Source organism: Spongiibacter thalassae (assembly GCF_012272835.1).
In the GTDB taxonomy this organism is placed as follows: domain Bacteria; phylum Pseudomonadota; class Gammaproteobacteria; order Pseudomonadales; family Spongiibacteraceae; genus Spongiibacter; species Spongiibacter thalassae.
Genome location: NZ_JAAWWK010000002.1, coordinates 1 through 57,671, shown reverse-complemented (window position 1 = coordinate 57,671; position 57,671 = coordinate 1). Strand labels below are relative to the sequence as shown.

The following is a 57,671-nucleotide window of genomic DNA, read 5'->3' as shown; positions in this document are numbered from 1 at the left end:
TTCGATGTCGGTACCCGGGTGCGCGATGCGGTGTTGCAGGGCCGCCCTGCTGACCAAGAATTTGAACAGCTGTGCCAACGCCTGGGCATCGACCATATTCTCGACCAGGGTATTCGCTTTATCTCCACCGGCGAGAGCCGCAAGACCTTGCTCGCCCGCGCCCTCCTCGCTCGTCCTGCCGCACTGATTATCGACAATCCCCTTGAGGGGCTGGATATCGATGCCCAGCGCGAAATGCGCGCCCTGCTCGACGAACTGATGGCCTCGCCCACACCGGTGCTGCTTTTAACCAAAAGCGCCAGCGATATTCCCGAGGGCGTAGACGAAGTGCAAATAATGGACGCCGGTCGCATTACCACACGCTGCACCGCCGCCGAGGCCCGCCAACGATTCGCCCCCCAGGCCCACTTCAGCAACACCCTGCCCATTGCCGACGCCCCCGAATGGCCAGCGGATCAGGCGCTGATCGAGTTGCGCGAGGTGAGCGTGAACTTCCGCGGAAAACAGGTGCTGAGCAATATCAACTGGACCCTGATGCCCAACCAGCACTGCTGCATCAGCGGCCCCAACGGTTCCGGCAAATCGACCCTGCTCGGCCTGCTCTGCGGTGAAAACGACAAGGCCTACGGCCAGCATGTAGTGCTGTTTGGCCAGCGGCGAGGAAGTGGCGAGAGTATCTGGGAAGTCAAATCGCGCTTTGGTTTGCTCAATACCGCCATGCAGCTGAGCAACCTCAAGCGCACCAAGGTCATCGACGTTATTGCTTCCGGCCTGTTCGACTCGGTGGGCTTGTATCAGGACTACAGCGAAGGCCAAAGGCAAAATCTGTTGGACTGGCTCAACGCGCTGGAGCTGCTGCCCCTGCGCGAACAGCGTTTCGACCGGCTGTCATTCGGCCAGCAACGTATGGTGTTGTTGGCCCGTGCCATGGTGAAATCGCCCCGAGTACTGATTCTCGACGAACCCTGCATTGGCCTGGACGAGCAACAAAAGGCACGCCTGCTCGGCGCCGTGGATCAAATCGCTCGCCAGGGACAGACCCGCATTCTGTTCGTCAGCCATCGTCGCGAGGAAGTGCCAGCCTGCATTAATCAATTTCTGCAACTGGTGCCCAGTGAAGCGGGAGGCTATACCGCCAACATTAGCTGACGCTGACAGCGCGTTATTGGCGAGACTGCCAATTCGCGAAAAACGTGCGGATAAACCGGGCCTTGCCGACCTGCTCAAATTCCTGCACGTCCCAGTCGTCGGGCAATAATCGGGAATAACACTCGGGTCGGAAGACGTAGCATTCAGCCTCGGTGACGACGCCGTCCTCACCGACGACCGCAAGCCGCTCACGGAGGTATTCCGCCCCCTCAAACTCGTCGAGACGGGTCATTGCAGTGTCACTGACCCCCTCGTAGAGCACGCCGGCCACCTCTCCCTGCGCGTCGGGTCGAATCCCCGGGTACGCCTGCCCTTTCACCCGGCAGCGACGAAAACCGGCCAATCGCGCTGTTCTCGCCGGGCAGTGTTCGCCGCTCACTGCGGTAAATATATCCGCATACATCAGACTGCCATAGGTAAATAGCTTAGGGCCGGGCCTGCTCTGGCCAGGTTTTGATCGCATCAATACTACCGCCCTCTTCATCGCTACAATTGACGTCAGCCAACAGTATACGACCTCCCGGCAGCATTCGAGCAAGGGTGCGACACAGGGCGCCGCCGCGCATATCGCGATAGGGCGAGGACATCACTCGCTGTGGCTGGTCAAGACTGGCACTGGCCAGTACTTCGTGAAAATACGGGCGCATGGACCAGTTCATGCCGCAGTTGCTGACATCCTCCTGCCACTGCCCAGCCTCGTCACCGTGGCGAAACTCATAGTTGGGGGACAGCTGTATGCCACTGTTATCACACAGGTACAAGCGCTGCAACGACCGAGGCGGCAACGCGAGAGACTCTACCGGAACCGTTGTCGCGCCAACCCTGGCGCAGGCGTCATTGAAGTAGCGCTCGACCTGGTAGTAGTCCAGTAACTGGGCTTCTTTGACCGCCACCCGCCGCTCGGCGTAGCGCGCCAACAGGGGTTCCAGGCGCTTGCGCGGGGCGTCCGTCGCCAGAAAGCCTGACTGGGCGGGCCAGAAAAAATATCCCTGGATATAACGCGCGCCACAATCCAGAGCAAAAAAGAATTCCTGCTCAGTCTCCACGCCTTCGCACAACAACTCGCTGCCGGTGCGCTGGGCCAGAAAGCCGACACTCTGCACCACCTGCTCGCTCACGCCACCCTGCATCGCCTGCTTGAACAGCGCCATATCCAACTTAATAATATCGGGCTCCAACGAGATCACCCGATCCATGTTGGAGGCCCCGGCACCAAAATCATCCACCGCAATGCGCATACCTTTTTCCCGGTAACGGCTCAGCAAATAGCGCATATTTTCCAGATCACCCGCCGACTCGACAAACTCGATCAATACGCGATTCCCCGGCACACCGTAATCCCTGGCCATAGCGATGGTCGGCACATCTGCGTTTACCGTCACCTGCCGCATCCATTCGGGAAGTACGTTCAACGACAGAAATACATCCTGCTGAGACGCCGCCAGTTGGGCGAGCGCCCGCGAACGCACGCAGCGGTCTATTTGCAGAAGTTCCTCGCGATCAAAATTCGGGTCGGCAAAAGCCGCGCCCAGCGACATCACTTTGCCGCTGCCGTCGTAGGTACGGGCGAGGGCTTCATAGCCGGCAATAGACATTGAGTAGACATCGACAATCGGCTGAAAGTGGGGGAAGTAATCAAAGCGCATACCGGGCAATCCGCCATTGGGATAAATGGGGCAACGCCAGGCATCCGTGAATGCGCCGCAGGAATAACTGACCAAAAGTCCGTTGAATTGAACTTATGGTATTACCCCAACAACCCCTGTGCTATGCGTAAAAACCGAGGGTCACCGTTACAAGGAAGCCAGCCCCTCGGTTTAATCAAACACGCCCTTGAACCACTCCCACATTTTCTCGCCGTCGGGTGCACAGCCACCGGAACCTTCGGGAGCACTGCCTTTGATAAACGGAATATAGCGGGCGTTCTCACACCAGGACTGGGTACGCAAACCGGTCACCCCATCCACCCAGTGGTATTCGATGCGGTCCTCCTGGGCAAAGGGCATTTGTTCGGTACTGGCCTCGGCCATAAATTGCCGCCACACCCTGAGCGCGCCACTGGCACCGGTCAAGCCCGTGGACGAATTGTTATCGCGCCCCATCCACACCACCGCGAGATAATCCCCGGCAAACCCGGCAAACCAACTGTCACGGGTGTCGTTGCTGGTGCCGGTTTTACCCGCCACCCGATAGTCCTTGGGCAGCACATTGTAGACACTCTTACCGGTGCCCTCCCGGACGGTTTCGAGCATCGCATACTGCAGCAGGTGTACCGGCGCCTTATCAATCACCTGTCTGGGCTGTTGCGGATAGCGGGCCAACAACTGCCCCTTACTGTCGGAAATAGCGTAGATCGTGCGCAGCGGAGTATAGCGACCATCAGCCGCGATGGTCTGATACATCACCGCCACCTCTATTGGTGCCAACTCGGCAGCACCCAGCAACATGGACGGCACCTCAAGCAAGGGCCGATGAATTCCCAGCCGCTTGAACATCTCCATTACCTTGTGCAGGCCAACATCCAGCCCCAAATTAGCCGAAGCCAGATTGTAGGAGCGCGACAGCGCCGTGTGCAAAGGCACCAATCCGTGCTCCTTCTTGTCGTAGTTTTCCGGCCGCCACAGGCTGCCGTCAGCGTTGGGCACACTGAATTTGGCGTCGCGCAGCGGGGTAATCAAGGTGTAGTTCTGCGGCTCATTCAATGCGGTTAAATACACCGCTGGCTTGGCCAGTGAACCGATTGGCCGCAGCGCGTCCAGTGCCCGGTTAAAGCCGGCATAGCGCGGTTGCCGACCACCAATAACGGCCACCACATCGCCACTGCCCACCGCGGTGACCACCATTGCCACTTCGAGGTCCTTGGCTCGCTCATCCAGTTGTTTGAGGGCCTTGGCGGTGGCCATTTCTGCCCGTCGCTGCAGCAGCGGGTCAAAGGGCGTGAAAATACGCAGGCCCTTTTTTTGTAAATCCTGCCGAGCGTAGTCGCGACTGAGCTGACGACGCACCAGATCGACGTAGGCGGGATAAACCCCCGCCAGGGCCGAGCTTTTCGCCAGCGACAGTGGCTCCTTGCGCCAGGCGTCATATTGGGATTGGGTCAGCAGCCCTTCTTCCAGCAATTCATTCAGCACGGTATTACGCCGGGCGGTAGCGCGCTCGGGACGTCGCCATGGGTCGTAGTAAGACGGCCCTTTAACCATGCCCACCAACATGGAAATTTGCGCCAGATCGAGTTCTTCAAGGGGTCGGTTGAAATAGTGGCGCGCCGCCAGCCCGAAGCCGTGAATGGCGCGGTTGCCCTCCTGCCCCAGATAGACTTCGTTGATATAGGCTTCGAGAATGCGCTCCTTGTCGTAGTGCAGCTCAGTCAGCAACGCCATTGCGGCTTCTTTGAATTTTCGCGAGAAGCTGCGCTCGTTAGTTAGCAGGGTATTTTTCACCAACTGCTGGGTAAGGGTGCTGCCACCCTGCACCGTGCGACCGGCTTTGATATTCACGATCAGCGCCCGCGCAATACTGCGCAGGGATATACCATTGTGCTCGTAAAAATAACGGTCTTCGACCTGCACCAGTGTGTCGATAAGCATACGTGGAGTCTCTGCCAACGACAGCATCAATCGATCTTCGTGACGATCCGGGTAGACGCCGCCGATAACCGTTGGGTCCAGCTGCTCTTCCACAATACGGCGACCCAGCTCATCGCGCACCACAGCAACAGTGGTGGGTGCCATTTCAACGGTTATTTTGCGCGCCTCACGAAAACCGTCTGCAAAGAAAAACGGGCGCAGATGGATGGTAAAAACATCCCCCTCGCGGCGGTAGCTGCCCGGCTCACCGGCCATCCCCATTTTGCGATAGCCGAGACGGCGCAGCTCATCCTCCAACTCGTAGGCGGTCAATATCGCGCCGCTGGCAAGCACCAGAGGGCGCGCATAGACCTTGGCGGGCTGGTCGTAGCGCTGGGGATCGAAGGCCCCCCTGACCTGGGCATCGCAGTAGGCAAAAAACACCATCAGCGGCACCATGCCCGCCAATGCCAGCTTGAAAAAAAGCATGGGCCAACTCGCTGGACGCCGAAAAGGGAAGAAGACGGCTTTTTTCTTGGGCATGAAACTCTCTCGTCGAATTGCAAATCGGAGCCGGGCGGGGATAATAGCCCGCATCTTACTGCAAGTTATTGGCGATTCTAATGAAAAAATATCACGTTTACGGCATCGGCGCGGCCCTGGTCGATACTGAAATCCAGGTTCAGGATGCTGAACTGGAGGCAATGGGTGTCGAAAAAGGACTTATGACGCTGGTCGATGAGGACCGCCAGCAGCAACTCTTGGATCAACTCAAAGGTCATTTGGTTCACTCCAAACAGGCCAGTGGCGGCTCGGGCTGCAACTCGGTAGTCGCCGCCGCCTATTTCGGCGCGCGCAGCTATTATTCCTGCAAAGTTGCCAACGATGAGCACGGCCGGTTTTTTCTGAACGATATACGCGCCGCCGGCGTCGACTCCGATTTCGACAGCCCAAAAGCCGCTGGTGTCACCGGCAAATGTCTGGTGCTGGTGAGCCCCGACGCCGAGCGCAGTATGAACACCAACCTGGCGATCAGCGCTGAATTGTCGATGGTGGAGCTGAATGAGGCCGCATTGGCCGACTCCATGTATTACTACATGGAAGGTTATTTGGTGACTTCACCGACTGGTCGCGAGGCGGCCATTCGCGGCCGACAAGTTGCCGAAGCCAACGGCGTAAAAACCGCACTGAGCTTTGCCGATCCGGGCATGGTGGAATTTTTCCGCGACGGTCTTCAGGAAATGCTCGGCGGCGGTGTCGATCTGGTGTTTTGCAATGAAGCCGAAGCCAAGGGCTGGGCGCAAAGCGATTCACTGGACGACGCCGTGACCGCTATCAAAACCGTGGCCAAGACCTTCGCCATCACCCTCGGCGCAATGGGCGCGCTGGTTTACGACGGCGAACAGCTGCACGAGATCGCCCCTCACAAAGTCACCGCCGTAGATACCAATGGTGCAGGGGACATGTTCGCCGGGGCGTTTTTGTATGCCCTGAGTGCGGGCTATGGCTATGCCGAAGCGGGCAAGCTGGCCAGCAGGGCCTCCGCCGAGGTGGTTTCGCAGTACGGCCCGCGCCTTGCCGGCCCCGCCCACAGTGCTATTCGACAAGCCGTGCTAGGCAAGTAACAGGCCTGAAATTCTCCGGGGCGGGCAACGCCGCGCCTCGGAGAGTATTACTTACTCTGCAGAAAGGCCCGCAGTTTGGCATCTGCCAGCATATTTTCCAGCACTTCCACCACCAGTTCATTCACCAGTTTTTCGTTGTGTGGCTCGCTGGGCGCGTTAAAGAACTTCTCCTTGCGCTTGACCCGATAATTGCCCTCGTAGCGTTTACCGGTTTTACTGGCTTCGACCTTCACCGCCGCACGCATATCCATATCGTGGCCAACACCGTCCTCAGCGGGATGGTTGTATACCAACGATTCAAATATCACGTGCAGGTCGATAGTGTCGGGGTTGAGGCTATCGACCTCAAAGCCCATTTGTTTCATTTTCGTCTTCAGCGCCGTCGTAACGGCGTCGGAAAGATCGTTGCCCAGGCTTATCACCGAGCTGTCGCGGTAGGTGCCGCCACGGCTACCCAGCACCTTGGATGCACGGCGATCACTGACCCGCACATGCAGCGGCTGACCACTGGCAATGGTTTCGGTTGCCGGAGGCAGCTGCGGCTTCAGGGTGACCTTTTGCGGGCTCTGCGCACAGGCGGTGAGCCCAACAACGGTGAGCGCAGCAACAATTTTCAACACATGTTTTGCGGTGTGCATGATTTATCCTTTCGAGAGCAGATCACGTAAATCAATAATGGCGGCATTGGCCCGGGAGATATAGGACGCCATCACCAATGAATGGTTGGCCAGCGGGCCAAAGCCACTGCCATTCAGCACCATTGGGCTGAAAAGGGCTTGCTGGGTTCCCTCCAGCTCACGGATTATTTGCCGCAAGCTGACCGTGGCATTCTTGTCTTCGAGAACATCGGCAAAATCCACCTCGGCGGCCTTGAGGAAGTGGATCAGTGCCCAGGCGGTGCCCCGCGCCTCAAAAAACACATTGTCGATTTTCGTCCACGGGGTTTTCACCCGCTGCTCTGAGGCCGACGGCGTCGACTGACGAGCGTTGGGATCGTTGGCCAGGTCGGTGTTGACCCGCGGCCGCCCCACACTCGAACTCAGCCGCTGCGACAGACTGCCCAGACGATTTTCCACCACCGCCAGCCAGTAACGCAGATTATCGGCACGGGCATAGAACTGGGCCTGGGGATCGTTCACATCGCTCAGGCGTTTGCGGTAGGCTTTGACAAAGCGAATGCCCTGGCGGTATTCCGACTCCGACGCAGGCACGGCCCAGCTGTTGGAGGAAAAATTAAACCGCGGCTCGGCTCGGGACAGGTCAATATCTTCCTGGGATTGCGACTGTGAACGGCTGTAGCTTTCGCGCATGGCCCTGCTGAGGTCCCGCACCTGCATCAACACCCCGTACTCCCAGGATGGCATATTGTCCATAAACACGCCGGGGGGGAAAATATCGTTGCTGAGAAAGCCACCGGGCTTATCGAGCAGAGTTTCGGTCACATCGATCAGCGCAGAGGTCGTGGCCGACCCCACAACACGGGATTTTGCATTGTCGCGGTCAAACTGTGCCGCCGGGTGATCCGGCGTCATATTCCAATAAAACCCCAGCAGCAACATCAGTACCAGATAGGCGGCGACTCCTGCGACAAGTAACCTGGCAAGGCGTCGATTACCCGACCAGTCCTGCACCGCTTCTCTGGCATCGGCCATTTTGTCCGCCAGTCTCTGTTTTAGCATTATTTGTCCCCTCCATGCCCATGGTGTCCATGGTGCGATTGCGTCTTTGGTGCGTCAGCCTGTTTAAGCACACTGATGACCGGCGCGGTGAAAGTCTGCTCACCCATGCCGACCACATCCAGGCTCAGCTCAACCTTGTCGCCGTGCCGCAGCGGCCGGTGCAAATTCAATAACATCAAATGGGTTCCGCCAGGTGCGAATTCAGCACGCGCGCCCGGCGGAACACACAACTCCTCCTGCCGCTGCATCGACATCATGCCATTGTTGTGGCGATGCCGATGAATTTCCAGCCGCTCGGCCGCTGCGCTGCTCCCCGCGCGCAGGCAAATTTCTGCCGCGCCATTATTGATGACGGTAAAAAACGCCGCAGTGTTCTTCTGAGTGGGCGGCAGGCCCCGCACATAGGCACCGTCAATTTCCAGTGCCGACGCCCACGGCGTCACCAGCAGGGCAATCAGAGTAATTATTGGTCGATATGGTGTCACGTAATCCCCTTCTATGGCGCCTATGGCAACCGTTCTGCGCCAGTGCGCGCTACTATCCGCTGTGCCGGACATTTATACTGTAACCTTCCACGCACGTCGTGGCCCTATGATAACGCCACTTGGTAGCGATAGTTATTTATGAGTCGGATTTTATTAGCCTTTTTTCTTTGCCTCTCATTTGTCAATGCACAGGCCCAGGATCCCTTTCAGCGGTCGGCGAACACCACCTTTGAACAGGCGCCGCGCTTTCTCCCTGTCGAGCAGGCCTATCGACCCACTGTCGAGCAGGTCGATGCTGACAGCCTGCGCATTATCTGGGACATTGCCGACGCCTATTACCTCTACCGCGACCGTTTCGACTTCAGCGCCCACGTCGACGGCGAGGCCCAGGCTGCCGAGGTCAGTTACAGCGAAGGCAAAATCAAGGACGACCCCTACTTCGGCCTCACCGAGGTGTACTACCAGCAGGCCGTGCAAACCATCGACAATATCGATATTCGCCCCGGCCTGACCCTGTCGCTGCGCTCACAGGGCTGCGCCGACGCCGGCCTGTGCTATCCCCCCTATGATCAGTATTTCAAGCTGGGCAGCAATGGCGAATTCACGGAAATTTCGGCGGATCAGGCCCAGTCCGGGCTCGCCAACGCTGGCACTGTCCTGCCCGCCGCTAGTGGCGCCAGCGACAGCCTGCTGTTGATGCTGGCCTTTGCCTTTCTGGGAGGAGCCATTCTCAACCTGATGCCCTGCGTCTTCCCCGTACTCGGTTTGAAAGTATTGAGTTTCAGCAACTCCACCCACGGCCAGCCGATCAACCACGGCATCGCCTACAGCATTGGCGTCGTACTCAGCTTTATCGCCGTCGCGGCGGCGCTGATTCTACTCCAGAACGCGGGGCAGGCCATCGGCTGGGGCTTTCAATTACAGTCGCCCTATTTTGTTGCGGCACTGGCCTGCCTGTTTTTTGTACTGTCGCTGAATCTGTTGGGGATGTTTGAAATCGGCGGCAGCTGGATGAATGTCGGCAGCGACCTCGCCCAGGGCTCGGGCTATCGCAGCAGTTTTTTTACCGGCGTGCTGGCCACCGTTGTCGCCAGCCCCTGTACCGCGCCGCTGATGGGCACGGCGGTGGGTTTTGCCGCCGCCCAGCCCGCAGCGGTCGCGCTACTGGTGTTTGCCAGCCTCGGCGCCGGCATGGCCGCGCCCATGCTGCTGCTGACCCTGTTCCCACGCTTACTGGCCGCCCTGCCCAAACCCGGCCAGTGGATGGTCACACTGCGCCAGCTGATGGCCTTTCCCCTGCTGGCTACCGCGGTGTGGCTGGCCTGGGTGGTGGGTCGCCAGACCGGCGCCAACGGGATGGCCGCGACCCTCTGTGCCTGGCTACTACTGGGTTTTGCCCTGTGGCTGTGGTCAATCGGCCCCCGCAGCAAAGTGCTGGCTGCTATCAGTCTTGCCATGCTTCCCCTGTTGCTGCACGGCGGACTTCGCCAAACACCCACCCAGATCACTGCCTCCGGCTTCGACGCCCGCGAAATAGACCAACGCCGCGCCGCTGGACAGGCCGTTTTCCTGGATGTGACCGCCGATTGGTGTATCACCTGCGCCGCCAATGAGTCACTGGTGTTGAATACCGATGACATTCGCCAGGCCTTTGACGACGCCAACGTACATTATATGATCGCCGACTGGACCCGCTATGACCCGGCGATTACCGAATTCCTCGCCACCTTTCAGCGCAATGGCATCCCCCTTTATGTCTATTATCCCGCCGCGATATCCGCGCCACCCGTAGTGCTGCCGCAGGTGCTGAGCAAGGGCCTGATCCGGCAGCTGCTCAAGGCGGAATAAGCGCCCCGAAGTGTTTTCACCGAAAACACTCTTTACCGACAAAAACCGGCCAACGTCTGCAATCTTGCGGGAAACTTGCCGCTATCGTAAAAATTTTCCCGGATTCGTTGGACTCGTTTTTTCAATTGAGGCACAATCGCCACAACAACCTTTCGACCCTTGGTGACTAATGGCTTCGATCCTCGTTTTACACGGCCCCAATCTCAACTTACTTGGCACCCGTGAGCCCGAGGTCTACGGCAGCACCACGCTGACAGAAATCAATCAGCAGCTGCAATCCGCCGCCTCCGAGGCCGGCCACCACCTGCAGTGCCTGCAAAGCAATGCGGAATACGAACTGATCGACCGCATACATCTGGCCCGCCCCGAAGGGATCAACTTCATTATTTTCAACCCCGCTGCCTTTACCCACAGCAGCGTGGCCCTGCGTGACGCCCTGCTCGGGGTAGACATTCCCTTTATCGAAGTGCATCTGTCCAATGTCTACACCCGCGAGCCCTTCCGTCACCACTCCTATTTTTCAGACATTGCTCAAGGCGTGATCTGCGGACTCGGACCACAGGGTTACCTGTTGGCCCTCCAGGCTGCACTCAGCCGGGTGCAGGATTAATCAACTTTCACCTTACTCAGACTTAACAACAAGAGAGTGACTATGGACATTAGAAAAGTTAAAAAACTGATCGAACTGCTCGAAGAGTCGAACATCGACGAGCTGGAAATCAAAGAGGGCGAAGAGTCTGTGCGTATCAGCCGCAACAGCGGTGCCGCGCATATGCCAGCGCCCCAGTACTACAGCCAGCCTGCACCGGCGCCAGCACCCGCCGCACCTGCGCCCGCCGCAGCTGCCGCCGCCGAAGCGCCTGCAGAGCCAGCGATTAACGGCCACGTCATCAAGTCGCCTATGGTCGGCACCTTCTATCGCTCACCTTCACCGAGCTCGCCCGCCTTTGTAGAAGTCGGCCAGCACGTTAAAGCAGGTGATGTCGTTTGCATCGTGGAAGCGATGAAGATGATGAACCAGATCGAAGCGGACAAATCCGGTGTCGTGGAAGCCATTCTGCTCGACGACGCGCAGCCTGTGGAATTCGACCAACCTCTGATCACCATCGTCTGAGAAACCCCCATACCAGGTTTACTACGATAAACGCATCCAGAGGATACCCCAGGAAATGCTGAAAAAAGTCGTTATTGCCAACCGCGGGGAAATTGCACTGCGCATCCTTCGCGCCTGCAAAGAGATGGGCATTAAAACCGTTGCCATCCACTCCGCCGCCGACCGCGATCTGATGCATGTTCGCCTCGCTGACGAGTCGGTGTGCATCGGCCCCGCGCCATCACCGGCAAGCTATCTGAACATTCCCGCCATTATCAGCGCCGCTGAGGTGACTGACGCCGTTGCCATTCATCCTGGCTATGGCTTTTTGGCGGAAAATGCGGCCTTTGCAGAACAGGTCGAAAAAAGCGGTTTTACCTTCATCGGCCCCACCGCCGACATTATTCGTATGATGGGCGACAAGGTGTCGGCCATTAAAGCCATGAAAGAAGCCGGCGTACCCACGGTGCCCGGTTCTGATGGCCCGATCACCGACGATAACGAGCACACCCTGGCCGTGGCCAAGCGCATCGGCTATCCGGTGATTATCAAGGCCGCTGCCGGCGGTGGCGGACGCGGCATGCGCGTGGTACACAGCGAAGCCGCCCTGCTCAACGCGGTCTACGTCACCCAGTCCGAGGCCAAGGCGGCCTTTGGCGACGATACCGTTTATATCGAGAAATTCCTCGAAAACCCCCGTCACGTGGAAATTCAGGTACTGGCCGACGGTCAGGGCAATGCCATCCACCTCGGCGACCGCGACTGCTCCCTGCAACGCCGTCACCAGAAGGTACTGGAAGAGGCTCCGGCCCCGGGTATTCCAAGCGATATTCGCGACGAAGTTGCGGCCTCCTGTGTCGCCGCCTGCAAGAAAATCAACTATCGCGGTGCGGGCACCTTTGAGTTTCTCTACGAAAACGGCCAGTTCTTCTTTATCGAGATGAACACCCGTATTCAGGTGGAGCACCCGGTCAGCGAGATGGTGACCGGCGTTGACCTGATCAAGGAGCAGCTGAAAATCGCCGGTGGTGAGCCGCTGAGCCTCAAGCAGGAAGATATTGTCATCAAGGGCCATGCCTTTGAGTGCCGAATCAACGCTGAAGACCCCAAGACCTTTATGCCCTGCCCCGGCAAAATCACCCATTTCCACGCGCCGGGTGGCCTGGGTGTGCGGGTCGACTCCCATCTGTACAGCGGCTACACCGTTCCCCCCCACTATGACTCCATGGTGGCCAAGGTGATTACCTGGGGCGACAACCGCGAGTCGGCGCTGGCGCGTATGCGCACCGCACTTGACGAGCTGGTGGTGGACGGCATTCGCACCAACACCCCATTGCACCGGGACCTGGTGCGGGACAGCGCCTTTAAAGAGGGCGGTGTCAGCATCCACTACCTCGAAAAGAAACTGAAACTCTGATTTAATATCAGCATATATCGAAGGGGCCTACGGCCCCTTTTTTACGCCTGCGCCATCACTCACAGCCCACAGGACGTTCCATGACCTGGTTACAGATTCGCCTCGACGCCTCCCCCGACACCGCCGCACCACTGGAAGACGCCCTGCTTGACTGCGGCGCCGCCTCGGTCACTATGGAAGACAACGCCGACCAGCCCCTGTTTGAGCCACCCATTGGCGAAACACCGGTGTGGGCCCACACCCGGGTGACAGGACTGTTTACCGCCGACACCGATATGGTTGCGGTGCTGGCAGGCATGCAGGCAATTGTGGGCGATCTGCCGAACCACCGTATTGAAATACTCGAAGACCGCGACTGGATTCGCGAGTGGATGGACAGCTACCACCCACTGCAGTGCGGTGAACGCCTGTGGATTTGTCCCAGCTGGCGCGAACCGGTCGACAGCAGCGCGGTGAATATTTTGCTCGATCCGGGTCTGGCCTTTGGCACCGGCACCCACCCCACCACCTGGTTGTGCCTTAACTGGCTGGACCGACAAGCCCTGGAGGGACTGACCGTTATCGACTACGGCTGTGGCTCAGGCATTCTCGGCATTGCCGCCCTACTGCTGGGCGCGGAGAAATTGGTCGCTGTCGATACCGACCCACAGGCTCTGAAGGCGACCCGCGACAATGGCGAACGCAACCATATTGCCAGCGAGCGCATCGACTGCTACCTGCCTGAGGACGTGCCGGCCGACCTGCGCGGCGACCTGGTTTTGGCCAATATTTTGGCCGGCCCATTAATGGAGCTCGCGCCGCGACTGGCCTCGTACCTGGCCCCATCGGCCCCCATCTGCCTTTCCGGTATTCTCGACACTCAGGGCGAAGCATTGATTGCGCACTATGCGACCTGGTTTGATGGCCTGGTGTCTGACAATCGCGAGGAATGGCTGAGAGTCAGCGGTGTGCGCAATGGTCCAGCGTGAACAGAAACTGGCAAGTCGCCACAAAAAAAGCCATTATTAACCCCTGATACGTGAACATCACGTAACTTGAATAACACGCCATCCAGCTAAGAAGTCCACACACCTATGACTGTTGACAGCGTCACCTGCCCCGAATGCCAAACCCGCTTTCGCTGTCAGCACCACCAGCTGGAAGCCGCAGACGGCTTTCTGCGCTGCGGTGTGTGCCAGCACGTTTTCAACGCCACCCAGCAACTGAGCGAAGACCGTCAGCGGGCATTGAACCTGGATACGCCACCGTCCTTCGCAAACGACGAGATTGAGCCACCGCCCACCGCCACACCCGGACAAAACACCGGCCCTGCGTTGGCACTGAACCGCTTCATACCCATTGACGACAGCCCGGTGACAACTGAAACATCGCCGCTGCGCGACAACCACGGTGGCGATAGCGACAATCAGGATTTACTCAACGGGCTCAGCACGCTGAATCACGGTTTTGAATATCACCAGCGGCGGCCTCATGGACGCCGCTGGCCCTGGGTTATCGTCAACCTCTGCGCCATAGTGGTTTTGGCAGCACAAATCGCCTACTGGCAGCGGGACTGGATTCTCAACCACCCACAGCTCGACGGCACAGTGAAAAGCCGCATTCTCGATTTCTGCCAACAGGTTTCCGTCCGCTGTGAGAACGCCCCTGCGCCCACCACAGGACAAACCTCAGTGGTCAGCCGCAACCTGCTTGTGCGCCAGCACCCTGAGGTCGACCACGCCCTTATCGTCGACGCCATCCTGCTGAACCCGGCCGAACACAAAACACCCTTCCCGGCACTGCACCTGAGTTTCAGCGATATTCACGGCACCGAGGTCGCCAGCCGAATATTTTCCCCGCGGGAGTATCTCGCCGGTGAACTCAATGCCCTGTCGTCGCTGGCCAGCCAACAGCCTGTCCACATCGCACTGGAAATCGTCAACCCCGGCGCAGAGGCGGTAAATTATCAGCTGAAGCTCCTCGCTGCTCAGTAAATCACCAGTCGCTACACTGGTTATTTTCTGAGCGCAAGACTACCGAAATAAAAAACGAACGAGTATCATAGCTGCCCTGTTTTCCCACGGTTACTCCTTCGACGGGGCATGGCGATGATCCGGATTGGTCCACACCAGCTCCCCGCCCGCGCTGTATTGGCGCCTATGGCGGGCATTACTGACCTCCCCTTTCGACGCCTGTGTCTGGAATTTGGCGCGGGGCTGACCGTATCGGAAATGCTGATAAGCAACAGTGACCTGTGGCACACCCGCAAAAGCCACCTGCGGCTCGCCAAGGACGATAACGCGCTGCGCTCGGTACAGATCGCCGGGGCCGACCCCGCGATGATGGCCGACGCCGCCGCCCGCTGCGAAGCCATGGGCGCCGATATCATCGATATTAATATGGGCTGCCCCGCCAAGAAGGTGTGCAAGCGTGCAGCCGGTTCTGCCCTGTTACGCGAACCCGAGTTAGTGGCCGAGATATTGCAACAGGTCGTCGCCGCGGTATCGGTACCGGTCACACTTAAAATTCGTACCGGCTGGTCACCTGAACAGCGCAATGGACGTGATATTGCCCGACTCGCCGAGGACTGTGGCATCGCCTCGCTGGCAGTTCACGGACGCACCCGGGCGTGCCGCTTCAACGGCGAAGCCGAGTACGACACCATTGCCGAGATCAAACACAGTGTGTCCATTCCGGTATTCGCCAATGGCGATATCGACAATGCCGACAAGGCAGTCGCGGTACTGGCGAAAACCGGCGCCGATGGCGTGATGATCGGGCGCGGTGCCCAGGGGCGCCCCTGGTTGTTCCGAGAGATCAACGCCCGCCTGGCTGGCACCACCTGCGCCGCGGTGACGGCACAGGAGCGGCGCGATGTGATGATGGCGCATTTATCAGCGTTACACCGATTTTACGGAGAACTTCAGGGACTGCGAATCGCGCGCAAACACTGCGCCTGGTATCTGCAGGACATCACCAACGGCGACTTTCGAGCGCAGTTTAACCGCCTCGAGGATGCCACCGCACAACTAGATGCTGTACACGGTTTCTTTGAACAGCACGGTGACAATTTACAGGATGCAGCAGCATGAACTTTAGCCCATCAGCCACCACCGACAACAGCAGCGACGCCGGCGCCGCACCCGTTGAAGAAATCAGTCAGGCAAAGACACTGCGCGACAGTGTTGCCATCGCACTGAACAACTATTTCTCCAACCTCGACGGCCAGGACGTCAGCGACATTTACAATATGGTGCTTTCTGAAATCGAAGCGCCCCTGCTGGAAGAGGTGATGAAGTACACCCGCAACAACCAGACCCGCGCCTCCCAGATGCTGGGACTGAACCGCGGCACGTTGCGCAAAAAACTCAAGCAGTACGACCTGCTTTAAACACTCGATACACTTTCCACCCACCCATCGCACTGCAAGGAATACCGCCCGGCATGAGCACCGACAACACGTCACGCCCCGTTAAACGCGCCCTGATCAGCGTCTCCGACAAATCCGGCATCGTTGATTTTGCCAGCCAACTCGCCGACCTTGGCATTGAGTTGCTGTCCACCGGCGGCACCTTCCGCCTGCTGCAGGAAAACGGCATCGCCGTGACTGAGGTGGCCGACTACACCGGCTTCCCCGAGATGATGGATGGCCGGGTAAAAACCCTGCACCCGAAAGTACACGGCGGCATTCTCGGCCGTCGCGGCACCGATGACTCAGTGATGCAGGACCACGGCATCGACGCCATCGACATGGTGGTGGTAAACCTCTACCCCTTTGAAGCGACTGTTGCCAACCCGGACTGCACCCTGGAAGACGCCATCGAAAACATCGACATCGGCGGCCCCACCATGGTTCGCGCCGCCGCCAAGAACCACCGCGATGTGACCATCGTCGTCAACAGTGGCGACTACCCGCGTATTCTGGAAGAACTGCGCAACAACAATGGCGCCACCGAACACGCCACCCGTTTTGATCTGGCGATCAAAGCCTACGAGCATACCGCGGCCTACGACGGTGCCATTGCCAACTACTTTGGCCGTCTGGTTCCCGGTGGCAGTGACAAATTCCCGCGCACCTTCAACAGTCAGTTCGTCAAGGCCCAGGAAATGCGCTACGGCGAGAACCCCCATCAGGACTCTGCCTTCTACGTTGAACGCGCGCCCAGCGAAGCCAGCATTGCCACCGCCACCCAATTGCAGGGCAAGGAACTGTCCTACAACAACATCGCCGACACCGACGCCGCTCTGGAATGCGTGAAGAGCTTTACCAAACCCGCCTGTGTCATCGTCAAACACGCCAACCCCTGCGGTGTTGCGGTGTCCTTGAACGGCATTGGCGAAGCCTATGATCTGGCCTTTGCCACTGACCCCGAGTCGGCCTTTGGCGGCATCATCGCCTTTAACCGCGAACTCGACGCCAGCACCGCCAAAGCCATTTGTGACCGCCAGTTTGTCGAAGTCATTATTGCCCCCACGGTCAGCGCAGAGGCCCGCGCCGTCGTCGAGGCCAAGAAAAACGTCCGCCTGCTGGCCTGCGGCGAATGGCAGCAATCCCAGCCGGCATTTGACTACAAGCGCGTCAATGGCGGTCTGCTGGTACAGGATCGCGACCTGGGAATGATTAGCGAAGGCGACCTGAAAGTGGTCAGCAAGCGCCAACCCACAGAAGCTGAAATCCACGACCTGATCTTTGCCTGGAAAGTGGCGAAATTCGTCAAATCCAACGCCATTGTCTACGCCAAAAACCGCCAGACCATCGGTGTGGGCGCAGGGCAAATGAGCCGTATCAACTCCGCCCGCATTGCTGCGATCAAGGCAGAACACGCCGGTTTGCAGGTCGAAGGTGCAGTCATGGCCTCAGACGCCTTCTTCCCCTTCCGCGACGGTATTGATAACGCCGCCTCTGTGGGCATCAGCTGTATTATCCAGCCCGGTGGATCGATCCGCGACGAGGAAGTCATCGCCGCAGCGGACGAGGCCAATATGGCCATGGTATTTACCGGTATGCGCCACTTCCGCCACTAAGGGAGAGGCCGAACGGGAGACGGTAGACGCCGCACAGGGCGAAAACCGACTCCCGGTATAACAATCTTCGACGGGACGCTGCGGCGCCTCCCATCTTCCGTCAAGCACAGAGCGACAACATGAATATTTTAATTATCGGAAACGGCGGCCGCGAGCACGCCCTGGCGTGGAAAGCCTCCCAATCCGCACAGGTCAATACGGTCTATGTTGCCCCCGGCAATGCCGGTACCGCGCTGGACGATAAAATTGAGAATATCGCCATCGGTGTGGGCGACTTCGAGGCTCTGGCAGCCTTCGCCGAACAAAACAACGTCGGCCTGACCATCGTCGGCCCCGAAGCCCCTCTGGTCGATGGCGTCGTCGACTTCTTTGCTGCCCGTGGCCTACCCTGTTTCGGCCCCAGCAAAGGCGCCGCGCAGCTGGAAGGCTCCAAAGCCTTCACCAAGGACTTTCTCGCCCGGCACAACATTCCCACTGCCGACTACGGCAACTTTACCGATCTCGACGAGGCCCTGGCCTATCTGCGGGAAAAAGGCGCGCCCATCGTGGTCAAGGCCGACGGCCTCGCGGCAGGCAAGGGCGTGATTGTCGCCGAGACTCTGGAGCAAGCGGAAGACGCCGTGCGTGACATGCTGTCGGGCAATGCCTTTGGCGACGCCGGATGCCGGGTCGTTATCGAGGAGTTCCTCGAAGGCGAGGAGGCCAGCTTTATCGTCATGGTGGACGGCGAGAACGTTCTGCCGATGGCCACCAGTCAGGATCACAAGCGGGTTGGCGACGGCGACACCGGCCCCAATACCGGCGGCATGGGCGCCTACTCCCCGGCGCCGGTGGTGACTCCCACAGTACACCAACGCATTATGGACGAGGTGATTCTGCCTACCGTGCGCGGCATGGCCGCCGAGGGCCATCGCTATGTCGGTTTTCTCTATGCGGGGTTGATGATTAACCCTGAAGGCCAGCCCAAGGTGATCGAATACAACTGTCGATTCGGCGATCCTGAAACCCAGCCTATTATGCTGCGCCTGAAGTCTGATATTGTGGCTCTGTGTCAGGCGGCGCTGCGCGGTGAACTTCAGACCGTTGAAGCCAATTGGGACCCGCGCCCGGCAGTGGGTGTGGTTATGGCAGCAGGGGGCTACCCCGCCAGCTACGCCAAGGGAGCCGAAATCAGCGGCATTCCCGCCGAGACTGACGATGGCAAGGTTTTCCACGCCGGTACAACACTGAGCGACGGCAAGGTGCTTACCAGCGGCGGCCGTGTGCTGTGCGCGACGGCGATGGGCGACAGTGTCAGCGACGCCCAGCAACGGGCCTACAAACTTGTCGAGCAGATCACCTGGGATGAAGCGTTCTACCGCACCGACATTGCCTACCGTGCGATCGCGCGCGAGCAGCAGTAACACCCGCACTGTGCGCCGCCGTTTTTTTTACTGCGGCGCTCTTTGGCTACTGCTGTGTTGCCAATCCCTGTTCGCGGCCCCGGAGCTGCGCCTTAACGACCACCAGAACAAACTGCTACTCACCCCCTACAGCGATATTCTCGAGGACGAATTTGCCAGCTGGCAAATCGACGATGTTCGCTCAGATACGTTGCGCCATCGTTTTCGACCGGTAGAAAACCCGGACCTGCGCTTGAAAAAGAGCATCCGCCGCTACTGGCTCCGCGTCCGCCTGACCAACCCCGGCGACGATGCGGTACTGCGAATGCTGGAGGTCAGCCCGGCCAGTATCAGCAATATCGCGGTGTATGACGACACCGGCCACCAGCCCCACCTCGACTCTGATCAGCTTATTCGCAAACGCGCCCTCTACCGAATTCACCTGCCACCGACATCCAGCCGGGAATACCTGATCAGTATCGATCACCAGCACAGCGCCCAGCTCACCCTTCACCTGTACGACGACGCAACACTGCTGGGAGAAAGTGATCGACAGGTGTTTTTCGGTGCCCTGTTGATCGGCATACTGACCTTCTGTCTCGGCTACTGTGTCATAGGCGGTCTGGTCTACCGCGACACTCTGTTTGGCTGGCACGCGGTATTCTGCAGTCTGCTGGTGATTCACTCATTTATCGCCTTCGATTTTATCGGTGAACCCCAAGGGCTCGCTCCCCCCTGGGACCAGGTTCTGCTCATGCTGCTCAGGCTCTCCGCCGCTATATGCCTGTTGCTGTTTGCGCTGCGCTTCCCGATTTATCCGCGCACCAACGCGCGCGCATGGCAGATCACACTGCAAGCCGTCATTGTCATTAACTTCTGCACCATTGCCCTGGTTATTATCAGTGGCTCGCCAGCCAAGCTCGCGCACCTGGTACTCGCCGTCAACGGGATTATTCTGGTCGGCAGTGCCGCGGCCGAGTTTTTCGTCACCTACACCCGCGCGGTCTTTTATTACTTGTGTGTGATAGCCCTGTCCTTCGCGCTGTTCGGCATTGCCGAACTCCGCCATCAGCTGTCCCTCACCGACGCCTATGTGCGCGACCTGAGTGTCGTTGCCGTGGGCATAATGGTCGCGGTCAATCACGCCGCCCTGCTGATTGCCAGGGCGCGGGCGCGCCGCCAACGACAAACAGACGAGGCACAGCGCATTGCAGTGCTGGGGGAGGTCAACCGCGCCAAAAGCGATATTCTTGCACGGATCACCCACGATATTCGCACGCCGATGAGCGCCATGTTGGGGGTCACCGAGCTGCTGCAGGAAACCCGGCTCAACGCCAGTCAAAAAGACTACCTGCGCACCCTGCAGCGTTCCTGCCACGAGTTGATTCAACTGTTGGAGGAATCAGGCCAGGCCGCGCGTTTTAACGACAACGATGTCGAGCTGACCAGTCAGGTTTTCAACCTGTCCGAACTGGTCAGCGACGCCCTGTCGGGATTTCGGAATATGGCCGCCGAGCGCGCCCTGGAGCTGATTTGCGATATCGACCCATTGATGGGCGACCAGCTTATTGGCGACCCTTCCCGCCTACGCCAGCTGCTGATGCACGGCCTCAATAGCGCCTTTGACCACTGCGACGACGGCTATATTCTGCTGAAAATATCCCAGGTATCCTCCAGACCCGGGCATATTCAGATCGACCTGAGCCATCGCGGCAAACCCTTTACCCGGGAGGAGCGGCAGGCGCTGGGAAAAACCAGCCGCGACGACAGCCAGCATTCCGTCAACGCTCGCTTTGCCATTATTGCGCGGCTGGTACAGGTAATGCGCGGACAGGTTTCGGTTCGGGCCACAGGCGATATTCACACTCTGCATATCACCGTGGAAACCGGTCGCCCCGAAGGTCTCAGCCACACTCCCACCGATAACACCCTGCTGCGTGACAAGCGCCTGCTGCTGGTCGACGACAACAAAACCTTCTGCGATGTCATTGGCAAGCAGTGCAGCACCTGGGGCATGAGCGCCTTTAGCGCCCACAACGAACAGGCCGCGCTGGCGCTGATGCGCAACCAGAAACTCATCGGCGCTCAAGTCGATTTTGTACTGATCGACCATCGCTTTGCCGACAATGGCCTGCAATTGTCCCAGCGCATTCACGAGGAGTTCAAGGACAAGCCCCCGGTGATTCTGCTGCTTGCCCACGCCAACATCAATTACAGTCGCGACCAGCTGCAACGAGCCGGTGTTCGCAGGGTACTCAGCAAGCCCCTGGGCAATATCGCCCTGCGCAGCGCCCTGTTGGGCGAGTCCCACTATGCCGCCACCCAACGTGGCCGGCATCTGGATCAATATGGCAGCGATGCCCTTAGCCTGCCCTCGTTGCACTGCCTCGTCGCCGAAGACAACCCGACGAATGCCCTGGTGCTGGTGCGAATGCTCAGCGGCCTGGGCATTACCGTCAAACATGTGGAAAATGGGCAGCAGGCGGTCAATAACTTTATTCGCGGAGACTTCGACATTGTCATTCTCGACATTGAAATGCCGGTGATGGACGGTGTCGAAGCGACCAGAGAAATCCGGCGCTTCGAGGAGGAGGAAGAACGGGAGCGCACACCGATTTTCGGGCTGACGGCTAACGCCCTGGACGAGCAGCGGGATCGCTACTTACAGGCTGGCATGGATCTTCACCTGGTAAAGCCGGTACGCCTGTGGGAACTCGCCGAGTCGATCCAGCGCTGGACCGGCTACCGAAAACGCCAGGACGAAAACTGAACCGTGGGGCGACGGCAACAAATATCGTACAATGGCTCCCTGGAGGAACGTACATGAACCGAGTGATGAGCCCATTGGATCGACTGTTGATCGGCGCCGACCGGGGTCTGAAAACCCTGGTGCGCGGCAGTGCCACGGCCCAACGCCCCAACCCGGCAAGCGGCCTGGCCCGCGACGACAGCCCAGCCCATCAGCGCCGCCTTGCCGCGGGACTGATGCGTGTCAACCACACCGGCGAAGTCTGTGCACAGGCCCTCTATCAAGGCCAGGCCTTGACCACCAACAACCCCCGCATCAAAGACAGCATGACCTCCGCCGCCGACGAGGAGATCGACCACCTCGCCTGGTGCGAGCAGCGCCTCGCTGAACTCGGCAGCCATACCAGCAGCCTGAACCCGCTGTTTTACGCTGGCTCCTTCGCCATTGGCGCCCTCGCCGGGGCGATCAGCGACCGTGTCAGTCTGGGTTTTGTCGCAGCAACGGAAGAACAGGTGTGCGAGCACTTGCGCGAGCACCTGAACACCCTCCCGAAGGAGGACGAAAAGTCCCGGGCGATACTGCGTCAAATGCTGGAAGACGAGGCCGCCCACGCCACACACGCACTGGAGGCCGGGGGCGTCGATTTTCCGCCGCCGGTCAAAAGAGCCATGACACTGCTTTCCAGAGTAATGACCAAGACCACCTTCCACCTGTAGGGTCGAACAGCAGCTCAGACCCTGCCGGCAATCGGCGGATGGTAAATCATTTGCACCACATTGCCGTCGGGATCAAAGCAGTAAAAACTGCGCGCGCCGTCCCGATGGGTTTTCGGTTGAGTCGTAATGCGCACCTGATGTGCCAGCAAATAATCGTGCCAGGCATCAACATCTTCCGGTGTCTTCAGAATAAAACCAATGTGATCCAGACGCTGCGCCGCGGGAGGCCGAGCCTCCCCTTTGTAGCGGTGCAACGCCAGGTTGTCGGCGCCTGAACACAGGTAGTAGTTATCCTCATCCGGCTGCCACTCAACCGCCATTCCCAGCAGCTCTACATAGAATTTGAGCGTGTCGTCAAAGTTCTCTACAAACAGGGCAATGTGGCGCAGGCCGCCGTGAGCGTTGGGTCGTTGCACAATGTCACTCCACTTCGACAATGTCATAGCTGTGGGTAATTGCAACACCCGCCTTTTCCATCATGATGGAGGCGGAGCAGTACTTTTCAGCGGACAGTTCCACCGCGCGTTTCACATGAGCTTCCTTGAGTTTTTTGCCGCTAACCACAAAACGCAGGTGAATCTTTTCAAACACCGCTGGCACGGCGTCAACTCGCTCAGCCTCCAGCTCGCAGCGGCAGTCCTGCACCTGCTGACGGGATTTCTGCAGCATGCTCATCACATCAAAGCTGGCGCAACCGCCCATGCCCAGCAACAGCATTTCCATGGGGCGCACGCCCATATTCCGGCCACCGTGATCTTCCGGCCCATCCATTACGACACTGTGGCCGCTCCCGGATTCGCCGAGGAACATTGCGCCGTCAACCCATTTAACTGTAGCTTTCATTTCAACCCCACTGCGATTCACAAAAACGCCGCAAGTTTAGCACAGCGTCCCCACTCAGGCTCGCCATTGGCGGTAAAGCGGGGCATACTAGGGCGGCCGCTGCGAGAGCGGCATATCGCCCATAACAGTTAATTAATCGAGAGACGATTCTGTGTTCCAAGCCCCAAAACCAGAAATACCAAAACTCGACGATTTCCTTGCCCACTGCCATCGCCGACGTCACCCGTCAAAGAGCACCTTGATTTATGCCGGCGACGACAGTGACGCGCTGTATTACATCATCGAGGGTTCCGTTACCGTTATTATCGAGGACGACGACGGACGTGAGATGATTGTCGCCTATCTTAACAAGGGCGATTTTTTTGGCGAAATGGGCGTATTTGACGAGACAATTCCGCCGACGCGCAGTGCCTGGGTAAAAAGCCGAACCGAGTGCGAAATTGCAGAAATCAGCTACAGCAAATTCCGCGAGCTGCGCGACCAATACCCCGATATTCTTCTTGCCCTGGGCAAGCAAATGGCCAAGCGCCTGCGCCTGACCACCCGCAAGGTTGGTGACCTGGCGTTTCTCGATGTAACCGGCCGTGTTGCCCACACCCTGTTGGATCTGTGCAAACAACCCGATGCAATGACCCACCCCGACGGTATGCAGATCAAGATTACCCGCCAGGAAATCGGCCGCATCGTCGGCTGCTCCCGTGAAATGGTGGGCCGTGTATTGAAGACCCTGGAAGAACAGGGGCTGGTCAATGTGAAGGGTAAGACTATGGTGGTCTACGGGACGCGCTAGACGCTAGACGCTAGACGCTAGACGCTAGACGCTAGACGCTAGACGCTAGACGCTAGAAAAAGTTTGTCCTTGAGCCGAAGTATGTCAAGTGTGACAAGCTGAAATATTATACTTTAACGCCGCTGCGGGAGGTTTGCGCGCCTTCACCCTCGCAGCTGGCGTCTCGCCTCACCTGGTTTCAAGCAGACTCGTCCTTCAGGCAAACATTTCTGCCAGCTTCTCACCCGGCTCCTCAGCTCGCATGAACGCCTCGCCGACCAGAAACGCATTGACCCCGTGCTCGCGCATGGCAGCAACGTCTTCGCGACGGTGAATGCCGCTTTCGGTCACCACAATATGCTGATCGCTGATGCTGTCGAGCAGGTCGTAGGTCGTGCTCAGGCTGGTATCGAAGTTGTGCAGGTTGCGGTTGTTGATGCCTATCAACCGATTGCCCAGAGGGAGGGTTCTGGCCAGTTCATCGGCGTTGTGTACTTCAATCAGCACATCCATTCCCAGCGCCTGGGCGATGGTGTTCAGCTCTGCCATTTTGCCGTCGCTCAGCGCGGCGGCGATCAGCAAAATACAGTCGGCGCCAATCGCGCGGGCCTCATATACCTGATAGGGGTCAACAATAAAATCCTTGCGGATTACCGGCAGGCTGCAAGCCTCCCGAGCCTGCTGCAAATAGGCTTCACTGCCCTGAAAAAAATCCGCATCGGTGAGTACCGACAGGCAGGTTGCCCCACCCTTTTCATAGCTGCAGGCGATCTCCGCTGGCTGAAAATGCTCGCGAATCACTCCCTTGGATGGCGAGGCTTTTTTCACTTCGGCAATCACCGCAGAGCGCCCGGCGGCGATATTATTGGCGATTGCCTGCACAAAACCCCGCACTGGGCTCGCAGTGATAATATCGTCCTGGAGCTGGCTCACTGAACGCTGTTTTTCCCGCTCGCCAACTTCTTCAAACTTACGCTCAATAATCCGTTCCAGTACCGTCGGCAAACTCATGCTGCGTATCTCACTCTTTCAACCCCTGGCTGAACGCCGCCAGCTCACCCATTTTTTCCAGCGCCTGGCCGCCGTGAATCACGTCTTCCGCCAGGCTGACTCCCAGTTTAAGGCTGCTTACCACCCCCGCGACATACAATGCCGCACCGGCGTTCAGGGCAACCATATCGGCGGCCTTGCGGCCTGCGTCGGTGGCACGTTCACCCAGCGCATCGCGAATCAGTGCCAGCGACTGCGCGCTATCCACCACATCCAGACCAATCAGACTCTGGCTGATCAGCCCAACATCTTCGGGGATCAGCTGATACTCCACGATGGCACCGTCGCGCAGCTCCGCCACCTTGGTCGGCGCAGCCAGACTGATTTCATCCAGGCCATCACCGGAGTGTACAACCAGCGCACGCTCGGCCCCCAGGCGCTGCAGCACCTCCGCCATAGGGCGGCACAATTCAGCGCTGAACACACCCAACAAGAGGTTTTTCACTCCGGCGGGATTGGTTAGCGGCCCGAGGATATTGAAAATGGTGCGCTGGCCAATTTCCCGGCGCGGCCCAATGGCGTGCCTCATGGCGCTGTGATGGTTGACCGCAAACATAAAACCAAGGCCGACCTCGCGAATACAACGCTCGACTTCGCCAGCGTCGATGTCCAGGCGAATCCCCGCGCTTTCCAGCAGGTCTGCGCTACCACTTTTCGAGGACACCGAGCGATTGCCGTGCTTGGCTACCCGTGCCCCCGCCGCCGCCGCAACAAAACTGCTCGCCGACGAAACATTGAACAGATTCGCCCCGTCGCCACCGGTGCCGACGATATCCACTACGTGGTCAAGACCGGAAATATCCACCGGGCTGGCGAGTTCACGCATTACCCGCGCGGCACCTTCGATTTCATCAATGGTTTCGCTTTTCATGCGCAGACCGATCAGAAACGCGCCAATCTGAGCGTCGCTACATTGCCCGGTCATCACGTCCCGCATCACCGCGATCATTTCCTCGGTGCTCAGATCCAATCGCTCCACCACTCGGCCGATCGCGCCCTTGATATCCATCGCCTGCTCGTTTGTGCTCATGGCTTACGCTCCAAAAAATTCCGCAGCAACTCGTGGCCCTGTTCCGACAGAATGGACTCCGGGTGAAACTGCACCCCCTCGACATCCAGACTGGTGTGGCGCACGCCCATTATTTCGTCCATGTCGCCGTGCTCATCCACCGTCCAGGCGGTAACCTCAAGGCAATCCGGCAGGCTGTTTTTATCGATCACCAGCGAGTGGTAACGGGTTGCCGTCAGCGGGTTGTTCAAGCCCTTGAACACCCCCACATCGCTGTGGTGCATCGCCGAGGTTTTGCCGTGCATCACCTGCCGCGCCCGCACGATCTGGCCGCCAAACACCTGGCCTATACTTTGATGTCCCAGACACACACCGAGAACCGGTATTTTCCCGGCAAAGGCCTCGATCGCAGCCATCGAAATACCCGCCTCATTCGGGGTACAGGGGCCAGGGGAAATCACCAGGTGACTGGGCGCCATCGCCTCTATTTCGGCAACACTGATCTCGTCGTTGCGCCGCACCACAACATCGGCACCCAACTCGGCAAGGTATTGCACCACGTTGTAGGTAAAGGAGTCGTAATTATCGATCATCAGTAACATCAGCGATCCTCCTGGTCAGCGTGGGCGGGCTGTACCATCGCCGCGGCACGAAACACCGCGCGAGCCTTATTCATGGTTTCCTTCCACTCCAGTCGCGGCTGGGAGTCAGCCACGATTCCGGCCCCCGCCTGAATATGCAGGCGATCATCTTTTATTACTGCGGTGCGGATGGCAATCGCCGTGTCCATATTGCCATTCCAGGACATATAACCGATGGCACCGCCGTAGACACCGCGCTTCACCGACTCCAGCTCATCAATAATTTCCATCGCCCGCACCTTCGGTGCACCGCTCAGGGTACCGGCGGGCAATGTTGCCCTGAGCACATCCATCGCACTGGTGCCCTCGCGCACCTGCGCGGTCACATTCGACACGATATGCATCACGTGGGAGTATCGCTCGACCACCATTTTGTCGCTGAGTACCACAGAGCCGGTCTGCGCAACCCGGCCGACATCATTACGCCCCAGATCAATCAGCATCAGATGCTCGGCAATTTCCTTGGGGTCGGCCAGCAGTTCGGCCTCCAGCGCCTGGTCTTCCTGCTCGGTGTGACCGCGACGACGGGTACCGGCGATTGGGCGCACGGTCACCTCACCATGCTCCAGGCGCGCCAGAATCTCCGGCGACGAGCCGACAATATGAAAGTCTTCCAGGTTGAGGAAGTACATATATGGCGACGGATTAAGGTGGCGCAGCGCTCGGTAGAAATTCAACGGCGACGCAGTGAAGGGAATACTCAGACGCTGGGATAACACCACTTGCATGGTATCGCCGGCGAGAACATATTCCCGTACCTTTTCCACCGCCTGCTTGAAGTTGTCTTCGCCAAAACTGGAGACAAAATCGGACTCCGCAATGCCTTCGGCGGCGAGATCAAGCTCGGGCAGGCGCACCACAGCCTCTCTCATCTGCGCCTCCAGCACATCGAGGCGGGCCTGGGCCTGCTGATAGGCATCGGCACTGGCCGGGTCAACATGGGTAATCAATTTGACGATACCCGACAGATTGTCGAACACCAGCACTTCTTCGGCGACCATCAACAGGATGTCCGGTGTGCCAATGACATCCTCAGGTGTGCTGGCCTGCAGTTTGCGCTCGACATAGCGCACGCTGTCGTAGGCGAAATACCCCACCAGTCCGCCGTAGAACGCGGGCAATTCCGGCAGGTCGGGCACCTGGTAACGAGCCTGAAAGGCCTCGACAAATGCCAGTGGATCATCGCAGTGATGTTCTTCCTGCAATTGGCCGTCGCGGTAGATGGCCACCTGATTACCGTTGGCACGCAGCACCGTGCGCGCGGGCAGACCAATAATTGAATAACGCCCCCATTTTTCACCGCCGTGAACCGATTCAAACAGGAAGCTATTGGGGCCATCAGCCAGTTTCAGATAGGCACTGACAGGGGTATCGAGGTCGGCAAGCACATCGCGGTAAACGGGGATACGCTGATAGTTGTGCTTGGCCAGTTCAGAAAATCGCTGGTCGTTCATGATGAATCCTTGGAATTAATCGATAGACAGAGAGCCGACCACAGGTCGGAAGCAACTTGGCTCTAGCCACGCCATCGACGGGTTTCAAGCGACCGGATTACACAGGCCCTGTACACCATTTCCTCGGACTCATCTTCACACGTTAAATCCCATTGTAACCGAGCAAGGAAATCGGCGAAACCATCAAAATACGCCGATTGCACCGCCGGGACTGTACAGCACAGCGGCCTTACTGGTAATTTCCCCGCTCATGCCCAGTCTCTATTCCATCGGCTATGCCACCAAAGCCCTCGAGGTGTTTATCGACCAGCTTCACACCCACGGTGTGACGGCGGTGGCCGATGTTCGCTCGGTGCCCTACAGCCCCGCCTTCCACGACTTCCACCGGGAACCGCTGGCAGCGGCATTAAAGCAGCACAATATTGCCTATGTGTACCTGGGCGAGGAGTTGGGCCCGCGCTCACCCCACCCCGCCCATTACAACGCTGACGGGCAAGTACAGTTCAGCCGCCTGCAAGCCGCCGACCATTTTCTGACCGGTGTTCAGCGGCTGTTCGCCGGGATGGACAAGGATTTTCGCATTGCCATGATGTGCGCGGAAAAGGATCCGGCAACCTGCCACCGCAGCCTGTTGATTGCCCATTTTCTGCTGCATCAACATGCCATCGACGTGGCCCATATACGCCACGACGGCGCCCTCGAAACCGAGACGGCATTGGAAGAAAGACTAATGAGCCTGACCGATATTCAGCCGGACATGCTGACCAGGCACTGCGACTGCCTGCCGCTGGCGTGGCAGGAACAGTGTCGGCGCTATGCCTATATCAAGCCCTGACCACCGCTCACACCAGGTCGGCAAAGTGGTCCACGAGGATATCCGGCTGCGCCGCGCTGACTGGCTCGCCATGGTTGTAGCCATAGCTGACACAGGCCACTGGCATGGCGATAGCGCGCGCCGCACCCACATCGTTGGCGGAATCCCCCACCATCACCACATTTTCCGGTGCCAGCCCCATCAGCTCGCAGGCGTGCTGCAAGGGCGCAGGATCGGGTTTGCGCTGAGGCAGGGTATCGCCGCCGACAACCACCGGCATATATTGGTCGATGGCAAATTCCCGCAAAATCGGGTGGGTAAAACGCTCGGGTTTATTGGTTACGCAGGCCAGTTTTAGTCCCAGTTGGGACCAATGTGCCAGCGCCTCGCGCACCCCGGGATAGAGCTGGCTGCGAGAGCTGCTGTCGCTGGCGTAGAAGTCGTAGAACGACTCCAACACCCGCTGGACCTCATGCTCCGGCGCAGCCTCCTCCGCCACCGACAGCGCCCAGGCAGTGGCCCGCTGGGCCAGTTTGGCCGCACCGTTGCCCACCCAACCGCGCACTCGCTCCACCCCCGCCGCCGCGAAACCACAGGCGAGCAGCGCTTCGTCCAGCGCCCAGGCGAGATCCGGCACACTGTCAACCAACGTGCCATCCAGATCAAACAGAATGCCCCGCAGGGTGTGTGGGGCGCGCAGCGCAGCCAGTCGGCTCATACAGAAGCCAGCTCCGCACGCATTTTGTCGATCACTTCGGTGTAGTCATCGGCGTTAAAAATGGCCGAACCGGCAACAAAGGTATCGGCCCCGGCTTCGGCGATTTCCGCTATGTTTTTCGCCGAGATGCCGCCGTCAACCTCAAGGCGAATATCGCGGCCGGAGGCGTCAATCAGCGCCCGTACTTCGCGCACTTTATCCAGAGTGTTGGGGATAAATTTCTGTCCGCCAAAGCCGGGGTTCACCGACATCAACAGCACCATATCCAGCTTGTCCATGACGTATTTCAGCACCTCCGGCCCCACTGCCGGGTTCAGCACCAGTCCCGCCTTGCAGCCCGCATCGCGAATCATCTGCAATGAGCGATCAACATGGGTAGACGCATCGGGGTGGAAAGTAATAATGCTGGCCCCCGCCTCGGCAAAGTCGCCAATCAGGCGATCGACCGGCGACACCATCAGATGAACATCAATAGGCGCCTTGATGCCGTGATTGCGCAGTGCCTTGCACACCATCGGCCCGATAGTGAGATTGGGCACGTAATGGTTGTCCATCACGTCAAAGTGCACCACATCAGCCCCGGCCGACAGAACGTTCTCCACCTCCTCACCAAGGCGAGCGAAATCAGCGGAAAGAATAGACGGTGCGATCCAGTAATCAGCCATGCTTGTATCCAGTAGTCAAAGTTAATAATGCGGTAGCGGTCGAACCGCTCAGTTTACGCCAAATTTCATTGTTTCTCAGCCGCGTAAATACCTATCGAGATTGCCGAGGCGCTCCGGCGTACCGATGTCCCACCACTGCCCCGAGTAATACTCCCCGGACAGACTGCCCTCGGCAAGGGCCTCGTCGAAGCGGGGTTTCATCGCCATACGTGCCACCGGCAGCCCGGCAAAACACCTCGGCTGCCAGACGCTGATGCCACTGAAGGTCAGTGCCGCATCGCCGCCGCGACACAGCCGCCCACCCTCGCCCAGGGAAAAGTCCCCAGCGGGGTTGTGGGGGGGATTATCAACCATTACCAAATGGGCCGAGTCCGGGCGACAGTCTTTCAAACGGGCAAAATCAAAATCCGTCCAGATGTCGCCGTTCACCAGCAGAAAGGGCTCCTCGCCGAGCAGGGGCAGGGCCTTGATAATCCCACCCGCCGTTTCCAGAGGCTCGCCCTCAACCGAGTGCAAAATGCGCAAACCATAGCGCTCACCATCGCCAAGATAGTCGGTGATCTGCTTCGACAACCAGGCGCTGTTCACCACCACCTCGGCAAAGCCGGCAGTAGCGAGCTTTTCCAGGTGGAAATCAATCAGGCACTTTCCCCCCGCACGCAGCAGCGGCTTGGGGCAGGTCTCGGTTAATGGCCGCATGCGCTCACCCAGACCCGCCGCCAAAATCATCGCCTTCACAACGCGACCTCGCGGTACCAGGACTGCTGCTCCGCGAGGGGCAACAGTCGCTGCTCAAACAAGGCGACGAAGGCCGCGCATTCGGGATATTGCCTCGCCACCGCCAAGGTGTAGGCGATCACCAGGGGGAGGTCGTTCAGATAGGTCGACTTGCCATCGCGCAACTGCAAGCGGGCGAAAATCCCCAGTACCTTGATGTGGCGCTGCAGGCCCATCCAGTCGAAATCCACCATAAAGGTGTCGGCGTCAGGCACCGCGACACCGGCGTCGGCCATCTTCCGACGGCATTCCAGCGCCCAATCCGCGACCTGTTGCCGGGGCCAGCTAACGTAACAATCGCGCAACAGTGACACCAGATCGTAGGTCAGCGGTCCGCGCAGGGCATCCTGAAAGTCGATCAGCCCGAGGCGACCCTCCGGCAGCAGCATAATATTCCGGCTATGGAAGTCCCGGTGCACAAAACCCTGGGGCTGAGCCTGCGCCCGTTGGCTCAGCGCATTGAACAATTCCGCCAGTATTCTGTACTCAGCGTCGTCCAGCTCATAGTTCAGCAAGCCTTTGACAAACCACTGGGGAAACAGCGCCATTTCATCAATCAGCCGCTGGTGGTCGTAGTCCGGCAATTGCCCGCTATCCACCGGCACTTGCTGCATGGCCACCAGACTGTCAAAGGCCACGCGATAGTATCGATCCGCCGCCGACACATCGGTCAACACCGGTCTCAGCAGACGATCGCCAAAATCCTCCTGCAGCAGAAAGCCGCGCTCCAGATCCCAGCCCAACAGCGCCGGCACGGGCAATTGCCGGGCGGCCATTAACTGCTGTACCGCGATAAAAGCCTCGTTGTTTTCCTTTTCAGGGGGGGCGTGAACGGCGATAAAGTGCATATCCCCCTCCAGACTCAGTCGGTAGTACTTGCGAAAGCTGGCATCCCCTGAAACCACACTGAAGTCAGCGGGGTGGGTGTCGGCAAGGCCCAGTTGAAGCAGGCTCCAGCGACGCAGTTCGGCAACGGCAGTATCAGTAGGTCGATTCATGAAGGCAGGAATTTCAGTCAATATCGCGGTGAAACGGGCATCCTAGCAGAGAATGCTTTATTATTCGCCTTCGTCGAAATTCGCCCATAAATTTGCACCCGATAGCCGATAAGAATGCCTGTGTTTCGCCCAATTCTAACGCTCGCTCTGAGTGCCGCCAGCCTGTATGCCGCAGCTGACAGCCCTGAACGCTGCGGCCCCGTAAGCGATGCTCAGCTGAATATCGACGCTGCCGAGTTGCCGCCCTACTACCGGCACTGGAACTGGGTGCCACAGGCCTATCTCCCCGCGCAGACCACCTGCGAACTTTCACCCGGATGCAACGGCCGCTTTGTGGAGCCGGCCCGGGACTGGAGTGGCGCCGATATTTCTCCTGACAAAGCGCCGCTGGTGGTCTCCGCTGACACCATTGAATCGCTCGGTGAAAACGCCACCATGAGCGGCGACGTGCAGCTGCGCAAGGGCAACCTCAGCCTCGATGCGGGTTATGCCCGCTACAATCGCAGCGACAGTACCATCCTGTTGCGCGACCGGGTGCAGCTGCGCCAACCCGGCTTTATGCTGCGCGGCGAGTTGGCCGAACTGGATACCAATCGCGGACTGGGCCGCCTTGAGCAGGCGGAAATTCTCAGCTACCAAACCGGCGCCCGGGGCGCAGCGGGGCGCATCGCCCGACCCAGCTTTGGCGTGTTTGAGCTGGAAGACGCCAGCTACACCCAGTGCACCCCCGACAATGAAACCTGGTCGCTCCACGCCGACACCATCGAGCTGGACTACGACAGCGGACGCGGGGTCGCCCGTGGCACCAGTATCCGCATCTACGATTACCCGGTGTTCTATACCCCGTACCTGAATTTTCCGGTCGATGACCGCCGCGCCACCGGCTTCCTGTTCCCCACCTTCGGACTGTCCGACGGCCGAGTGGACATCGCCGTACCCTACTACTTCAATCTGGCCCCCAATTACGATCTGACCCTGACCCCCCGCTTTGTCGAACAGCGCGGCGAAGCACTTGGCTCGGAATTTCGCTACCTCAACCCCTACTCGGAGTGGGCACTGACCTCCAGCTACTTACCCAATGACCAACGCGAAGACGACGACCGCTGGCTGCTGGGATTGAGTGAAGAGGGTTATATCGACGACCACTGGCACACCTATATCGATTACACCAAGGTGAGCGACGACGACTACTTTAACGACCTTGGCCTGGCCAACCTCGCGGTCAAACGCAGCACCCACCTCAACCAACAGGCGGAGCTGCGCTACTTTTCCGATAACTGGAGCGGCAAATTCGAGGTGCAGCAATACCAGACCATTGCCGCCGTTGAAGACCCCTATCAGAAACTGCCCCAGCTGAGTTTCACCTACCAGTCACCGGCGCGAAACTTCCAGTTCGAACCCTCAATGGAGTTTGAATACAGTCGCTTCGACCACCGCGACGCCATCCGCGACGGTGGCACCAAAGTGACCGGCGAACGGTTTTACGGCACGGTTGGTGCCAGCCTGCCCATGCGCTGGCGCTGGGGCTTTATCGAACCGGCACTGAAATCTCGCCACGTCGCCTACCAACTGGAATACGACAACCAGCCCGGCATGGACGAAACTCCGTCCGCCAACAGCAATCAGTTCAGCGTGGATGCTGGCCTGTTCTTTGAGCGCGCGCTGGACGTCAACGACACCAGCCTCACCCAGACCCTGGAGCCGCGCATTTTCTATCGCAGCGCCGAGTACGCCGACCAGAGCGACCACCCGGACTTCGACAGCGCCGCACTGACCTTTACCTACCAACAGCTGTTTCGCGACACCCGCTTCACCGGCCACGACCGCTTGGGTGACGCCGACCAGCTGGCACTGGGGGTCAGCAGCCGCTTTCTGAACAACGACCAAGGACGAGAGTTTCTCAACCTCAGCCTCGGTCAGCTGTACTACTTTGAAGACGGCCGCGTGCAGCTGCCCGGCGATGAGGAGCGCAAATCCAGCAACTCGGATATCGCTGCACAAATGCGCCTGCTGCCGACTGACGACCACAGCATTAATACTGACCTGCTGTTCGACGCCCGTCACGGCAACCTCAACCAGACCAATTTGAGCTACCATCGACGCAGCGACAATGGCATGCTGCTCAACCTCGGCTACAGTTTTCGCCGTGAGGGCAACCAGTTTGGCGGCCTGGAGCGAGACGTTCAACAAGCGGACGCCTCGGTGTCAATGCCGCTGAATAACCAGTGGCATCTGTTTGCCAAAACCCAGTACGATATCGACGAAAACCGACCGCTGGAAAACCTGATCGGCGCGGAGTACCAGAACTGCTGCTGGCTGACCCGCTTTGTTTTCCAGCAGGCACTGGAACCCGATGACGATACCGAGTCTAATATCAGCGACACAAAAACCAACTCGGCAGTGTTGATAGAATTCCAACTCAAAGGCCTGGGCGGGCTCGGAACAGCCGTCTCAAGCGTTCTTCAAGAAAGCATTTTTGGTTACCAAGCAAATGATTAAATTCCCCAAGCACATCCTCTTCGCACTGGCGACATGCCTGCTGAGCCTCGGTACCCAGGCCGAGACCCAATGGCTGGATCGCATTGCCGCCATTGTCGACGAAGACATTATTCTCGCCAGTGAGTTGCAAGCCAGGGTGGAAACCGTCAAAGGCAATATCGCCCGCTCCGGTCAACAGGGCCCCGAAGAAGAACAACTGCGCAAGGAAGTTCTCGACCTGCTGATTCTTGAAAGCATTCAAATGCAAATGGCCAACCGTGTGGGCCTGCGCATAGATGACGAGCAGCTGAACGAGTCGGTCAGCCGGGTCGCCGCCAAAAACAATATGACGCTGTCGCAGTTTCGCCAGGCCCTGCTCGACAGCGGCGCCTCCTACCGCGCGGTGCGCGAACAAATCCGCCGCGAAATGATTCTGCAGCGGGTACAAATGGGCAATGTTAACCAACGCATCCAAATCAGCGACCAGGAGGTGAAAAATTACCTGGAGTCGGAAGAGGGCCGCGCCCGCACAGCACCCGAATATCATTTTGCCCACGTACTGATTCCGGTGGACTCCGACGCCAGTGAGAGCGAGCGCGCCAAGGCCGAGCAAAAAGCCCTCGCGATCCGTGCACGACTGAAACGGGGCGACAAATACAGCGCCATTACCACCCCCGGCGTTGACACCAGCGACCTCGGCTGGCGCCGGGAAACCGACCTGCCCTCGCTGTTCGCCAAGGTCGCCCCCACCATGCGCGACGGTGACGTCTCTGAGCCATTGAAAAGCGCCAGTGGTTTCCATGTTATCCAGCTGCTGGAAAGCCGTGGCCTTAACGAACTGGTCGCACAAACCCGCGCCAGCCATATTCTGCTCAAACCCTCGGCGATTCGCAGCGAAGCCGAAACCCGTGCACTGGCGGAAAAACTGCGCCGCCGAGCGTTGAACGGCGAATCCTTCCGCGATCTGGCGAAGGAGTACTCCGAGGACATCGGCTCCGCCCAGGAAGGCGGCGACCTGGGCTGGACCTCACCCGGCCAGCTGGTACCGGAATTCCAGGAAGCGATGGATAACGCCGACATTGGCACCATCACCGAGCCGGTTCAGTCAGCCTATGGCTGGCACATCATTAAAGTGGTAGAGCGCCGGCAGCACGACGTCAGCGACCAGCTCCGTGAGCGCATGGCGCGCAATGTGCTTCACGAACGCAAATACCAGGACGAGCTCGACATCTGGCTGCGCAAAATTCGCAGCGAAGCCTATGTCGATATCAAAATTTAAGTAATGACACCGCGCATTGCCGTGACGCCGGGGGAGCCCGCCGGCGTAGGCCCTGAACTACTGGTACAACTGGCCCAACAGCAGCACCCCGCCGAACTGGTCGCCGTTGCCGACCCGCAACTGCTGCAACAACGGGCGACCGCACTGAACCTGCCGCTTATTCTTGAGCCCTTCGACGTCTCCCTGCCGCCGTCCCCCTCGGCGCCGGGGTCACTGAAAGTGCTCCACCAGAAGCTGGCAAGCCCTGCACAGCCTGGCAAACTCGACACCGCCAACGCCCACTATGTGCTCGACTGCCTGCGCAGCGCCACCGACGCCTGCCTGAGTGGCGACTGCAACGCCATGCTTACCGGCCCAGTGCAGAAATCTGTTATCAACGACGCCGGCATTCCCTTCAGCGGCCATACCGAGTTTCTCGCCGAGCGCTGCGGTGTCGACAAAGTCGTGATGATGCTGGCCAGCGACAAAATGCGGGTGGCCCTGGTCACCACCCATATTCCGCTGAGCGCCGTACCGACGGCCATTACCCATACAAGTCTGAATCGCACCCTGCAAATTCTGCAGGGCGAATTGCAACAGCGCTTTGGCCTGCCACAACCGCGCATCATGGTGCTCGGCCTCAACCCCCACGCCGGCGAAGGCGGTCATATGGGGCGGGAAGAAATCGACGTTATCATCCCCTGTCTTAACGCCCTGCGCGAGCAGGGCATGACACTGATCGGCCCCCTCCCCGCCGACACGGCATTTACGCCCAGACACCTGGATCAGTGCGACGCTGTGCTGGCCATGTACCACGACCAGGGCTTGCCAGTACTTAAATACCAGAGCTTTGGTCAGGGCATTAATATCACCCTTGGCCTGCCGATCATTCGCACTTCCGTGGATCACGGCACTGCCCTCGACCTCGCCGGCAGTGGCCGCGCCGACGTCGGCAGCATGTTGACTGCCCTGAACGCCGCCATCTCCATGGCCAACCACAGCCGGAATTAATCGCTATGACGCAACAGCACCGGGCGCGCAAGCGCTTTGGCCAGAATTTTCTGCACGATCAGGGCATTATCAGCCGAATCGTTCGAGCCATTGGCCCCCGCCCCGACCAGCGCTTGCTGGAGATCGGCCCCGGCCAGGGCGCGATTACCAGCGAGCTGGTAGACAGCGGCTGTCACCTGGACGTTATTGAACTGGACCGGGATCTGCTGCCGATTCTGATGGATAAATTTGGCGACCAGGACAATTTCCACCTGCACGAGGGCGATGCCCTGAAGTTCGATATTCCCGCCCTGGCCGGAGACAATCGCTTGCGGGTGGTCGGCAACTTGCCTTACAACATCTCGACCCCGCTGATTTTTCACCTGCTATCTGCTCACCAGTGCATCGACGACATGCACTTTATGCTGCAAAAGGAAGTGGTAGACCGCCTCGCCGCACAACCCGGCAGCAAAACCTATGGCCGCCTGGGCATCATGGCCCAGTACTACTGCCATATCGACGCACTTTTCGAGGTACCGCCGGAGTGCTTTTCACCACGACCCAAGGTGCAGTCCGCCATCGTCAGGCTGACACCCCACCGCGAGCTGCCCTGCCCCGCCGACAACGTCACGGTATTGCAGAATATTCTGCGCGAAGCCTTTAACCAGCGCCGAAAAACCTTGCGTAACACATTGAAGAGCGTAATCTCTGCCGATCAAATCGATGCGCTTGGCATCGACTCCGGCAGCCGCCCGGAACGGCTCAGCCTGGCGGAGTTTGTACAGATTGCCAATCATGTACACCACACAGCAACACAGTAAGCCAGCAATCAGGATTCCAATGCCCAATACAGCTCCAGTAGACATCACGGTGGAAACCCAATACCTGCCAGAACAGAGTGACCCCGCCGAAGCGCGCTATGCCTTTGCCTACACCATCGACATTCGCAATACCGGCGACGAGGCCGTGCGCCTGCTCAGCCGTCACTGGATTATCACCGACGGCGACAACAACGTGCAGGAAGTTCAGGGCGAAGGCGTCATTGGTAAACAGCCACTGATTGAGCCCGGCGAATCCTTTACTTATACCTCAGGCGCCGTGATCGCGACCGCCGTGGGCACTATGGAGGGCAGCTACGAAATGATTACCGCCGCCGGTCGGCCATTTATTGCACCCATCGGGGTCTTCTCGCTGGTGCTGCCTTCGGCCCTCCACTGACCGACAATGACACGTTACGCCGTCGGCGACTTACAGGGCTGCCTCAAGCCCCTGCAGTGCCTGTTAAACGAGGTTGAGTTTGACCACGCCCGCGATCAGCTGTGGCTGGTGGGCGACCTGGTCAATCGCGGCCCCGACTCCCTCGACACCCTGCGCTTTCTCTACCGTATCCGCGACAGCCTGCGCATTACGCTCGGCAACCACGACCTGCACTGCATTGCCCTGGCTCGGGGCTACACCCAACGCGGCCGCCACCCGACCCTGGAAGCCCTGCTGAATGCCCCGGATTGCGACGAATTAATGGATTGGTTGCAGCAGCAGGCACTGGTGCTGCGCACCGACGACGGCCGCTATCTTATGAGCCACGCCGGCATCCCGCCCCACTGGTCCAGCGACAAGGCACTGGCCTTGAGTCGCGAAGTCGAAGAGGCCCTGCGCAGCGAACACAGCGCGGATTTTTTCCGCGAGATGTATGGCAACACTCCACTGCGCTGGCAAGACGAGCTGGAGGGCAATGAGCGCCTGCGCTGCATCACCAACCACCTGACCCGCATGCGTATTTGCGCGGCAGATGGGAAACTCGAACTGGCGTTCAAATCAGGCCTCGCGACCATCCCTGCGGGCTATCGCCCCTGGTTCCAGTGGCCAACCGCCCAGCCACGCCGGGAGAAACTGCTGTTCGGGCACTGGGCAGCCCTGGAGTGCCGCACCGGGCGCGAGGATATTATCGCCCTCGACAGCGGCTGTGTGTGGGGGCGTCACATGACCCTGTTCAATATGGACAGTGGCGAGAAACATCGCTGCGACTGCGCCTGAATACCCGCCATCAACTCCGCCCTCTCGAAGAGTCGCCATCGAGTCGCGTATACTCTCCGTTCGCCCGAAACCTCTGACAAGCGGAGCTCCATGCAGATTTATTTAGTCGGCGGCGCGGTCCGCGACGAACTTCTTGGCTACCCCTTTCACGAGCACGACTGGCTGGTGGTTGGCGCTCGCCCCGAGGAACTGCTCGACCAGGGCTTCCAGCAGGTGGGCAAGGACTTTCCTGTCTTTCTCCACCCCGATAGCAAGGACGAGTACGCCCTCGCCCGGCGGGAACGCAAGTCCGGCAAAGGCTACCACGGCTTTGTCTGCGATTTCGGCCCGGAAGTCACCGTGGAAGAAGATCTGCTGCGCCGCGACCTGACCATCAACGCCATCGCCAAATCCGCCGATGGCCGCTACATCGACCCCTACGGCGGGCGCGAAGACCTGAACCAGCGCCTGTTGCGCCATGTGTCGCCGGCATTTCAGGAAGACCCACTGCGCGTACTCAGGGTCGCCCGCTTCGCCGCCCGCTACGCCCACCTGGGTTTTCGCGTCGCCGACGAAACCCTGGCGCTAATGACCCGCATGTCACTCAGCGGTGAACTGACCACCCTCAGTCCCGAACGCATCGGCACGGAGCTGTACAAGGCGCTGAGCGAGCGCCATCCGAGTGAATTCTTTCGCGTATTGATGCGCTGCCAGGCCCTGCCTGCCCTCTACCCGAACTGGGCAGAGCAGCTCGATGAGCCCTTGCTGCAACTGCTCGACAGGGCCTCTGCGGAAAGCCTCACCCTGGATCAACGCTTTGCACTGAGTTGCAGTACCCTGAGTGGCACACACTGCGCCGAGCTGTGTGAGCGACTCAAGGCCAATAAAGCAGCCAGCCTGCTCGCCGTTCGCTGCGCCGAACTACTGCCTTTACCCGAGCCACCGGAGTGGTTGGCGCTACTGGAAAAACTGGACTACCTACGCCGGCCGGAGCAGCTTGAGGGCTTTGTCGCCGTCGCCACGCTGAGGGGAGCCAACGCTGACCAGCTGCAACGCCTGCAGCGCGCCGCGACTGCCATGGGCCAGATTAATGCGGCGGAACTCTCGGCGGAGGGATTGAGCGGCCCGGCCTTGGGCAAGGCTCTGCGCGAGCGACGCCGGGCCTGCCTGGAAGAAATGATGCAGGCGGCAGATTAGCCGCTCCGCTCACCCCGTTCGATCACTATGCCCACATCGTCGGCATAGTGCAGCGCACCTGGTTTGCTGAGCCTCAGGCGCAGCCAGGGCACGGAAAACTCCCGCAGAATCAATTCAGCACAGCGCTCCGCCAGGGTTTCCACCAGCAGAAACTCGCTGGCGCGCACAAAGTCGAACAGGCGTTCGCTGATCGCCTGATAGTCGAGGGTCAAGGTAATGTCTTCGCTGGCAGCCGCGGCGCGAATGTCGTAGCCAAGCTCCAGGTCGAGCACGACCGTTTGCCGGTGTTCGCGCTCGAAATCGTGAATGCCAATCAGCGTATCGATGCGCAGGCCACGCACATAGACAATATCCATCGCCGCCTTCATTCCGCAGCTCCCCCATTACCCTGTAAGTCAGCCAGCTCATCCATCGGCCAGCGCGGACGCACCTGCACCGCAAGCCCCTCACTCTGCCCGGCCAACAGTCGCTGACAACCCGCGTAGGCAATCATCGCGCCATTATCGGTACAGAAGGCCTGACGGGCATAGAATACCCGCGCGGAGATGGTCGCCAGCCGCTGCTCTAGCCGCGTCCGCAGGGCGCGATTGGCGCTCACGCCACCGGCAATGACCAACGATTTCAGCTGCTCCTGCTTCAAGGCCCGCAGGCACTTGATCGTCAGCGTATCCACCACGGCTTCCTGGAAGGCTGCAGCGATGTCATTGCGATCGGTCTCGGCCAATACCCCATCACCCCGACATTCCGCCACGGTGTTCATGGTGTAGGTTTTCAAACCACTGAAACTGAAATCCAGCCCAGGGCGATTCACCATCGGCCGGGGAAAGGTGAACCGGGACACATCACCGGACTCTGCCGCCAGCGCCAGCTGGGGGCCACCGGGGTAGCCCAGATTGAGCATTTTTGCCGCCTTGTCGAAGGCTTCACCTGCCGCATCGTCCAGCGATTCGCCCAGCATTCGGTATTGGCCAATACCATCGACCCGCACCAACTGGGTGTGGCCACCGGACACCAGCAAGGCAATAAAGGGAAATTCAGGGGGATTGCCTTCCAGCATGGGCGCCAGCAAATGACCTTCCATATGATGAACGGCGAGCGCCGGCACCCCCCAGCCATAGGCCATTGCCCGGCCTGCGCAGGCCCCCACCATCAGCGCCCCGGCCAGCCCCGGCCCGGCGGTGTAGGCAACGCCGTCGAGGTCGCTGCCCTGCAGCTGCGCCTTGGCCAGCACCTCGCGGATCAGCGGCAATAATTTGCGCACATGGTCGCGGGACGCCAGCTCTGGCACCACGCCGCCGTAGTCCGCATGCAGGGCCACCTGGCTGTACAGGGCGTCAGCCAGCAAGCCACGCTCGCTGTCATAGATAGCCACCCCCGTCTCATCGCAGGAGCTTTCCAGTCCCAATACCCGCAAAACACTGTTCCCGAAGCGAAATTAGCGCGCATGATACTGATTTCAACTTAAGCGCACCAGATCAAGCGCTTTTTACTTTGCTTTTTTACCAATGAGCGTTTAGAATTCTGCGCCCTTAGAGTGTCGTCAATGTTTTGGCGGCGCAACCCGAACACATTGCCAATATCAATCAGGACAGGTTTAACGAATGCCTTCAGTCAAACTCAAAGAAAACGAGCCATTTGATATCGCACTACGCCGCTTTAAGCGTTCTTGCGAAAAAGCCGGTGTACTTGCAGAAGTTCGTCGTCGCGAGTTCTATGAAAAGCCCACTTCTGTGCGCAAGCGTCAAGCCGCAGCAGCCGTTAAGCGTCACGCGAAGAAAGTTTCTCGCGAGATGAAAAAGCAGCAGCGCCTGTACTAAGATCAAGCAGTAACATCAGTCTTTCCGCAGCAACAACGAAAGACGGCAATATGGGCGGCATAAGGTCGCCCGTTTTGCATTGTGCGCGATTGATTCACGGCGACCATATTTACATCCACGTTGACACAGGCCCCAGCCATGAGCCAGCCCAGCCTCAAGCAAACCCTTAGCGATGCCATGAAAGCGGCAATGCGCGCCAAGGACAAAGAGCGCCTGTCGGCGGTAAGACTGATTCTGTCCGAAATCAAACGCATCGAAGTAGACGAGCGCATTGAAATTGACGATGCTCGCTGCCTAGCCGTGCTCGACAAGATGTGCAAGCAACGCCGCGACTCGATCAGCCAGTACGAAGGTGCCGGACGCGAGGACCTGGCCAGCGTAGAGCGCCAGGAAATGGAAGTTATCCAGAGCTTCATGCCCAACCCGCTCAGCGCCGATGAGCTCGACCAACTTATCAGCCAGGCCATCGCCGACACCGGCGCCGACTCCATCAAGGCAATGGGCCAGGTCGTTGCACAGTTGAAACCCGCCGTGCAGGGTCGCGCCGACATGGGCGAAGTCAGCCGACTGATAAAAGCTCGACTGGGCTGAACAACACCTCGACCGCGCCGCACCGGGCACCCGCCCGGGCCATTACCGGGGCTTGATACGTGGCAGCTAAAGGACGCATTCCACAGGCATTTATCGACGACCTGCTGTCGCGGGTTGATATCGTCGATATTATCAATCGCCGCGTCTCACTGAAGAAAACGGGTCGCAACTACAGCGCTCGCTGCCCCTTCCACGAAGAAAAAACCCCTTCGTTCAGCGTCAACCCCGACAAACAGTTTTACTACTGCTTTGGCTGCGGCGCTGCCGGCAATGCGATTGGCTTCCTGATGGAATACGACCGCCAGGACTTTCCCTCCGCCATCGACAGCCTCGCCCACAGCGCGGGGATCGAAGTGCCACGGGAGGAGGCCTCGCCACAGCAAATACAGCAACAGGCGCGACGAAAAACCATCTTCGACCTGATGGAACAAATCGCCAGCCACTACCAGAAGGCACTGCGCGACCATCCCAAGGCCCAGACCGCCGTGGATTACCTGCGCAAACGCGGTCTCAGCGGTCAGATCAGCCGCGACTTCGGCATCGGCTTTGCCCCGCCGGGCTGGGACAACCTGCTCAAGCAATTCGGCACCACCGAGGAGAGCCGCCAACAACTGCTCGACGCCGGCATGCTGATCGAGAATGACGACGGCAAGCTCTACGATCGTTTCCGCGAACGCATTATGTTCCCGATCCGCGACAATCGCGGCCGGGTCGTCGCCTTTGGCGGCCGGGTGCTGGGCGACGACAAACCCAAATACCTGAACTCCCCAGAAACCGACATCTTCCACAAGGGGCGCGAGCTTTACGGACTCTACGAGGCGCGGCAGTTTTACCGCAAGCTCGAACGGGTCATCGTCGTGGAAGGCTATATGGACGTGGTGGCCCTCGCCCAGCACGGCATTCGCTGTGCCGTCGCCACCCTGGGTACCGCCAGCAACAGCGACCATCTGCGCACCGTATTCCGCTATTGCAGCGAGATTATCTTCTGCTTCGACGGCGACGAAGCGGGCCGCCGCGCCGCACAGCGCGCCCTGGAAAACGCGCTGCCCACTATGGAAGATGGCCGCAGCATCCGCTTCCTGTTCCTGGCTGAGGGAGAGGACCCCGACGACACCGTCAGGCGGGTCGGCGGCACCGGCTTTGAGGCCTTGGTCGCCCAGGCCGCACCGCTGGAGAGCCACTTCTTCGACAGCTTCGCCCAACAGTTCGACACCAACAGCATGGAGGGCAAGGCCCGCCTGGCGAAGCAGGCCAGCCCGATGCTCGCCCAGCTACCCAATGGCGTCTTCAAGGAGCTGATGATTGAGGAGCTGGCCAAGCGCAGCGGCCTGCGCCGCCAGGCCCTGGAAGAGCTGCAGCGAGAGGCGACGCCGCCGCAGAGCGCTCCGCCCCGCGACCCTGACACCGCCTCCCGCGCCGCCACAGATACTGCCCCCCGATCCGGCAAACTGATTAAAAAGCTGCCCGAAGGACAGCGCGACGCCAACCTGTTTGCCCTTGCCATGCTGCTGTATACCCCCGGCAACATCGCTCGCGAATACAGCACCAACCACCAGTGGGATACCGATATTCCCGCCGCTGCACTGCTACACAACATCCTCGATCTTCTGCGAAAACGCCCGGATTCAACCACTGCCATGCTACTGGGCCACTGGCACGGCCAAAAAGAGTACCAACTGCTGACCGAGGCGCTGAAAACCATTGAATTACTTGGCCCCAGCCTCGATGACGAGCGCGCGAAGCAGGCTTTTTTTGATACAATAGACTACTTCGAGCGCCGAAAAGACGTTCTGCAACTTGAAGAGCAGCTCAAGGCCCTTCGCGACAGCGAGGAAGTCGACAAAGCCCACCGAGCGAACTACGCTGAACTCAGCGACGAAGCAAAATCAAAACTGCGCGCCATTCAGCAATTATTAGAGCGAAAGCACCAACGCTGACAGGATCATTTACGAACCGGCCTTGATTTAACTGGTCGTAGATGGTGTTGCTGGAGTATAATACGCGGCTATTTTTCACCTGCACCTACGAGTATTTTGCAAGAATGAATGACTCAACTCATCAATCGCGCCTCAAACAACTCATTGCCAAGGGCAAGGAGCAGGGTTACCTCACCTACTCTGAAGTCAACGACCACCTTCCCGAAGACATTTCCGATCCGGATCAGGTCGAAGAAATCATTCAGATGATCAATGACATGGGTATTCAGGTGTTCGAACACGCCCCTGATGAAGACACCCTGATCATGACCGGCGGCGACTCTGCCGACGACATCGCCGCCGCCGAGGCCGCTGCCGCACTGGCTGCAGTAGAAACCGAAACCGGTCGCACCACCGACCCTGTGCGTATGTACATGCGTGAAATGGGCACTGTGGAGCTGCTCACCCGCGAGGGTGAAATTGTTATTGCCAAGCGCATCGAGGAAGGCATTCGCGATGTGATGGCCGCGCTGGCCTACTACCCCGGCGTTGTCAGCAGCGTGCTGGCTGAATATGACAAGGTTCTCGCCGAAGAGCGCCGCCTCGGCGACATTATGAGCGGCTATCTCGACCCCGCCGACAATGTGCCGTCGCCCCAGGCCCAGGCCGCCGCAGCAGCGGAAGCCGCCGAGGCCGCTGACGACGACGATGACACCCCCTCTGGCCCGGACCCGGAAGAAGCCCGCCTTCGCTTCACCGCCCTGCGCGAGCAGTTTGAAAAGGTCGAGCAAAGCATTGCGGAACACGGCCGCTACAGCAAGCAGACCGCCAAGGAACTCGCGGCACTGGGCGACCTGTTCAAATTCTTTAAACTGACACCGGCGATCTTCGATCCGCTGATCGAGTCAGTGCGCACCACCCTGAGCTCAATTCGCGCTCTCGAAAAGGAAATCATGCTGATCTGCGTGAAAAACGCCGGCATGGACCGCAAGGAATTCATTCGCAGCTATCAGGGCAACGAAGCGAATATCGAATGGATCAACGAGCACATCAAGAAATACCCGCGCCTGGAAGATTACAAAGACGCGCTGGCCCGTATTCAGAACAAGATTGGCGCCATCGAGCAGCGTCAGGACCTGACCATTGCCGACATCAAGGAGATCAACCGTCGCATCTCCATTGGTGAAGCCCGCGCCCGTCGCGCCAAGAAGGAAATGGTTGAGGCCAACCTTCGTCTGGTAATTTCCATCGCCAAGAAGTACACCAACCGCGGCCTGCAATTCCTCGACCTGATTCAGGAAGGCAACATTGGCCTGATGAAAGCGGTCGACAAATTTGAATACCGTCGCGGCTACAAATTCTCTACCTACGCCACCTGGTGGATTCGTCAGGCGATTACTCGCTCCATTGCCGACCAGGCCCGCACCATCCGTATTCCGGTCCACATGATCGAAACGATCAACAAGCTCAACCGGATTTCACGGCAGATGCTGCAGGAAATGGGCCGCGAACCCTCGCCAGAGGAGCTCGGCGAACGCATGGAAATGCCTGAAGACAAAGTGCGCAAGGTGCTGAAAATCGCCAAGGAACCCATTTCGATGGAAACCCCCATTGGCGACGACGAAGACTCCCATCTGGGCGACTTTATCGAAGACAACACCATTTCCTCGCCGGTTGATTCCGCGACAGGAGAGGGCCTGCGTGAAGCTACCCGCGAAGTCCTCGCCGGACTGACCGCCCGGGAAGCCAAGGTACTGCGTATGCGTTTCGGCATCGACATGAACACCGACCACACCCTTGAGGAGGTCGGCAAACAGTTTGATGTCACCCGTGAGCGAATTCGTCAGATTGAAGCCAAGGCGCTGCGCAAGCTGCGCCACCCCACCCGCTCAGACCATCTGCGCAGCTTCCTCGACGAATAAACAATTCAGGCAGCCTGCGGGCTGCCTTGTTGTTTTCCGGTACGCTATTCGAGGACAATTCAGTGATTCGCAACACCCCCAGATTTCGCCCTGCCCTGCTGGCCTGTTCTGTCCTGCTCGGTGTCGCGCTGTTGAGCGCCTGCTCCTCGACTCCCGAAGCCGCCCCTGCGCCCCCGGCGCTGTCTGACGAACAGTTGCAGCGGCAGCAGGTTTTTGACGGTGCACGCAAATTTATCGAGCGGGGGCACTACCTCGCCGCCGAAACCGAGCTGCAACGCCTGCTCAAAAATCCCACCCGAGACACTCTGCGCCGCGATGCCCTCGCCGAGCTGATTCTGTTACAGCTCAATCGCAACAACCCCAGAGGCGACATTTCCCTGGCGCTGTTATCACTGGACCAGCTTAACGCCATGGGCCAGCAAGACCGCCAACAGGAGCAATTATTCCGCGCACTGAGTTCAGCGGTAGAGATTCAGGTGAGGCTCGAGCAGGCGGCCCAGCGCAACAGCCAGGCCAGCGAAATTCAGGCTCAGTTGCGCCGGGAAATCGACTCACTGCAACGGGCGCTGGAGCAGCTGCGACGGCTGTCTTTGCAATAGCCGCTACTGACTGACTTTGGGTTTCTTTTCCCGGCGAAGGTACAGGCTCAGCTGCGACTCCAGCACACTGGTATCAGCCTCGGTACGCGCCAGCATCACCGGAACAGTACGCCACTGGGAGTGCTGAAGCTGGGTGAGAAACTGACCCACGGCGGTATCGTCCTCATGGGGACCGATGACGATCAATTGCCAGGGCCGCTCCGCCAACCAGATTTGCGTCTGCGCAACATCGGCGCTGTGGTAGATATGCCAGTGCTCAGCACCAGGCAGCTGAACGATCAGCTCCTTCAAGGCCGAACCCTGTTCCAGCAATAACAGATTGCCCACCGCCGAGACCGGCACCAGCTCCCGCACGGCGGTCACCAGCTCCTCCCTGGCGACGGGTTTGACCAGATATTCATTGGCGCCCAGCAACAGCCCGAGATCCCGTTCATTGAGCATCGACTGCATCAGCACCGGCACCCTCGCCAGCTTGTCGTCGCTGCGCAGGGCGTGCAACACCTGCCAGCCATCCATCACCGGCATCATCACATCGAGAATAATCAGATCGGGCACCTGCTCATCGGCCAGGGCCAGCCCCTCTGCCCCGGAGGCAGCCGTGCGTACCCGGTAACCGTCCCGCTGCAGACTGCGCCGCGCCAGGTCCAGCACGCTGCTGTCGTCATCAATGACCAATACATCGCCTACCCCACTGCCATCTTCTGCCGCGCTCAGCGCGTGGTGCTCGCCATTCAGAGGCAGTTTCAACAGAAAGCTGGAGCCCTTACCCGGCTCGCTTTTGGCGCTCAGCCCCCCACCCAGCAATTCCGCAAACTTTCGCGAAATCGTCAGACCGAGGCCAGAGCCACCGTACTGCTTGGTGGTGGATAAATCCGCCTGGACGAAGGCGTCGAACACACGGCCCAGCTGGGCCTCATCCATGCCGATTCCAGTATCAGACACCTCGGCACACAGCCATTGCTGCTCGCCGAGCTGCTCCTCCCACACTTTGAGATACACATCGCCTTCACGGGTGAATTTGGCGGAATTACTCAACAGATTGAGCAGTATTTGCCGCAAGCGGGTGACATCGGTACGAATTTCCCGATGCATCACCTGGTAGTCGCAATGCAGGCGATTGCGGTTTTTATCCATCAACGGCGCCGCGGTAATTTCCACATCGTTCAATACGGTTTTCAGGTCGATGGACTCCCAGTAAACCGCCATTCGACCAGACTCGATCTTTGAAATATCCAGCACATCGTTAATCAAAGTAAGCAGGTGTTTGCCCGCCAGCTGAATCTTTTCCAGGTCTGGCTGCAATTCAATCGCCGGCAGCGCTTCGTCGTCTTCGATCTCCTCCAGCAACATTTCTGAATAGCCGATAATGGCGTTCATCGGCGTGCGCAGCTCGTGGCTCATATTCGCCAGAAATCCGCTCTTGGCCTGGTTAGCCGCATCGGCGCGGCGACTGGCTTCGCGCACGCGGCTCATGGCCGTGCGCAGATTGGCGGCCATGTCGTTAAAGGACTTCGCCAGCTGGCCGAACTCATCGCTGCCCATATCGGCAATGTTGTAGTCGAAGTTACCGCTACCCCATTCCGCGGTGCCCTTCTGCAACTGCCGAATCGACCGGCGGGTATAGCGGGTAATGTAATAGCCCAGCGCGAAAGTGACAGCCAGGGCCAGCAAAAACACCCCAAGCGCCACCTTGTTGGTCAGGCTGACGATCTCTTTCAGCTTGGCGTTGATCTCGTCGGAGCGAATCAGCAGGCTCAACTCGTTTTCGCGCAGCTGCGCACTCAGGCGATCGTAGAGCACCGCCAGCCCGACAATACCCTCCTGTTCGCCGTGAACATAGGCGCGCCAACCGGCAAACAGCTCCTGAGCCGAGAGAACCGCATAGCTGTCAGCCTCCATATATTCGCGCAGATCCCGGTTCAATGTGGCCTGCAAACGGGTCAGGGTCGTAATCGCCATTTCCACTTCGCGGCGCTCTTCCGCACTGAGTTGCGCGCCGGTGCCCGAGGCACTCAGCGCCTCAATCACCCTCACCTTGCGCTGGGTACTGTGCAGCAACTGGCTGAAATTATTCATTTCCGCCTGGGTGTTAATCACACTCTGCAACAGCCAGACATTGCGTCGACGGGTGTCATTCCCCCAGATCTGTACCAGCACACTGCCCAGGGAAAGACACAAAATACAAACAAAAGAGGTCGTTAAACGGCGGGTAAAGCTCACTGGGGGGCCTCTCCCAGCAAGGCACTGATTTTGCTCAGCAGACGAGGCAGGTCTACCGGTTTGGTGTCATAGTCGTCGCATCCCGCCGCCATCGCCCGCTGCCGGTCGTCTGCCATGGCATGGGCGGTGAGGGCAATAATGGGAATGCTCCGCAGCACCTCGTCGGCCTTCATTTCCCTGGCGACCTGCCAGCCGTCCTTCACTGGCAGACTCATATCCAACAGCATCAGGTCGGGGCGCAAACTGCGCGACAGATCAAGGCCCTGCTGACCATCTACCGCCAGATGCACCTCAAACCCCCTGCGGATCAGGCGGCGGCTGAGCATATCGCGGTTCATTTCATTGTCTTCAACAAGCAAGATTGACGGCATAGTTACCACTATCTTTCGCAAAGGGAATTGGGAGTATCAGTGCTTGGGCGGCGCGATCAACGGCTCCAGCAAGCGACTGGCTTCCTGACTGTGGGTGGTGATTTTCATCACGTAGCAATCACCCTCCTGCTGCACCAGCTTGCCATAAAGGCCATCACTGCCGACGCCAAACAGACAGACATCCGCTGGCAGTTCCAGGGATGCCGGAATCGACAGACGCAGGGCACCACTGCGCACTGCCAGTATCTTTACGGCGATGCGCTCGGAACTTACCCGCTTGCCCGACAACAGCGAAATACGCACATTCTCCGGCGAGGAGGCGAGCGCCTTCCAGCGCACGTCTGCGCCCTCGAGCAGAAGGTCGTAGGGCAAACCTACACCGAGCACTTCGGTGAGCTTCAGCGGCTCATCCAGCCCCTTCACCACCACATCAAACTGACTACCCCGCAACACCTCTACCCGGGAGAGGTCCAGTGTCGCTGGCGACGCCAGAATCTGCCCACCCACCGTACAGGACTCTATTCGCGAGGTTAAATTGACGTTGTGTCCTACCACGCCATACTTGCTGCGCAGTTCAGAGCCGATATTCCCGGCGACGACGTCACCGGTGTTCAGGCCGATGCCAATTTCGATCAGCGGCAGCCCCTCCTCCTCGTTGCGCCGATTCACCTCAGCCATAGCCTGCTGCATTGCCACGGCGCAGGCCAGTGCCCGATCGCTGTCATCCTCTTCACTCACCGGTGCGCCGAAAACCGCGAGAATACCGTCGCCGACGAATTCGTCCACCGTGCCGCGAAAACCCTGTATCACCTCGGTCATCACCGCCAGGTAGTTGTTTAACAGCGCCACACAACGCTCGGGCTCAAGGCGCATACTAATCAGCGAGAAGTCCCGAATATCCGCCATCAACACCGTTACTCGACGGCGTTCGCCACCAAGGCTCAGACCGTCGCTGTTATCCAGCAAGCGCTGCACAATCTCATCCGACAGGTAGCGGCCAAACACCTTGCGGATAAAACGCTGGCTCTTTTCCAGCTCCGCCAGATACTCCCGCTCGCGATCTTGCCATGCCTTGCGCTCCAACAGCGCCGACACCCGCGCCGTTAACAGGGTCGCGTTCACCGGTTTAATCAAATAGTCGCTGGCCCCCGCGTCAATACAGTGGATGGCACCACCCTCGTCCTGCACCCCGCTGATCACCACCACTGGAATTCGCCGCAACTGCTCGTCGCGGCGAATCTCCTGCAACACCTCGTAACCATTCAGGCCCGGCATCACCAGATCCAGCAGCACCAGGTCCGGCGAGGCGCTGCGCATCACCTCCAGACAACGCTCGCCGCTGGCGGCTTCGATAACCAGATGATCCTGGCGCTGAAGCTGCTGGGCCAGCAGCTCCCGGCTACTTTCGTTATCATCCACCACCAGCAGCGTCGCCGGCTCGGTGCTGCGCTGGGCACCGCCCAGACCGCGACGAAAGCTCTTGAAAATGGAGGCAATGGGATCGGTGGACTCGTCATCGATCGCGGGCACCCGAAAGCCATCAAGACTGGCCTGAAACCGTCGCGACATCGTCGGGATTTCCCTCAGCTCGGCACAGAGCTTCGGCTCCTCGTGATCCTCCAGCAATATCTCCGCATAGCCCTCGACAATGCCAATGCTGTTGCGTAAATCGTGACGCAAGCGCGACAGCCCTGTATCATCGGCGCCCTCGTCGCGGCTGAACTCCCCCAGCGCCTCCAGCATCGCCGCCAGCGCCCGCTGCATATGCTCCGCGTCGCCGACGCCGCCATCACCCTCAGGCAACAGGCTCAGCACCGTATTCACCCGCGCCGACATCGCCGCCACCGCCGCGTGCAAGCTCTGCAGCATATTTTCCAGATAAGCCTTCTCAATCCGTTTACCGTCGTCCACACACAACCCCGATTACCGTGTCACACCTGCCAATTATGGCAGTGCACCAGTAAAAAGGCATAACCGCAAGGAGAGATTTAGCCTCGCCAAACTGGCATTACCCGATCCACCTCTTTATAATGCGGCCACTTCGCTTTTGCCTGCGGGACTCCCCGGCAAAACACCCCTCTTGCGGGCCCGTAGCTCAGTTGGTTAGAGCATCCGACTCATAATCAATAGGCCAAGGGGTAAAAAAGTTTAAATGGGCCTGTAGCTCAGTTGGTTAGAGCACACGACTCATAATCGTTAGGTCCTCGGTTCAAGTCCGAGCAGGCCCACCATTTAAACCATAAAATCAAAAGCTTAGAGAATTTTTTCCAGTTTTCAATCATTTCCCCCAGGGTTCAGAGAGACGTAACCCCAATCAATCTTCTCCAACACCACTCATCAAAGCACCGAACGCTACTTTTTCTTGGGTTACAACGGGGTTACATTGAAAGCGGCGTGACGATAAGTAGCGTATAGAAAACCTCCATTTTTCTTACTTGTTGAATAAACGTGGTAGCTTGCTAAGTTGAAAGTTAGAATGTAGAGATTGATAGAATTTGAAAGTTGGGTGGCGTAGCAATCTCTCGGTCGCCTATATATTGGAGTTAAGCACGTGGCCACAGCGGAACAATTAAAAGCACTCCTAAAAAGTCATGCAGATCGTGACGATGAGCGCTTTTATTCTATTGCTCTGCAAGTTGCAGCGAAGGAAGCGCGGCAGGGTCATAGTAAGCTTGCAAACGATATAAAGACCCTTGTTGAAAAGTCTCAAAAGAATTCAAAATTAGGTGTCGCATCTTCGAAGCCCCTCCCGTTCTCTCATCAACCAAAAAGTGAGCTAAAAGGGCTTCTAGAGCTTACCCCGGCAATCGTCAGAATTAGTGAGCTCGTTTACTCAGAGGACATTAAGGAGCGCCTAGAGCAAGTCTTAATTGAACAGAGACAAAAGGATAAACTCAACCGCTTTGGGCTACACCCTAGGAGAAAACTGCTTTTTACTGGATCTCCAGGAACAGGGAAAACCATGTCAGCCGCAATGTTGGCTACAGAGCTAAAACTGCCTCTATACACCATAGTGTTAGACAACCTCATTACCAGATACATGGGAGAAACTGCAGCCAAGCTTCGATTGATTTTTGATCACATCAAGCAGACTCGTGCAGTTTATCTCTTTGACGAGTTTGATGCGATTGGAACTCAGCGAGGCGCGCCTAATGACGTAGGAGAAATCAGGCGCGTCCTGAACTCCTTTCTATTGTTTGTCGAGCAAGATTATTCAGAAAGCATTATCGTTGCAGCAACGAATCACCCTGAGCTTCTAGACCAAGCTCTTTACAGACGATTTGACGACATTATTCCATTCGAAAAACCTCAGCTGGAGCAAATTTCTCTTCTCATCAAGAACCGATTGTCAATTTTTGATACCGCCAAACTCGACTGGGATAAAATATCAAAATCTGCCCTGGGACTGAGTTCAGCAGAAATCACCAGATCATGTGAAGATGCTGCCAAAGAAGCTGTTCTAAACTTCAAGGAAAAAATATCCACTGAGATTTTATTGAAGGCCTTTAATAGGCGCCGTTCAGGAAGCTCCTCTACAAGCAAAGAAAAATAAGGACAGATATGGCTAGCAACAGGAAGCATGTAAATGTTGGCCGGTTTTTTCAAGAAGAACCATTTAAATCCAAACGAACAGGCCGCGGCTCTAGCGTTCCAGTACACAATAGAAACTCTCACGGGGCAGGCCTTCAAGGTCAGTATCAAGCCGTTTTAAATCAATATGAGCATATTGAAAAAGACAGGCCCACTCCTATCACAGAAGACATTGGTATTTATGTCGAAATTCTGAGCGAAGCTGGATGCAAGCTCCCACTCGATAGTTTAGACAATAGAGACTTCAAGTTACGAGCTCATAAATTGCAAGGAGACAGAGAGGTTGCGACTGTCTTTATTCCTGAAGCACGAAGGGCAGCTTTCCTTAAAAAAGTTCGTCAGTACTTAGACCCAAGAAAAGACGGCAAACCAACCAAAGATGGTGAAGTTTTCCCTAAAAACCATACCTTGCTTGACAGTATTTCAGAAATAAAGCTCGCCAATTTACAGTCGTTTTGGACGGATCCTGATGAATTCTATCCTGAAGATCTTAACGCGAAATTTTGGTGGGAAATTTGGTTGAAAGAAACCAGTAACCGAAATGCTAGTGAAATCGCAATTCAGCTTTCAGAACGTTTAAACGCTACTCTAAGCAACACCTCACTTACCTTCTTTAATACCGTAGTTTTTCTAATCCACTGTTCTGCAAATGACTTAAAGAAAGCCCCTGAGTTGATTGGTAACTTAGAGGAACTACGCAAGGCTAAAGAAACGCCAAATCCAATTGTGGAATCATCCCCAGTTGAACAAGCCCAATGGGCAGAAAACATCGCTCAGAGAATTCAAATTTCTGAAGAGGCGACATGTGCCGTATCTATTTTAGATACAGGTGTGAATTACACCCACGCACTTTTGCAACACGTATGTAGCGAGGAATACTCGGTTTCCTGGGATCCTGACTGGCCAAATTATGATAATTGCAACCACTTTGCTCCCTACAATGATCACGGCTCCTTACAGGCGGGCTTGGCTGCATTTGGTAATTTGATGGAAATAGTGTTACATGACGAACCAATTCATCTTTCCCACATTCTAGAGTCAGCGAGAATTTTGCCCCCTGTAGGAGAAAACGAGCCTCGACTCTATGGGGCTATCACTGTGGGCGCAGCATATAAGCTTGAAACTGACAGGCCAAATTTTAATCGAGTTTATAGTTTAGCTGTGACATCAGATCATGAAAGGGAAAGCGGCCAACCGTCATCTTGGTCTGCCGAAATTGATAAATTTTGCTCAGGCATGGAGGATGGACACCGCCGCTTATTTGTAGTTTCGGCAGGCAACAACCGAAACGTCCAACCATCACCTGATTATTGGGATCAAGCTTGTCTCGCCGAGATCGAAGACCCGGCTCAAGCCTGGAATGCACTAACAGTCGGTGCTTACACAGAAATGACGACCAATGACGACCCTCGTCTTGTTGGCTGGTCCCCTTTCGCAAGCCCAGGGGATGTCGCTCCATCCAGCCGCTCTTCCGTTAATTGGCGCTGGAAAAAACACGCCCCACTTAAACCAGAGGTGGTTGCCGAAGGGGGTAATAAGTTACTGTCCCCGGACAAAACAGAAGTAAGTACTGAAGATGTAGTTTCATTGCTTACTACATCAGGAAGGACAGAAGGGCAGCTTTTTGAGCGAAATGGAGATACGAGTGCTGCGTGCGCGTTGATTTCTCGGCAGGCAGCAATACTCCGATCTGAGTATCCAAACCTATGGCCTGAGACCATTCGAGGACTCATTGTTCATTCTTCAGAATGGACTCCTAGAATGATGGAGCGATTTGTACTTCTTAGTGGTATGCATAGTCCAAAGATTGCAAAAGAAAATCTTCTACGTACTGTTGGATACGGGGTCCCTTCTCTCCAGAAGGCTCGATATAGCACAGATAACGCTCTTACTTTGGTAGCTGAAGGAGAGCTGCAGCCTTTTACCATGAAAGATGGCGCCACAGCTTCTACTGACCCTAAGCTAAATAAGATGAAGCTCTACCAGTTACCTTGGCCTCAAGAATCACTTTGCCAATTGCCACTGGAAACAGAGGTAAAGCTCAGAGTCACATTATCCTACTTCATTGAACCAAACCCGGGAAGACGAGGTTATCGATCTCGATACAGCTACCAATCTCATGGTTTAAGATTTGAAACAATTCGGCCTAGACAAGAATTAGATAACTTTCGGGCATACATTAACGGATTGGTAGAACTGGAAGAATATGACGGCCCAGAGGGTGATAACGATGGCTGGTTCTTAGGAAGCCAGTTACGTACCCGAGGTTCTATCCATTCTGATACTTGGATAGGCACTGTTAGAGACTTGCTCGATATGCACACGATTGCCATCTTCCCAGTAGGGGGATGGTGGAAATATAGAACAGCGGAAGATCGATGGAAAAATGAAGTTAAGTTCAGCCTGCTTGTAAGCATCGAAACGCCAGAGCAAGAAATCGACATTTATTCCGAAGTAGAGAGTCTGGTAAACATTTCTATTGAAACTTAAAATGAACAATAAACATGGAATGAAGCTTCACCCAAGCCAATTTTAATGCTGTGTCTCAAGATGAAAGGGATCTTGACGTGCTCCCCGCTAATCGAGACTCGCAGCAAACCGAATACGATTATCTGCGACAACGGCACCGAATTTACCAGCAAGGCCATGTTCTTCTGGAGTCAGGAATCAGGCGTAAAGCTTGGATTCATACAGCCTGGAAAACCGACGCAGAATGCTTTCGTTGAAAGCTTGAATGGAAAATTCAGAAACGAATGCTTGAACCGTCACTGGTTTAGATCAATGGAAGAAGCCAAGGCAGAGATCAATCAGTGGAGGCACCACTACAACCATGCGCCCCCACAGCTCTCTGGACTATTTGCCACCTGTTGCATTTGCAGGCGGCATAATTTTTGGGTAATCTCATCGGGGTCGTGGTACTAACTCTGGGGAAAGGTCAGCGCATTCGAAGATTGATATTAACAGCCCAAAAAGCTGCAGAACCTCAGGAACTTAAAGATTCCCATGCGAACACTCTGATGAAGATGAGAAGCTCGCCCTCCATCAATCGAACTTTTAATATATTTCAGTGGCTCTATAGCAACCGAAAGAAAATCCTTTCAACTACAAATGCGTCCTCTTGGTTAATCTGCTTTATCATTGGCCTGAAGTACTTCATCCCGGTATACCACACAACATTCATCAGCAATATAATTACGTATTCGGAAGTCCATCCAATATTGACGGAAATATTATCCGCAGAAGACTTTTTGGCTGATAAAATTCTTCTGGATCTTGCGGTAGCTTGTTTAGGATTATTCGTGTGTTTCTATCTATATTCAGTAAATCCAGAAAAGCATAATGAAATTAACAACGCAGCAAAGCACGCCACGTTCATCTTCAAGGGGCCATCAAATCTTCTTTTCATGCTGGGATTTTTCACAACTGGAGTTGCTGGAGCGGCCTACAGTGAAAGTGAATTCATCTCAGGACTTCATCTCACTGTATTAGCTTCCACAACCTTCATACTCCCCGGGATGTACCTTCGTTGGCAATCTGAATTTTATATCTCAGACAAAGCTTGGCTTCGGAAATACGCTAGAACCATCGCGAAAGTAAGCCTTTTCATCGCCATATTAATTTTTCTATATATTTCGATTGGTAACTGTATAGAGCTCTGGGACGTCGGCCAAGCCATGTTCCTGTATGGACATGGCCAAACTTCAATGCACCAGCCCGGCCAGCTTATGGCGTCATGAACAGATTTTATTCTTGTAAGCATAACGGGTTCTAACCACCCAACGGGGTCTGTCCCCTCAAAAGCGGGGACAGACCCCTGCCTGGAATTCATCTTCTCGGGTCGCGTTGCTATCCTTTGGCTCAAAGCAAAATGACATTGGCGACTCAGGCGGAGTAAAGCAATGACCCGGTTTTCACGGGCGATACGTAAGCCTCCGGTAATCCCCGGTTGATCAAGGCGTCCAATTGTGCGGCAGCAGCTCTTCGATTTTAGAGGCCTTCTGCGTTGGCAACCGTTCCATCACATCTTGCAAATACGCCTGCGGATTGAGGCCGTTGATCCTGGCTGACTGGATCAAGGTCATGATATTTGCCGCACGCTGCCCACTACGCAATGACCCTGCAAACAGCCAGTTCGAGCGCCCGAGTGCCCAGGGGCGGATTTGGTTTTCCACCCAGTTGTTGTCGATGGGCACGGCGCCGTCATCGAGACAGCGGGTTAAGGCGTCCCAGCGTTTTAAGCTGTAGGCGATCGCTCTG

At 57.6% G+C, this 57,671-nt stretch carries 53 protein-coding genes, 1 tRNA gene and 1 pseudogene (1 of these 55 running past the window's edge); 33 read left to right on the top strand and 22 right to left on the bottom strand.

The window, feature by feature from the left end:
• A protein-coding gene (locus HCU74_RS04395; RefSeq protein WP_168449217.1) for an ATP-binding cassette domain-containing protein crosses the window boundary here: on the top strand, positions 1 to 1,149 show its 3' portion. Its footprint begins 318 nt before the window's first position; only the last 1,149 of its 1,467 coding nucleotides appear in the window; the start codon falls outside the window, past its left edge; its stop codon occupies positions 1,147 to 1,149.
• A 13-nt stretch (positions 1,150 to 1,162) separates the two neighbouring features.
• On the opposite strand, the gene HCU74_RS04390 is transcribed toward HCU74_RS04395, so the two are convergent.
• The 3 genes from HCU74_RS04390 to mrcB all read right to left on the bottom strand — a co-directional run bounded on the left by HCU74_RS04390 (position 1,163) and on the right by mrcB (position 5,258).
• Complete coding sequence (locus tag HCU74_RS04390) at positions 1,163 to 1,612, bottom strand: gamma-glutamylcyclotransferase family protein (protein ID WP_168449216.1); 450 nt, start codon at positions 1,610 to 1,612, stop codon at positions 1,163 to 1,165.
• On the bottom strand, positions 1,575 to 2,795 hold the full coding sequence (locus HCU74_RS04385; RefSeq protein WP_168449215.1) for an EAL domain-containing protein: 1,221 nt from the start codon (positions 2,793 to 2,795) through the stop codon (positions 1,575 to 1,577). Before HCU74_RS04385 ends, HCU74_RS04390 begins: the two co-directional genes overlap by 38 nt.
• Before the next feature lie 171 nt (positions 2,796 to 2,966).
• The gene (gene mrcB / locus HCU74_RS04380; RefSeq protein ID WP_168449214.1) at positions 2,967 to 5,258 is read right to left on the bottom strand and encodes a penicillin-binding protein 1B; all 2,292 of its coding nucleotides are present in this window, start codon (positions 5,256 to 5,258) and stop codon (positions 2,967 to 2,969) included.
• Positions 5,259 to 5,338: 80 nt separating this feature from the next.
• Between mrcB and HCU74_RS04375 the strand changes: the two genes are divergently transcribed.
• Positions 5,339 to 6,340: an adenosine kinase gene (locus tag HCU74_RS04375; protein ID WP_168449213.1), complete on the top strand. Its 1,002-nt coding sequence runs from the start codon at positions 5,339 to 5,341 to the stop codon at positions 6,338 to 6,340.
• A 47-nt stretch (positions 6,341 to 6,387) separates the two neighbouring features.
• On the opposite strand, the gene HCU74_RS04370 is transcribed toward HCU74_RS04375, so the two are convergent.
• The 3 genes from HCU74_RS04370 to HCU74_RS04360 are packed head-to-tail and all read right to left on the bottom strand — an operon-like array spanning position 6,388 to position 8,504.
• On the bottom strand, positions 6,388 to 6,978 hold the full coding sequence (locus HCU74_RS04370; protein WP_168449212.1) for a YajG family lipoprotein: 591 nt from the start codon (positions 6,976 to 6,978) through the stop codon (positions 6,388 to 6,390).
• 3 nt (positions 6,979 to 6,981) lie between these two features.
• On the bottom strand, positions 6,982 to 8,019 hold the full coding sequence (locus HCU74_RS04365; RefSeq protein ID WP_168449211.1) for a DUF2333 family protein: 1,038 nt from the start codon (positions 8,017 to 8,019) through the stop codon (positions 6,982 to 6,984).
• Positions 8,019 to 8,504: a copper chaperone PCu(A)C domain-containing protein gene (locus tag HCU74_RS04360; RefSeq protein WP_168449210.1), complete on the bottom strand. Its 486-nt coding sequence runs from the start codon at positions 8,502 to 8,504 to the stop codon at positions 8,019 to 8,021. The genes HCU74_RS04365 and HCU74_RS04360 overlap by 1 nt, the downstream gene beginning before the upstream one ends.
• 138 nt (positions 8,505 to 8,642) lie before the next feature.
• Here HCU74_RS04360 and HCU74_RS04355 point away from each other — a divergent pair, with 138 nt between their 5' ends.
• From HCU74_RS04355 to coq7, 12 genes are all read left to right on the top strand, one after another.
• A complete protein-coding gene (locus HCU74_RS04355; protein WP_168449209.1) occupies positions 8,643 to 10,352 on the top strand; it encodes a protein-disulfide reductase DsbD family protein in 1,710 nt (569 codons plus the stop codon).
• A gap of 169 nt (positions 10,353 to 10,521) precedes the next feature.
• Positions 10,522 to 10,962, top strand: coding sequence for a type II 3-dehydroquinate dehydratase (gene aroQ, locus HCU74_RS04350; RefSeq protein ID WP_168449208.1), 441 nt, complete (start codon positions 10,522 to 10,524; stop codon positions 10,960 to 10,962).
• Positions 10,963 to 11,004: 42 nt separating this feature from the next.
• On the top strand, positions 11,005 to 11,466 hold the full coding sequence (gene accB, locus HCU74_RS04345) for an acetyl-CoA carboxylase biotin carboxyl carrier protein (protein ID WP_168449207.1): 462 nt from the start codon (positions 11,005 to 11,007) through the stop codon (positions 11,464 to 11,466).
• Between the two features lie 55 nt (positions 11,467 to 11,521).
• Positions 11,522 to 12,862 carry an acetyl-CoA carboxylase biotin carboxylase subunit gene (gene accC / locus HCU74_RS04340; RefSeq protein WP_168449206.1) on the top strand — a complete coding sequence of 447 codons (1,341 nt, stop codon included), beginning with the start codon at positions 11,522 to 11,524 and terminating at the stop codon, positions 12,860 to 12,862.
• A gap of 80 nt (positions 12,863 to 12,942) precedes the next feature.
• The gene (gene prmA / locus HCU74_RS04335; protein WP_168449205.1) at positions 12,943 to 13,830 is read left to right on the top strand and encodes a 50S ribosomal protein L11 methyltransferase; all 888 of its coding nucleotides are present in this window, start codon (positions 12,943 to 12,945) and stop codon (positions 13,828 to 13,830) included.
• A 105-nt stretch (positions 13,831 to 13,935) separates the two neighbouring features.
• Entirely contained in the window at positions 13,936 to 14,835 is a 900-nt protein-coding gene (locus HCU74_RS04330; RefSeq protein WP_168449204.1) for a zinc-ribbon and DUF3426 domain-containing protein, read from the top strand.
• 114 nt (positions 14,836 to 14,949) lie between these two features.
• Positions 14,950 to 15,933, top strand: coding sequence for a tRNA dihydrouridine synthase DusB (dusB, locus tag HCU74_RS04325; RefSeq protein ID WP_210425118.1), 984 nt, complete (start codon positions 14,950 to 14,952; stop codon positions 15,931 to 15,933).
• Entirely contained in the window at positions 15,930 to 16,232 is a 303-nt protein-coding gene (gene fis / locus HCU74_RS04320; RefSeq protein WP_168449202.1) for a DNA-binding transcriptional regulator Fis, read from the top strand. Before dusB ends, fis begins: the two co-directional genes overlap by 4 nt.
• A 53-nt stretch (positions 16,233 to 16,285) precedes the next feature.
• Positions 16,286 to 17,866 carry a bifunctional phosphoribosylaminoimidazolecarboxamide formyltransferase/IMP cyclohydrolase gene (gene purH / locus HCU74_RS04315; RefSeq protein WP_168449201.1) on the top strand — a complete coding sequence of 527 codons (1,581 nt, stop codon included), beginning with the start codon at positions 16,286 to 16,288 and terminating at the stop codon, positions 17,864 to 17,866.
• Between the two features lie 119 nt (positions 17,867 to 17,985).
• The gene (gene purD, locus HCU74_RS04310) at positions 17,986 to 19,269 is read left to right on the top strand and encodes a phosphoribosylamine--glycine ligase (protein ID WP_168449200.1); all 1,284 of its coding nucleotides are present in this window, start codon (positions 17,986 to 17,988) and stop codon (positions 19,267 to 19,269) included.
• Positions 19,211 to 22,018: a response regulator gene (locus HCU74_RS04305; protein ID WP_168449199.1), complete on the top strand. Its 2,808-nt coding sequence runs from the start codon at positions 19,211 to 19,213 to the stop codon at positions 22,016 to 22,018. Before purD ends, HCU74_RS04305 begins: the two co-directional genes overlap by 59 nt.
• A 53-nt stretch (positions 22,019 to 22,071) precedes the next feature.
• Complete coding sequence (gene coq7, locus HCU74_RS04300) at positions 22,072 to 22,713, top strand: 2-polyprenyl-3-methyl-6-methoxy-1,4-benzoquinone monooxygenase (RefSeq protein ID WP_168449198.1); 642 nt, start codon at positions 22,072 to 22,074, stop codon at positions 22,711 to 22,713.
• A 14-nt stretch (positions 22,714 to 22,727) separates the two neighbouring features.
• Here coq7 and HCU74_RS04295 read toward each other — a convergent pair whose 3' ends face one another.
• Together HCU74_RS04295 and HCU74_RS04290 are read right to left on the bottom strand one after the other, a co-directional pair.
• Positions 22,728 to 23,129, bottom strand: a complete 402-nt coding sequence (locus tag HCU74_RS04295; RefSeq protein ID WP_168449197.1) for a VOC family protein — start codon at positions 23,127 to 23,129, stop codon at positions 22,728 to 22,730.
• Positions 23,130 to 23,133: 4 nt separating this feature from the next.
• Entirely contained in the window at positions 23,134 to 23,556 is a 423-nt protein-coding gene (locus tag HCU74_RS04290) for an OsmC family protein (protein WP_168449196.1), read from the bottom strand.
• A 151-nt stretch (positions 23,557 to 23,707) separates the two neighbouring features.
• On the opposite strand from HCU74_RS04290, the gene crp reads away from it, so the two are divergent.
• On the top strand, positions 23,708 to 24,346 hold the full coding sequence (crp, locus tag HCU74_RS04285; RefSeq protein ID WP_168449195.1) for a cAMP-activated global transcriptional regulator CRP: 639 nt from the start codon (positions 23,708 to 23,710) through the stop codon (positions 24,344 to 24,346).
• Between the two features lie 195 nt (positions 24,347 to 24,541).
• Here crp and trpC read toward each other — a convergent pair whose 3' ends face one another.
• Genes trpC through trpE form a run of 4 tightly spaced genes read right to left on the bottom strand, consistent with a single transcriptional unit; the run spans position 24,542 to position 28,479 of the window.
• A complete protein-coding gene (gene trpC / locus HCU74_RS04280) occupies positions 24,542 to 25,336 on the bottom strand; it encodes an indole-3-glycerol phosphate synthase TrpC (protein WP_168449194.1) in 795 nt (264 codons plus the stop codon).
• Positions 25,337 to 25,346: 10 nt separating this feature from the next.
• Entirely contained in the window at positions 25,347 to 26,384 is a 1,038-nt protein-coding gene (gene trpD, locus HCU74_RS04275; protein WP_168450013.1) for an anthranilate phosphoribosyltransferase, read from the bottom strand.
• A gap of 17 nt (positions 26,385 to 26,401) precedes the next feature.
• Positions 26,402 to 26,986 carry an aminodeoxychorismate/anthranilate synthase component II gene (locus HCU74_RS04270; protein WP_168449193.1) on the bottom strand — a complete coding sequence of 195 codons (585 nt, stop codon included), beginning with the start codon at positions 26,984 to 26,986 and terminating at the stop codon, positions 26,402 to 26,404.
• Complete coding sequence (trpE, locus tag HCU74_RS04265) at positions 26,986 to 28,479, bottom strand: anthranilate synthase component I (RefSeq protein ID WP_168449192.1); 1,494 nt, start codon at positions 28,477 to 28,479, stop codon at positions 26,986 to 26,988. The genes HCU74_RS04270 and trpE overlap by 1 nt, the downstream gene beginning before the upstream one ends.
• Positions 28,480 to 28,729: 250 nt before the next feature.
• Here trpE and HCU74_RS04260 point away from each other — a divergent pair, with 250 nt between their 5' ends.
• Complete coding sequence (locus HCU74_RS04260; protein WP_168449191.1) at positions 28,730 to 29,314, top strand: DUF488 domain-containing protein; 585 nt, start codon at positions 28,730 to 28,732, stop codon at positions 29,312 to 29,314.
• 7 nt (positions 29,315 to 29,321) lie between these two features.
• Here HCU74_RS04260 and HCU74_RS04255 read toward each other — a convergent pair whose 3' ends face one another.
• The 4 genes from HCU74_RS04255 to HCU74_RS04240 all read right to left on the bottom strand — a co-directional run bounded on the left by HCU74_RS04255 (position 29,322) and on the right by HCU74_RS04240 (position 32,451).
• Positions 29,322 to 30,011 (bottom strand): phosphoglycolate phosphatase, encoded by a 690-nt coding sequence (locus HCU74_RS04255; RefSeq protein ID WP_168449190.1) that lies wholly within the window; start codon positions 30,009 to 30,011, stop codon positions 29,322 to 29,324.
• A complete protein-coding gene (gene rpe, locus HCU74_RS04250) occupies positions 30,008 to 30,676 on the bottom strand; it encodes a ribulose-phosphate 3-epimerase (RefSeq protein WP_168449189.1) in 669 nt (222 codons plus the stop codon). Before rpe ends, HCU74_RS04255 begins: the two co-directional genes overlap by 4 nt.
• Positions 30,677 to 30,751: 75 nt before the next feature.
• On the bottom strand, positions 30,752 to 31,405 hold the full coding sequence (murU, locus tag HCU74_RS04245; RefSeq protein ID WP_210425160.1) for an N-acetylmuramate alpha-1-phosphate uridylyltransferase MurU: 654 nt from the start codon (positions 31,403 to 31,405) through the stop codon (positions 30,752 to 30,754).
• 5 nt (positions 31,406 to 31,410) lie between these two features.
• Entirely contained in the window at positions 31,411 to 32,451 is a 1,041-nt protein-coding gene (locus HCU74_RS04240; protein WP_168449187.1) for an aminoglycoside phosphotransferase family protein, read from the bottom strand.
• Between the two features lie 120 nt (positions 32,452 to 32,571).
• Between HCU74_RS04240 and HCU74_RS04235 the strand changes: the two genes are divergently transcribed.
• The 7 genes from HCU74_RS04235 to HCU74_RS20165 all read left to right on the top strand — a co-directional run bounded on the left by HCU74_RS04235 (position 32,572) and on the right by HCU74_RS20165 (position 40,387).
• Positions 32,572 to 34,950, top strand: a complete 2,379-nt coding sequence (locus HCU74_RS04235; RefSeq protein WP_168449186.1) for an LPS assembly protein LptD — start codon at positions 32,572 to 32,574, stop codon at positions 34,948 to 34,950.
• Complete coding sequence (locus HCU74_RS04230) at positions 34,943 to 36,208, top strand: peptidylprolyl isomerase (RefSeq protein ID WP_168449185.1); 1,266 nt, start codon at positions 34,943 to 34,945, stop codon at positions 36,206 to 36,208. Before HCU74_RS04235 ends, HCU74_RS04230 begins: the two co-directional genes overlap by 8 nt.
• A gap of 3 nt (positions 36,209 to 36,211) precedes the next feature.
• On the top strand, positions 36,212 to 37,198 hold the full coding sequence (gene pdxA, locus HCU74_RS04225; RefSeq protein WP_168449184.1) for a 4-hydroxythreonine-4-phosphate dehydrogenase PdxA: 987 nt from the start codon (positions 36,212 to 36,214) through the stop codon (positions 37,196 to 37,198).
• A 5-nt stretch (positions 37,199 to 37,203) separates the two neighbouring features.
• Positions 37,204 to 37,998 carry a 16S rRNA (adenine(1518)-N(6)/adenine(1519)-N(6))-dimethyltransferase RsmA gene (rsmA, locus tag HCU74_RS04220; RefSeq protein ID WP_210425116.1) on the top strand — a complete coding sequence of 265 codons (795 nt, stop codon included), beginning with the start codon at positions 37,204 to 37,206 and terminating at the stop codon, positions 37,996 to 37,998.
• 19 nt (positions 37,999 to 38,017) lie between these two features.
• Entirely contained in the window at positions 38,018 to 38,395 is a 378-nt protein-coding gene (apaG, locus tag HCU74_RS04215; protein WP_168449183.1) for a Co2+/Mg2+ efflux protein ApaG, read from the top strand.
• Positions 38,396 to 38,401: 6 nt separating this feature from the next.
• On the top strand, positions 38,402 to 39,211 hold the full coding sequence (locus tag HCU74_RS04210; protein WP_168449182.1) for a symmetrical bis(5'-nucleosyl)-tetraphosphatase: 810 nt from the start codon (positions 38,402 to 38,404) through the stop codon (positions 39,209 to 39,211).
• Positions 39,212 to 39,301: 90 nt separating this feature from the next.
• Positions 39,302 to 40,387 (top strand): tRNA nucleotidyltransferase/poly(A) polymerase-related protein, encoded by a 1,086-nt coding sequence (locus tag HCU74_RS20165; RefSeq protein WP_168449181.1) that lies wholly within the window; start codon positions 39,302 to 39,304, stop codon positions 40,385 to 40,387.
• On the opposite strand, the gene folB is transcribed toward HCU74_RS20165, so the two are convergent.
• Positions 40,384 to 40,743, bottom strand: a complete 360-nt coding sequence (folB, locus tag HCU74_RS04200; protein ID WP_168450011.1) for a dihydroneopterin aldolase — start codon at positions 40,741 to 40,743, stop codon at positions 40,384 to 40,386. The two genes, HCU74_RS20165 and folB, sit on opposite strands and share 4 nt — an antisense overlap.
• A gap of 8 nt (positions 40,744 to 40,751) precedes the next feature.
• On the bottom strand, positions 40,752 to 41,801 hold the full coding sequence (tsaD, locus tag HCU74_RS04195) for a tRNA (adenosine(37)-N6)-threonylcarbamoyltransferase complex transferase subunit TsaD (protein ID WP_168449180.1): 1,050 nt from the start codon (positions 41,799 to 41,801) through the stop codon (positions 40,752 to 40,754).
• A 187-nt stretch (positions 41,802 to 41,988) separates the two neighbouring features.
• Between tsaD and rpsU the strand changes: the two genes are divergently transcribed.
• From rpsU to HCU74_RS04170, 5 genes are all read left to right on the top strand, one after another.
• Positions 41,989 to 42,204 (top strand): 30S ribosomal protein S21, encoded by a 216-nt coding sequence (gene rpsU / locus HCU74_RS04190; RefSeq protein WP_168449179.1) that lies wholly within the window; start codon positions 41,989 to 41,991, stop codon positions 42,202 to 42,204.
• A 138-nt stretch (positions 42,205 to 42,342) separates the two neighbouring features.
• Positions 42,343 to 42,795: a GatB/YqeY domain-containing protein gene (locus HCU74_RS04185; RefSeq protein ID WP_168449178.1), complete on the top strand. Its 453-nt coding sequence runs from the start codon at positions 42,343 to 42,345 to the stop codon at positions 42,793 to 42,795.
• Between the two features lie 59 nt (positions 42,796 to 42,854).
• On the top strand, positions 42,855 to 44,732 hold the full coding sequence (dnaG, locus tag HCU74_RS04180; RefSeq protein WP_168449177.1) for a DNA primase: 1,878 nt from the start codon (positions 42,855 to 42,857) through the stop codon (positions 44,730 to 44,732).
• A gap of 104 nt (positions 44,733 to 44,836) precedes the next feature.
• The gene (gene rpoD, locus HCU74_RS04175) at positions 44,837 to 46,633 is read left to right on the top strand and encodes an RNA polymerase sigma factor RpoD (protein WP_168449176.1); all 1,797 of its coding nucleotides are present in this window, start codon (positions 44,837 to 44,839) and stop codon (positions 46,631 to 46,633) included.
• A gap of 62 nt (positions 46,634 to 46,695) precedes the next feature.
• On the top strand, positions 46,696 to 47,232 hold the full coding sequence (locus tag HCU74_RS04170) for a hypothetical protein (RefSeq protein ID WP_168449175.1): 537 nt from the start codon (positions 46,696 to 46,698) through the stop codon (positions 47,230 to 47,232).
• 3 nt (positions 47,233 to 47,235) lie between these two features.
• On the opposite strand, the gene HCU74_RS04165 is transcribed toward HCU74_RS04170, so the two are convergent.
• From HCU74_RS04165 to HCU74_RS04155, 3 genes are read right to left on the bottom strand one after another with little or no spacing between them, the layout of a single operon-like run.
• A complete protein-coding gene (locus HCU74_RS04165; protein WP_168449174.1) occupies positions 47,236 to 49,452 on the bottom strand; it encodes an ATP-binding protein in 2,217 nt (738 codons plus the stop codon).
• Positions 49,449 to 49,823, bottom strand: a complete 375-nt coding sequence (locus HCU74_RS04160) for a response regulator (RefSeq protein ID WP_168449173.1) — start codon at positions 49,821 to 49,823, stop codon at positions 49,449 to 49,451. The genes HCU74_RS04165 and HCU74_RS04160 overlap by 4 nt, the downstream gene beginning before the upstream one ends.
• Positions 49,824 to 49,859: 36 nt before the next feature.
• Positions 49,860 to 51,734, bottom strand: a complete 1,875-nt coding sequence (locus tag HCU74_RS04155) for a response regulator (RefSeq protein WP_168449172.1) — start codon at positions 51,732 to 51,734, stop codon at positions 49,860 to 49,862.
• A 243-nt stretch (positions 51,735 to 51,977) separates the two neighbouring features.
• Between HCU74_RS04155 and HCU74_RS04150 the strand changes: the two genes are divergently transcribed.
• From HCU74_RS04150 to HCU74_RS04130, 5 genes and pseudogenes are all read left to right on the top strand, one after another.
• A tRNA-Ile gene (locus HCU74_RS04150) sits at positions 51,978 to 52,054 on the top strand.
• Between the two features lie 320 nt (positions 52,055 to 52,374).
• Positions 52,375 to 53,376, top strand: coding sequence for an AAA family ATPase (locus HCU74_RS20285; RefSeq protein ID WP_168449171.1), 1,002 nt, complete (start codon positions 52,375 to 52,377; stop codon positions 53,374 to 53,376).
• A gap of 8 nt (positions 53,377 to 53,384) precedes the next feature.
• The gene (locus HCU74_RS04140; RefSeq protein WP_168449170.1) at positions 53,385 to 55,904 is read left to right on the top strand and encodes a S8 family peptidase; all 2,520 of its coding nucleotides are present in this window, start codon (positions 53,385 to 53,387) and stop codon (positions 55,902 to 55,904) included.
• A gap of 81 nt (positions 55,905 to 55,985) precedes the next feature.
• A pseudogene (locus tag HCU74_RS04135) lies at positions 55,986 to 56,313 on the top strand (integrase core domain-containing protein); the annotation flags it as partial.
• Positions 56,306 to 57,151, top strand: coding sequence for a hypothetical protein (locus HCU74_RS04130; RefSeq protein ID WP_168449169.1), 846 nt, complete (start codon positions 56,306 to 56,308; stop codon positions 57,149 to 57,151). The pseudogene HCU74_RS04135 and the gene HCU74_RS04130, both read left to right, overlap by 8 nt.
• A 213-nt stretch (positions 57,152 to 57,364) precedes the next feature.
• Here HCU74_RS04130 and HCU74_RS04125 read toward each other — a convergent pair.
• On the bottom strand, positions 57,365 to 57,671 hold a 307-nt coding region (locus tag HCU74_RS04125; protein ID WP_168449168.1), incomplete at its 5' end, for an IS66 family transposase.

What these genes read in the sequence shown, in the direction of transcription:
- purD (WP_168449200.1), top strand. Translation starts at nt 17,986, where the DNA reads ATGAATATTTTAATTATCGGAAACGGCGGCCGCGAGCACGCCCTGGCG.
- rpe (WP_168449189.1), bottom strand. Translation starts at nt 30,676, where the DNA reads ATGGCTGATTACTGGATCGCACCGTCTATTCTTTCCGCTGATTTCGCT.
- prmA (WP_168449205.1), top strand. Translation starts at nt 12,943, where the DNA reads ATGACCTGGTTACAGATTCGCCTCGACGCCTCCCCCGACACCGCCGCA.
- accB (WP_168449207.1), top strand. Translation starts at nt 11,005, where the DNA reads ATGGACATTAGAAAAGTTAAAAAACTGATCGAACTGCTCGAAGAGTCG.
- HCU74_RS04240 (WP_168449187.1), bottom strand. Translation starts at nt 32,451, where the DNA reads ATGAATCGACCTACTGATACTGCCGTTGCCGAACTGCGTCGCTGGAGC.
- HCU74_RS04185 (WP_168449178.1), top strand. Translation starts at nt 42,343, where the DNA reads ATGAGCCAGCCCAGCCTCAAGCAAACCCTTAGCGATGCCATGAAAGCG.
- HCU74_RS04230 (WP_168449185.1), top strand. Translation starts at nt 34,943, where the DNA reads ATGATTAAATTCCCCAAGCACATCCTCTTCGCACTGGCGACATGCCTG.
- HCU74_RS04385 (WP_168449215.1), bottom strand. Translation starts at nt 2,795, where the DNA reads ATGCGCTTTGATTACTTCCCCCACTTTCAGCCGATTGTCGATGTCTAC.
- mrcB (WP_168449214.1), bottom strand. Translation starts at nt 5,258, where the DNA reads ATGCCCAAGAAAAAAGCCGTCTTCTTCCCTTTTCGGCGTCCAGCGAGT.
- HCU74_RS04355 (WP_168449209.1), top strand. Translation starts at nt 8,643, where the DNA reads ATGAGTCGGATTTTATTAGCCTTTTTTCTTTGCCTCTCATTTGTCAAT.
- rpoD (WP_168449176.1), top strand. Translation starts at nt 44,837, where the DNA reads ATGAATGACTCAACTCATCAATCGCGCCTCAAACAACTCATTGCCAAG.
- trpC (WP_168449194.1), bottom strand. Translation starts at nt 25,336, where the DNA reads ATGAGTTTGCCGACGGTACTGGAACGGATTATTGAGCGTAAGTTTGAA.
- HCU74_RS04270 (WP_168449193.1), bottom strand. Translation starts at nt 26,986, where the DNA reads ATGTTACTGATGATCGATAATTACGACTCCTTTACCTACAACGTGGTG.
- dusB (WP_210425118.1), top strand. Translation starts at nt 14,950, where the DNA reads ATGATCCGGATTGGTCCACACCAGCTCCCCGCCCGCGCTGTATTGGCG.
- HCU74_RS04370 (WP_168449212.1), bottom strand. Translation starts at nt 6,978, where the DNA reads ATGCACACCGCAAAACATGTGTTGAAAATTGTTGCTGCGCTCACCGTT.
- murU (WP_210425160.1), bottom strand. Translation starts at nt 31,405, where the DNA reads ATGATTTTGGCGGCGGGTCTGGGTGAGCGCATGCGGCCATTAACCGAG.
- HCU74_RS04160 (WP_168449173.1), bottom strand. Translation starts at nt 49,823, where the DNA reads ATGCCGTCAATCTTGCTTGTTGAAGACAATGAAATGAACCGCGATATG.
- HCU74_RS04330 (WP_168449204.1), top strand. Translation starts at nt 13,936, where the DNA reads ATGACTGTTGACAGCGTCACCTGCCCCGAATGCCAAACCCGCTTTCGC.
- folB (WP_168450011.1), bottom strand. Translation starts at nt 40,743, where the DNA reads ATGGATATTGTCTATGTGCGTGGCCTGCGCATCGATACGCTGATTGGC.
- apaG (WP_168449183.1), top strand. Translation starts at nt 38,018, where the DNA reads ATGCCCAATACAGCTCCAGTAGACATCACGGTGGAAACCCAATACCTG.
- pdxA (WP_168449184.1), top strand. Translation starts at nt 36,212, where the DNA reads ATGACACCGCGCATTGCCGTGACGCCGGGGGAGCCCGCCGGCGTAGGC.
- purH (WP_168449201.1), top strand. Translation starts at nt 16,286, where the DNA reads ATGAGCACCGACAACACGTCACGCCCCGTTAAACGCGCCCTGATCAGC.
- HCU74_RS04365 (WP_168449211.1), bottom strand. Translation starts at nt 8,019, where the DNA reads ATGCTAAAACAGAGACTGGCGGACAAAATGGCCGATGCCAGAGAAGCG.
- HCU74_RS04305 (WP_168449199.1), top strand. Translation starts at nt 19,211, where the DNA reads ATGAAGCGTTCTACCGCACCGACATTGCCTACCGTGCGATCGCGCGCG.
- aroQ (WP_168449208.1), top strand. Translation starts at nt 10,522, where the DNA reads ATGGCTTCGATCCTCGTTTTACACGGCCCCAATCTCAACTTACTTGGC.
- HCU74_RS04140 (WP_168449170.1), top strand. Translation starts at nt 53,385, where the DNA reads ATGGCTAGCAACAGGAAGCATGTAAATGTTGGCCGGTTTTTTCAAGAA.
- trpE (WP_168449192.1), bottom strand. Translation starts at nt 28,479, where the DNA reads ATGAACGACCAGCGATTTTCTGAACTGGCCAAGCACAACTATCAGCGT.
- HCU74_RS04375 (WP_168449213.1), top strand. Translation starts at nt 5,339, where the DNA reads ATGAAAAAATATCACGTTTACGGCATCGGCGCGGCCCTGGTCGATACT.
- HCU74_RS20165 (WP_168449181.1), top strand. Translation starts at nt 39,302, where the DNA reads ATGCAGATTTATTTAGTCGGCGGCGCGGTCCGCGACGAACTTCTTGGC.
- rsmA (WP_210425116.1), top strand. Translation starts at nt 37,204, where the DNA reads ATGACGCAACAGCACCGGGCGCGCAAGCGCTTTGGCCAGAATTTTCTG.
- rpsU (WP_168449179.1), top strand. Translation starts at nt 41,989, where the DNA reads ATGCCTTCAGTCAAACTCAAAGAAAACGAGCCATTTGATATCGCACTA.
- HCU74_RS04255 (WP_168449190.1), bottom strand. Translation starts at nt 30,011, where the DNA reads ATGAGCCGACTGGCTGCGCTGCGCGCCCCACACACCCTGCGGGGCATT.
- accC (WP_168449206.1), top strand. Translation starts at nt 11,522, where the DNA reads ATGCTGAAAAAAGTCGTTATTGCCAACCGCGGGGAAATTGCACTGCGC.
- HCU74_RS04260 (WP_168449191.1), top strand. Translation starts at nt 28,730, where the DNA reads ATGCCCAGTCTCTATTCCATCGGCTATGCCACCAAAGCCCTCGAGGTG.
- HCU74_RS04290 (WP_168449196.1), bottom strand. Translation starts at nt 23,556, where the DNA reads ATGAAAGCTACAGTTAAATGGGTTGACGGCGCAATGTTCCTCGGCGAA.
- trpD (WP_168450013.1), bottom strand. Translation starts at nt 26,384, where the DNA reads ATGGATATCAAGGGCGCGATCGGCCGAGTGGTGGAGCGATTGGATCTG.
- fis (WP_168449202.1), top strand. Translation starts at nt 15,930, where the DNA reads ATGAACTTTAGCCCATCAGCCACCACCGACAACAGCAGCGACGCCGGC.
- HCU74_RS04390 (WP_168449216.1), bottom strand. Translation starts at nt 1,612, where the DNA reads ATGCGATCAAAACCTGGCCAGAGCAGGCCCGGCCCTAAGCTATTTACC.
- HCU74_RS04210 (WP_168449182.1), top strand. Translation starts at nt 38,402, where the DNA reads ATGACACGTTACGCCGTCGGCGACTTACAGGGCTGCCTCAAGCCCCTG.
- coq7 (WP_168449198.1), top strand. Translation starts at nt 22,072, where the DNA reads ATGAACCGAGTGATGAGCCCATTGGATCGACTGTTGATCGGCGCCGAC.